Source organism: Streptomyces sp. T028 (genome assembly GCF_048159505.1).
Taxonomy (GTDB): domain Bacteria; phylum Actinomycetota; class Actinomycetes; order Streptomycetales; family Streptomycetaceae; genus Streptomyces.
Genome location: NZ_JBLRVZ010000058.1, coordinates 1 through 42,243, shown reverse-complemented (window position 1 = coordinate 42,243; position 42,243 = coordinate 1). Strand labels below are relative to the sequence as shown.

The 42,243-nt window shown below is 71.9% G+C and carries 28 protein-coding genes; 20 read left to right on the top strand and 8 right to left on the bottom strand.

The features are described from left to right. Nucleotides 1-86 precede the first annotated feature (86 nt). Nucleotides 87-443: a hypothetical protein gene (locus ACLZN2_RS43930; RefSeq protein ID WP_416985411.1), complete on the bottom strand. Its 357-nt coding sequence runs from the start codon at nt 441-443 to the stop codon at nt 87-89. Between the two features lie 204 nt (nt 444-647). Here ACLZN2_RS43930 and ACLZN2_RS43925 point away from each other — a divergent pair, with 204 nt between their 5' ends. From ACLZN2_RS43925 to ACLZN2_RS43915, 3 genes are all read left to right on the top strand, one after another. Beyond that, nucleotides 648-2,411: a substrate-binding domain-containing protein gene (locus tag ACLZN2_RS43925; protein ID WP_416985410.1), complete on the top strand. Its 1,764-nt coding sequence runs from the start codon at nt 648-650 to the stop codon at nt 2,409-2,411. A gap of 106 nt (nt 2,412-2,517) precedes the next feature. Continuing rightward, the gene (locus ACLZN2_RS43920) at nt 2,518-3,363 is read left to right on the top strand and encodes a hypothetical protein (RefSeq protein WP_416985409.1); all 846 of its coding nucleotides are present in this window, start codon (nt 2,518-2,520) and stop codon (nt 3,361-3,363) included. Further along, nucleotides 3,360-4,079, top strand: coding sequence for a hypothetical protein (locus tag ACLZN2_RS43915; protein ID WP_416985408.1), 720 nt, complete (start codon nt 3,360-3,362; stop codon nt 4,077-4,079). Before ACLZN2_RS43920 ends, ACLZN2_RS43915 begins: the two co-directional genes overlap by 4 nt. On the opposite strand, the gene ACLZN2_RS43910 is transcribed toward ACLZN2_RS43915, so the two are convergent. Continuing rightward, entirely contained in the window at nt 4,042-4,989 is a 948-nt protein-coding gene (locus ACLZN2_RS43910) for a methionyl-tRNA formyltransferase (protein ID WP_416985407.1), read from the bottom strand. The genes ACLZN2_RS43915 and ACLZN2_RS43910 overlap by 38 nt on opposite strands. Nucleotides 4,990-5,253: 264 nt before the next feature. On the opposite strand from ACLZN2_RS43910, the gene ACLZN2_RS43905 reads away from it, so the two are divergent. From ACLZN2_RS43905 to ACLZN2_RS43870, 8 genes are all read left to right on the top strand, one after another. Continuing rightward, nucleotides 5,254-6,609: a lysine N(6)-hydroxylase/L-ornithine N(5)-oxygenase family protein gene (locus tag ACLZN2_RS43905; protein ID WP_416985406.1), complete on the top strand. Its 1,356-nt coding sequence runs from the start codon at nt 5,254-5,256 to the stop codon at nt 6,607-6,609. Between the two features lie 28 nt (nt 6,610-6,637). Then, nucleotides 6,638-7,696 (top strand): FecCD family ABC transporter permease, encoded by a 1,059-nt coding sequence (locus ACLZN2_RS43900; protein WP_416985404.1) that lies wholly within the window; start codon nt 6,638-6,640, stop codon nt 7,694-7,696. Beyond that, nucleotides 7,693-8,754 (top strand): FecCD family ABC transporter permease, encoded by a 1,062-nt coding sequence (locus ACLZN2_RS43895; RefSeq protein ID WP_416985402.1) that lies wholly within the window; start codon nt 7,693-7,695, stop codon nt 8,752-8,754. Before ACLZN2_RS43900 ends, ACLZN2_RS43895 begins: the two co-directional genes overlap by 4 nt. A gap of 38 nt (nt 8,755-8,792) precedes the next feature. Further along, nucleotides 8,793-9,638, top strand: a complete 846-nt coding sequence (locus ACLZN2_RS43890) for an ABC transporter ATP-binding protein (RefSeq protein ID WP_416985401.1) — start codon at nt 8,793-8,795, stop codon at nt 9,636-9,638. Nucleotides 9,639-9,751: 113 nt separating this feature from the next. After that, a complete protein-coding gene (locus tag ACLZN2_RS43885; RefSeq protein ID WP_416985400.1) occupies nt 9,752-10,810 on the top strand; it encodes an iron-siderophore ABC transporter substrate-binding protein in 1,059 nt (352 codons plus the stop codon). A gap of 3 nt (nt 10,811-10,813) precedes the next feature. Continuing rightward, nucleotides 10,814-12,607: an ABC transporter ATP-binding protein gene (locus tag ACLZN2_RS43880; protein ID WP_416985399.1), complete on the top strand. Its 1,794-nt coding sequence runs from the start codon at nt 10,814-10,816 to the stop codon at nt 12,605-12,607. Between the two features lie 71 nt (nt 12,608-12,678). Further along, nucleotides 12,679-23,631, top strand: coding sequence for an amino acid adenylation domain-containing protein (locus tag ACLZN2_RS43875; protein ID WP_416985398.1), 10,953 nt, complete (start codon nt 12,679-12,681; stop codon nt 23,629-23,631). Beyond that, a complete protein-coding gene (locus ACLZN2_RS43870; RefSeq protein WP_416985397.1) occupies nt 23,618-25,318 on the top strand; it encodes an ABC transporter ATP-binding protein in 1,701 nt (566 codons plus the stop codon). The genes ACLZN2_RS43875 and ACLZN2_RS43870 overlap by 14 nt, the downstream gene beginning before the upstream one ends. Nucleotides 25,319-25,447: 129 nt before the next feature. On the opposite strand, the gene ACLZN2_RS43865 is transcribed toward ACLZN2_RS43870, so the two are convergent. Beyond that, entirely contained in the window at nt 25,448-26,563 is a 1,116-nt protein-coding gene (locus ACLZN2_RS43865; protein WP_416985396.1) for an alpha/beta hydrolase-fold protein, read from the bottom strand. 94 nt (nt 26,564-26,657) lie between these two features. On the opposite strand from ACLZN2_RS43865, the gene ACLZN2_RS43860 reads away from it, so the two are divergent. Together ACLZN2_RS43860 and ACLZN2_RS43855 are read left to right on the top strand one after the other, a co-directional pair. Next, nucleotides 26,658-26,870, top strand: coding sequence for an MbtH family protein (locus ACLZN2_RS43860; protein ID WP_416985395.1), 213 nt, complete (start codon nt 26,658-26,660; stop codon nt 26,868-26,870). A gap of 12 nt (nt 26,871-26,882) precedes the next feature. Then, on the top strand, nt 26,883-27,401 hold the full coding sequence (locus ACLZN2_RS43855) for a GNAT family N-acetyltransferase (RefSeq protein ID WP_416985394.1): 519 nt from the start codon (nt 26,883-26,885) through the stop codon (nt 27,399-27,401). A 42-nt stretch (nt 27,402-27,443) separates the two neighbouring features. On the opposite strand, the gene argB is transcribed toward ACLZN2_RS43855, so the two are convergent. After that, on the bottom strand, nt 27,444-28,286 hold the full coding sequence (argB, locus tag ACLZN2_RS43850) for an acetylglutamate kinase (protein ID WP_416985393.1): 843 nt from the start codon (nt 28,284-28,286) through the stop codon (nt 27,444-27,446). A gap of 118 nt (nt 28,287-28,404) precedes the next feature. Further along, nucleotides 28,405-29,745 (bottom strand): jacalin-like lectin, encoded by a 1,341-nt coding sequence (locus ACLZN2_RS43845; RefSeq protein WP_416985392.1) that lies wholly within the window; start codon nt 29,743-29,745, stop codon nt 28,405-28,407. 237 nt (nt 29,746-29,982) lie between these two features. Between ACLZN2_RS43845 and ACLZN2_RS43840 the strand changes: the two genes are divergently transcribed. The 5 genes from ACLZN2_RS43840 (at nt 29,983) to ACLZN2_RS43820 (ending at nt 37,557) form a co-directional block, all read left to right on the top strand. After that, complete coding sequence (locus tag ACLZN2_RS43840) at nt 29,983-31,683, top strand: S1 family peptidase (protein ID WP_416985391.1); 1,701 nt, start codon at nt 29,983-29,985, stop codon at nt 31,681-31,683. Between the two features lie 4 nt (nt 31,684-31,687). Next, a complete protein-coding gene (locus tag ACLZN2_RS43835; protein WP_416985390.1) occupies nt 31,688-33,838 on the top strand; it encodes a tetratricopeptide repeat protein in 2,151 nt (716 codons plus the stop codon). A 109-nt stretch (nt 33,839-33,947) separates the two neighbouring features. Next, nucleotides 33,948-35,363 carry a vWA domain-containing protein gene (locus ACLZN2_RS43830; protein WP_416985389.1) on the top strand — a complete coding sequence of 472 codons (1,416 nt, stop codon included), beginning with the start codon at nt 33,948-33,950 and terminating at the stop codon, nt 35,361-35,363. Further along, nucleotides 35,360-36,322, top strand: coding sequence for a hypothetical protein (locus ACLZN2_RS43825; protein WP_416985388.1), 963 nt, complete (start codon nt 35,360-35,362; stop codon nt 36,320-36,322). The genes ACLZN2_RS43830 and ACLZN2_RS43825 overlap by 4 nt, the downstream gene beginning before the upstream one ends. Beyond that, nucleotides 36,319-37,557 (top strand): extracellular solute-binding protein, encoded by a 1,239-nt coding sequence (locus tag ACLZN2_RS43820; protein WP_416985387.1) that lies wholly within the window; start codon nt 36,319-36,321, stop codon nt 37,555-37,557. Before ACLZN2_RS43825 ends, ACLZN2_RS43820 begins: the two co-directional genes overlap by 4 nt. A gap of 28 nt (nt 37,558-37,585) precedes the next feature. Here the strand turns inward: ACLZN2_RS43820 and ACLZN2_RS43815 are convergent, their stop codons facing one another. Continuing rightward, nucleotides 37,586-37,879, bottom strand: coding sequence for a hypothetical protein (locus tag ACLZN2_RS43815; RefSeq protein ID WP_416985386.1), 294 nt, complete (start codon nt 37,877-37,879; stop codon nt 37,586-37,588). 144 nt (nt 37,880-38,023) lie between these two features. Continuing rightward, nucleotides 38,024-39,115, bottom strand: a complete 1,092-nt coding sequence (locus ACLZN2_RS43810) for a GNAT family N-acetyltransferase (protein WP_416985385.1) — start codon at nt 39,113-39,115, stop codon at nt 38,024-38,026. A 221-nt stretch (nt 39,116-39,336) separates the two neighbouring features. Between ACLZN2_RS43810 and ACLZN2_RS43805 the strand changes: the two genes are divergently transcribed. Beyond that, complete coding sequence (locus tag ACLZN2_RS43805; RefSeq protein WP_416985384.1) at nt 39,337-39,834, top strand: EVE domain-containing protein; 498 nt, start codon at nt 39,337-39,339, stop codon at nt 39,832-39,834. An 82-nt stretch (nt 39,835-39,916) separates the two neighbouring features. Beyond that, a complete protein-coding gene (locus tag ACLZN2_RS43800) occupies nt 39,917-41,236 on the top strand; it encodes a hypothetical protein (RefSeq protein ID WP_416985383.1) in 1,320 nt (439 codons plus the stop codon). 35 nt (nt 41,237-41,271) lie between these two features. Here the strand turns inward: ACLZN2_RS43800 and ACLZN2_RS43795 are convergent. Next, nucleotides 41,272-42,243: RNA-guided endonuclease InsQ/TnpB family protein (locus ACLZN2_RS43795; RefSeq protein WP_416985382.1), on the bottom strand; the 972-nt coding region annotated here is incomplete at its 5' end.

The window sequence follows — 42,243 nt, the reverse complement described above, 5'->3', positions numbered from 1 at the left end:
GGGGCGACCCTCCGCCTTGCGATCGCACGCACCAGACGCCGCCGGGCCCGCCCTACGGGCGGACGACGCTACTTTCGAAACACGCCCTAGGCGGGGGAGCAAGCCAAGTCGTACTCCAACTGCGCCGGCCCTGTCGGGACGGCGGACCGATCGGGGAAGTACAGGTCCAGCTGCCGGTCGTCGAAGTCCGCGGCGGGCGGCAGCGTCACATGAAGGGCACCGGCGGCCCCCACCTGCTCGGCGAACCGGCTCCCGGTCAGCACGACGACTTCGTGCCCGCGCCGCACCAGGTCCGACACGACGGTCAGGACGGGCTGGACATGGCCGTGGAACGGCGTTGCGGCGGCGACGATCAGTGCCATGGACGACTCCCCGCGCTCGGTGGACGGTGCGACGGCAGCGTAGGAACCCGTTGTGCGGAACAAGTGGGCTGTGGACGTCATGATCGGACTCCACTCCTCCATGTCTTGCAACCGAAGGCCCGTCCCTGTACGTCAGTCATGCACAGGATGAGCAAGTGCGGGTGCCTGCAAGGGACTTGGGGACGGCTGGTCATGTCCGCGCCGTTCCGTCCCCGCGTCGGCTGACGGTGTGTGATTCCGGGGGTGGCGATGAACAGACGTACGGGTGGGCAGGGGGCGCGCAGGATGCCGCTTCTTGTGGCGACGGGAGTGGGACTGGCGGCCGTACTGGCCACGGTTCTGACGACCCTTCAGTTCTCTGGGGGGTCCGGGCCGGACTGCGACGTCCGGCTGGAGGTGAACTCCTCCACGGAGAAGGGCGATCTGCTCGCCGAACTGGCCAAGAAGTACAACGCCTCGGGGCGTGAGTTGACGGACGGCGGATGCGCCCGGGTGTCGGTGTCCGAGACGAGTTCGGGCGTCGCCATGGACGCGCTGGCGCAGGGCTGGAACGAGAAGCGCGACGGCGCGCCCGAGCCGCAGGCGTGGACGCCGACCTCGTCGCTGTGGCTGACATTGCTCACCGAGGAGGGGACCGCCTCGGACCGTACCGTCCTCACCGGGGACGAGCCCGTCTCCCTGGCCACCAGCCCACTGGCCATCGCCATGCCCCGCCCCATGGCCGAGGCGCTGGGATGGCCGCAGAAGAAGATCGGCTGGCGGGACGTGCTGTCGCTGACCGAGAAGGGCTGGGGCTCCCTCGGCCATCCCGAGTGGGGCCGCTTCTCCCTGGGCAAGGACAACCCGCACACCTCCACCTCGGGCCTCGCGGCCACCGTGGCCGCCTTCTACGCCGCCACCGGCCGCTCCAGCGACCTCACCCTCGACCAGGTCAAGGACGCCAAGGCCCGGGAGTTCGTGGCGGGAGTCGAGGCCGGCGTGCTGCACTACGGCTCCGACGCGACCGCCTACATGGCCAACCTCGCCGAGGCCGACGCCGAGGGACAGTCCCTGTCCTACGCCAGCGCCGTCACGGTCCAGGAGCAGCTGATCCACCTGTACAACCAGGGCAGCCCCACCGGTGAGGTGGACAAGCTCGGCAAGGGGCGCAAGCCGAAGGTGCCGCTGGTGGCCGTGCACCCGGCGGACGGCACCCTCATGCTCGACCATCCCTTCGTGGTGCTGCCCTCGGCGAGCAAGGAACAGCGGGCCGCGGCCGCCGACTTCCGCGCCTTCCTGCTCGAACCCGCACAGCAGCGCCGCTTCCAGCACTTCGGCTTCCGTGACCACGAGGGCAACGCCGGGCGCGAACTCGCCGACTCGGTGAGCCTGCCCGACGGGGGCGGACAGAAGCTGTCCCTCATCGACCCGCCCGCTCCCGAGGTGCTCGGCGCGGTCCTCGACAGCTGGGACGAGTTGCGCAAGAAGGCCCGGGTGCTGCTGGTGATGGATGTCTCCGGTTCCATGAACCAGTCCGCCGGCAGCGGCCAGAGCCGGCTGGAGGCCGCGAAGAAGGCGGCCGTGAACAGCCTCGGACAGTTCCACCCGGACGACGAGGTCGGGCTCTGGGCCTTCTCCACCGAGACCGACGACCATCCCGAGCCGTACCGGCAGATCCTGGCGCCGAAACCCGTCGGGGACGGCAAGGACCGGCTCGCCGACGCCATCAACGGGCTGAGCGCCGAGGGCGGTACGGCCCTTTACACCACGGTGCGCGCCGCCCAGCAAGCAGCCCTCTCCGATCTCGACACCAGCCGCATCAACGCGGTGGTGGTGCTGACCGACGGCAGGAACGAATACCCGGCCGACAACGACCTCGACGCCCTGCTGAGCGATATCGACGCCACCCAACTGGAGCGCTCGGTACGGGTCTTCACCGTGGCCTTCAGCGGTCAGGCCGACTTCGACACCCTCAGCGAGATCTCCGCGGCCACCAAGGCCACCTCGTACGACGCCCGCGATCCCGCCGTCATCGACAAGGTGATGGTCTCCGTCATCAGCAACTTCTAGCCCCTGCCAGGCCCTTGCCGGCCCAGCCGGTCCTTGCCGGGCCCTCGCGACGACACGGCCGTGACAACCCGCCCGTCGGGGAAGGCCGGGAAGCGGTGAGCACACGATGAACGGCAGACACCTCCCGGTCGCAGCCGCGACCACGCTGCTGGGCGCGGCCGGCGCCGTGGCCGCCCTCCTGGCAGGGGCCGCGCCCGCCGCGGCCCTGCCCGCCGGCGCCGGCATCGGCCTGCTGGTCTGGACGGTCCACACGGTCACCGACCGCATGACCCGCCGGCCCGATGCCGATCCGGGGCGACCGCCCGGGGCCGTACGGTCCGACACCGCCCGGTCCGACGCCGCCCGGTCGGAGTCCGCCCGGACGGACCCCGCCGGGCCCGGGGTACCCGCCGACGCCCAGCGCTGGCTGGAGCGCGCATCGGCCGCCGCCGGCAAGCTCGACCGCCACCGGCGCGACAGCACCGCCCCCACCCTGACCGAGGCGCTCACCACGGCCGTCACCTTCGTCCGTGCCGCGGCCGACGAACTCCGTGCCCGGGCCGAGGCCGTCCGGGTCATCGACGCCGCCACCGACGGCACCGACCACAGGGCGCTACGGCGCAACCAGCGCCGGCTGGAGAAGGAGGCCGCGGCGCTGCGGGGAGCGGTGAAGGAGGCCAAGGAGGCCTCCGCCCGCGCGATCGGGGAACGGGCCGCCTCCCTCGAACGCCTGGCGGGACTGCGCGAGGTCCTCATCGCCACACTGGAGTCGACCGTGCTGCGGCTGGAGGCCGCCGCCGACCGCGGTTCCCTGCTGGTCTCCCTCCATGCCGCCGGCGACGCCGCCATGGGCGCGGGCGATCTCACCCCGCTCGAACACGAACTGGAGGCCGTTCAGGCGGGACTCGACAAGCTCGACGAGATCAGCCGCTCACTGCACGACACCGGCACGGACCCCGGGGAGACGGAGTGACCCGTGCGCGGCCGAACGCGCACGCCGTCCCCAGGAGGGACAAAGGGCTGCTGGCCGGCGTGATGGGCTGGTCGCTGATCGTCGCTCCGGCGGCCCTGCTCCTCGGGGGACGCGGCGGGCCGTGGGGAGCGGCCTCGGTCGGCTGTGGGTTCGTCTCCTTGTTCGCGGCACCCTTGGTGCCCTCCGGCCGGCCCTACGGGTCGGGCGGCGAGCGCTTCAGGGAACATCTCAGGGTGGCGCCCGTGTTCACCGCGGCCGTTCTGCTCGTCGCGGGACCCTGGCTGGTGCCGTGGGCCGTGCACGACACGTGGGGGAAGCCGACACGGGCCCTGGTCGTCGAGGCGAGTTCTCCTTCGGGCGGCGGAGCAGCAGCGGAAACGGACGCCTGGCGGATCGGATACCGGCTCGCCGACGCCGCGACCGAACAGGATCTGGGCCGGCTGTTGTACGGGCTACCGGAACGGACGCCCGTCGGCGCGGTCGTCGAGGTCTCCGTGACACCGGGGGGCTGGGTGCCGCCGATCAGCGCCGGACTGCTGGATGACGGCGGTGCGCGGCCGTACGTGACCACCCTCACCGCCATGGCATCCGCACACCTGCTGACCTGCGCCACCGTGTGGCTCGCCTGGCCGCGCAAGGACTCGCGGGAATGGGTGACCGCGCTCGCCGTGTGCAGGGTCAGGGGCGGTTGGTCAGATAGCCGCCCATGGAGGTGAAGTACTCGGCCGCGGGCAGCTCGCGGCCGTCCTCGGTGCGGACGCGCGTGAGGGCCAGGCCGTGGTTGCGGCCGGTGCGGGCGTCGGCTCCGGCGACGATCACCACGCCGTCGCCCTCGCGGTAGAAGACACGGCCGGGCGTGCCGCCGTAACGCCCCTCGGAGACGACGGCGGCCAGGACCTCGAGCCGCTTGCCCCGGTGGAAGGTGAACGCGCTGGGGTACGGCTCGGACTGGGCGCGGATCAGGCGCTCCAGGTCCTCGGCCGGCCAGCTCCAGTCGATACGGCTGTCCTCGATGGACCGCTTGTGGAAGAAGCTCGCCCGGGAGCGGTCCTGCTTGGTGAACTCCGTCTGCCCGGAGGCGATCAGGCCGAGTGCGCCGATGGTCACCGGGGCGATGAGGTCGACGGTCTTGTGGAAGAGGTCGGTGGCGGTGTCCGTCGGCCCGACCGGTACCGCTTCCTGCCGCACGATGTCGCCGGCGTCGAGTTCGTCGTTCATCATGTGTGCGGTGACGCCCACTTCGGGCTCGCCGTTGATGAGCGCCCAGATCAGCGGGGAGAAGCCGGCGTACTTCGGCAGCAGCGAGTCGTGCACGTTCAGCGTGCCGCGCCGCGGCAGGTCGAAGATGCGCGGGGGGATCCACGTACGCCAGTTGTTGGCCACGATGATGTCCGGGTCGGCCTCCTTGAGGCGCTCGAACAGCTCGTCGTCGTCAGGGCGGTTGCGGATGACGACCGGTACGCCGTTCTCCTCGGCGAGGTCGGCGACCGAGTCGCTCCAGATCTTCTCGTACGCGTGATCGCTCTTGGGGTGGGTGACGACGAGGACCACGTCGTGCTCGGAGTCCAGGAGGGCTTGCAGGGTGCGGTGCCCCCAGGTCTGGTAACCGAACATGACGACCCGCATGGAGTTCCTCCTCAGGGCAGGGGTTGGGCCTGGCCAGTAAAGCAAGGCTTACCTAAGTGGTCAACGGGGCCCGTTTGGGGGCGGATTGACGGGCACTCATGCTCCGACTGTCCGAATTGTTCTATGGACACGCTTCACAGGATGAGCTTAGCCTTACCTAAGTTCCGGGCCGCGGCTCTTCGGCGTGCCCGGCTTCCGTACTTCCCGATGCTCGACCGACGGCCGCCTGCCCCGCAGGGCGGCCGCCCGCACGATGGGAGTGACATGGCACAGGCTCGTCCTGGCGACGCCCCTTTGATCCACGACCTCATAGGTATCGGCTTCGGGCCGTCCAACGTGGCCATGGCGATCGCGCTCAGCGAGCACAACGCACGCGTCGACGGCGAGGAAGCGGTCACCGCCCACTTCTTCGAGCAGCAGCCGCGCTTCGGCTGGCACCGAGGCATGCTCATCGACGACGCGACCATGCAGGTGTCCTTCCTCAAGGACCTGGTGACGCTCCGCAACCCGGCCAGCGAGTACAGCTTCCTGTGCTACCTCCAGAGCCGGGGACGGCTGATCGACTTCATCAACCACAAGAACCTCTTCCCGCTGCGCGTGGAGTTCCACGACTACTTCGAGTGGGCCGCCGGCAAGGTCGACGACATGGTCTCCTACGGCCATGAGGTCGTCGGCGTCATGCCCGTCGTCCGCGACGGCGTCGTGGACCACCTGGACGTGACGGTCCGGTCGGGGGAGGGGCTCGCGGTCCACCGCGCGCGCAACCTCGTCATCGGCACCGGACTGCGTCCCCTCATGCCGGAGGGCGTGGAGCGCTCCGAGCGGGTCTGGCACAACTCCGAACTCCTGGCGAAAGTCGACGGGTTGGACGGCGACTCGCCCTCCCGCTTCGTCGTCGTGGGCGCCGGCCAGAGTGCCGCCGAGAACGTCGCCTACCTCCACCGGCGCTTCCCGCAGGCCGAGGTCTGCGCCGTCTTCTCCCGCTACGGCTACAGCCCCGCCGACGACAGCAGCTTCGCCAACCGGATCTTCGACCCCGAGGCCGTCGACGAGTTCTTCACCGCGCCGGAGGACGTCAAACGCCGGCTGATGGACTACCACGGCAACACCAACTACTCCGTGGTGGACATCGACCTGATCGACGACCTGTACCGGCAGATGTACCAGGAGAAGGTCCTCGGCAGCGAGCGGCTGCGCTTCCTCAACGTCTCCCGGCTCACGGAGGTCAAGGACGCGCAGGGCTTGGTGCGGGCGACCGTCACCTCCCTCGTCACCGGGGAGAAGACCCTCCTGGACGCGGACGTCGTGGTCTTCGCCACCGGCTACAGCCCCGCCGACCCCGTCGCGCTGCTCGGCGAGGTCGCGGACCGCTGCCTGCGCGACGACGAGGGCCGCGTCCGCGTCGAGCGCGACTACCGCATCGCGACGGACCCCGGCCTGCGCTGCGGCATCTATCTCCAGGGCGGTACGGAGCACACGCACGGCATAACCTCGGCGCTGCTGTCCAACACCGCCATCAGGGTCGGCGAGATCCTCGACTCGCTCCTCGGCCGGGGCCTGAAGCCCGCCTCCGACGAGGCCCGCGCGGTCACCGACGGAACCAGCAGCACCGCCCGCTAGTCCGATCAAAGGGATAACGTACGTCGACATGGGCACGACTGCAGTGGAGCGACCCACGCCCGAGGCCCCAACTCATGCCCGTCACAGGCGAGTTGTGGGTCTCGGTGTGTTGGTGGCCGTCCTCGTCGCGGCGGGGGTGGTGTCGTTGGCGGTGGGGGCGCGCGCGTTGAGTCCCGCCGAGGTGTGGCACGGGCTGTTCGCGGGGCCCGACGCCGACCGGCGGCTCACGGAGATCAGGCTCATCGTGCAGACCGTACGCGTGCCCCGGACGGTGCTCGCGATCGTCGCGGGCGTCGCCCTGGGCGTCGGCGGGGCGCTGATCCAGGGGTACACCCGCAACCCCATCGCCGACACCGGCCTGCTGGGGGTGAACTCCGGCGCGTCGTTCGCCGTGGTGACGGCGATCGCCGTGTTCGGGTTCTCCAACCCGTTCCAGTACGTCTGGTTCGCCTTCCTGGGGGCGGCGGTCGCCGGTGTCGTCGTGTTCGGGTTGGCGAGCATCGGCCGCGGCGCCGGCAATCCCCTGACCCTCGCGCTGGCCGGGCAGGGCGTCACCGTGTTCCTCGCCGCGATGACCACCGCGGTCGCGCTGTCGGACCAGAAGTCGCTGAACGCCCTCCGGTTCTGGAACGCGGGCTCGGTTGCCGGGGTCGGCTTCGACGTCATCTGGCCGGTGACCGCGTTCATCGTGGTCGGCCTCGTGCTGGCGCTGACCACCCTGCCCACCGTCAACCTGCTGAACCTCGGCGAGGACGTGGCGCGCGCACTGGGCGTGAACATCGCGCTCAGCCGGACGATCGGCATCGCCGCCATCACCCTGCTGGCGGGCGCGGCGACCGCGGCCTGCGGCCCCATCGCGTTCCTCGGGCTGATGGTGGCCCACGTGGCCCGGTACCTGACCGGACCGGACTACCGCTGGCTGGTGCCGTACGCGGGTCTGCTCGGTGCCGTCGTCCTGCTGGTCTGCGACATCGTGGGCCGCCTGGTGGTGCGTCCGGGGGAGCTGGACGCGGGTGTCCTCGTCGCCCTCCTCGGCGCGCCGTTCTTCGCGGGGCTGGTGTGGCTCGGAAAGTTCAAGAACGCATGAACGGGACGGACGTGAAGCCATCGGTGGCGCCGGGCCTCAGGCTCGGACAGGTGTCGTTCGTCTGGCGGCCCTGGCTCGTCCTCGTCACCCTGCTGCTGGCGGCGGTCACCTTCCTGGTGTTCTGCCTGTCCATCGGCGTCGGGGACTTCCCCATCAGCCTGCCCCGGGTGATCGCCACGATCCTCGGCCGGGGCGAGCAGGTCGACGAGTTCGTGATCATGGATCTGCGGATGCCGCGCGCCCTCGCCGGGGTCGTCGTGGGCATCGCGCTCGGTGTGTCCGGGGCGATCACGCAGTCCATCGCGCGCAATCCGCTGGCCAGCCCGGACATCCTGGGGATCACCGGGGGCGCCGGCGCCACCGCGGTGTTCTTGGTGACGGTGTCGGGCGGGACCGCGACGGCGATCGTCGACTCCGTGGGAGTGTCCGCGGCCGCGCTCGCCGGCGGTCTCGGCACCGGGCTGCTGGTGTACTTCCTGGCGTGGCGGCGCGGGATCGACGGCTTCCGGCTGATCCTCATCGGTATCTCGGTGAGCGCCGTGATGGAGGCGATCACGACCTGGCTGCTGGTCACCGCCGACATCAGGGACGTGGCCCAGGCCCAGGCCTGGCTGGTCGGCTCGCTGGACAACCGGTCGTGGGACGAGGTGTGGATCGCCCTCTGGGGCACACTCGCCCTGCTGGTCGTGGTGGCCTGCGTCTCGTTCCAGTTCAAGCCGATGCACCTCGGCGACGACGTCGCCGCGGGACTGGGCGTCCGCTTCTCGGCGGTGCGTGCGGCCCTCCTGCTGTGCGCGGTCCTGCTGGCCGGCGTGGCGGTGAGCGCGGCGGGCCCGGTCCCGTTCGTCGCGCTGGTGGCGCCGCAGGTGGCGATGCGTCTGACGCGGTCCCCGACGCCGCCGATGCCGGCCTCCGGGATGGTGGGCGCCCTCCTGCTGATCGGCTCGGACCTTCTCGCGCGTACGGCACTGCCCGCCAGTCTCCCGGTCGGCGTGGTCACCGCCGCGATCGGCGGCCCCTTCCTCGTATATCTGCTGGTGCGGGCGAACCGCAGATAGCTGACACTAAGTTAGGTAAGCCTGAACAAGGGGGCCTTGTGGTCGTGCAGTCCATCACCGGCGTCGAGTCCGGGACCGATACAGCCTCGCCGGAGCGGCTGGCAGCCAGGGGTGTCACGGTCGGGTACGGCGCCCGGACCGTCATCGAGGATCTCGACGTGGCGATACCGCCCGGTGTGATCACCACGATCATCGGCCCCAACGGCTGTGGGAAGTCGACCCTGTTGAGGACCCTGGCGCGGCTGCTCAAGCCGTCCGGCGGGACGGTCGTGCTGGACGGCGAGGACATCGCAGGACTGCGGACCAGGGACGTGGCGAAGAAGCTCGGCCTGCTGCCGCAGGCGCCGGTCGCGCCGGAGGGCCTGACCGTGTCCGACCTGGTCGCCAGGGGCCGCCATCCGCACCAGAGCTGGCTGCGGCAGTGGTCCTCGGACGACGCCGGCGTGGTGGAGCGCGCGCTCGCCATGACCGGGGTGTCCGACCTGGCCGACCGCGCGGTCGACACACTGTCCGGCGGACAGCGTCAGCGCGTCTGGATCTCGATGACCCTGGCCCAGGGCACCGACCTGCTGCTGCTCGACGAGCCCACCACGTACCTGGACCTGGCGCACGCGATCGACGTGCTCGACCTGGTGAGCGACCTTCAGGCGTCGGGGTGCACCGTGGTCATGGTGCTGCACGACCTCAACCTGGCCGCGCGCTACAGCGACCACCTCGTCGTGATGCGGTCCGGGTCGATCCTGGCGCGGGGACACCCGCGTGACGTCATCACGGCCGAGCTGCTGCACGAGGCGTTCGGACTGCGTGCCCAGGTGATCGACGATCCGGTGGGTGACCGGCCGCTCATCGTCCCGATCGGACGTACGCACGTCCAACTCGACTAGATGCCAACAAAGTTGGGTAAGTTAGGCTAGGCTAACCTTACTGCCGTGCGGTACGGTTTGCCTGCCCTTACCCGGGGCGCACCGGACAGCGCGAACAGCAAGGGGATTGACGGATGCTCCTCCACAGAACGACGCGCAGGAAGCCGTGGCGGCGGCTCTCGGCGACCCTGTCCGCCGCGGCTCTCGGCGTCGGCCTCCTCGCGGGGTGCGGTTCCGACTCGGACTCGGCCGACAAGGCGGGCGACGCCACCTCGACCACCGCGGCCGGCGCCTTCCCGGTCACCGTGGAGCACGCCTTCGGAAGCACGACGGTCAAGAAGGCCCCCGAGCGGGTCGTCACCGTCGGCTACACCGACGACCAGACCGTCCTGGCGTTCGGCATCAAGCCGGTCGGCATGGTCGACCAGTACCCGAACCCCGAGGGCCAGAGCCCCGACATCAACACCCAGTGGCCGTGGGTCAAGGACAAGTGGGGAGACACCAAGCCCGAGGTCATCATGAAGAACGGTGACTCCGGCCCCAACTACGAGAAGATCGCCGCCCTTCGCCCGGACCTGATCATCGCGGTCTACTCCGAGGTCGACCAGGCCGCCTACGACAAGCTCTCCAAGATCGCGCCGACGGTGGGCCGTACCAAGGCGGAGAAGGAGCCGTTCAGCGCGCCCTGGCAGGACAACGCGCTCCAGATCGCCAAGGCACTCGGCAAGGCCGAGGAGGGCGAGAAGATGGTCGACGACATCGAGGGCAAGCTCGACGCGGGCAAGCAGGCGCACCCCGAGTTCGCCGACCGGACCGCCGTGGTGCTGTCCTGGTACGAGAACTCCGTCGCGCCGTTCGCCTCCACCGACGTCCGCGGACGGCTCGTGACCGGCATCGGCTTCACATACCAGACCGAGATCGACAAGATCGCGGACGGCAGCTTCTACACCAAGCTCTCGCCCGAGCGCGTCGACCTGGTCGACGTCGACCACATCTTCGTCATCAACGACCAGGCCGACACGGACGCGCTGAAGAAGTTCAAGCTGTTCGCCAACCTGGACGCCGTGAAGAAGGGCAACGTCTCCTACCTGCTGGACAGCGAGGGCCCGGCGGTCGGCGCGGCCATCTCCCAGGGCACCCTGCTGTCGATGCCGTACGCCGTCGACGAGCTCGTCGAAGCGGCGGCCGGATAATCGATGTCGACCGACACACGTGTGGCCCCCGCGGCCCCCGCGACCCTGCGTACGGCGTCCGGACGCGAGGCCACCCGGTGGGTCGCGACGCACTGCCGCGAGGTGCCCTGGCTGACCGCGGCCACCGTGCTCACCACGGTGGCCGGGGCGGCGCTCCAGGTGCTCCCCGTGCTCCTGCTCGGCCGCGTCGTCGACGGAGTGGTCGAGGGCGAGTCACGCTCGATCCTCGTCACCGTCGGCGTGCTGATCGGGGCCGCCGCCCTGCTCGGCGCGGCGGCCACCGCGGTGTCGACCTATCTGATCGGGCGGCTCGGCGCGGATCTCCTCGCGCGGCTCCGCGAAGGCGCCGTCCGCGCGGTGCTGGGGATGCCGAGCGCCCGGATCGAGCAGGTCGGCCGGGGAGACGTGCTCTCCCGGGTCGGTGACGACGTGGCCGTCGTCTCCAAGGGCATCCGTACGGCCGTACCCACGGTGTTCTCGGCGGGAGTGCTGGTCACCATCGCCACGGCCGGCATGTTCGGACTGGACTGGCGGCTGGGCCTCGCGGGCGCCGCCGCCCTCCCCGCGTACGCGCTGGCCCTGCGCTGGTATCTGCCCCGCTCCGCCCCCCTCTACCAGAAGCAGCGGGTGGCCCAGGCCGACCGTGCACAGGCGCTGATCAGCGGCCTGAACGGGATCGACACGGTCCGGGCGTACCGCCTGGAGGAGTCCTTCCGCGAGAAGGTCACCAGCGAGTCGTGGCGGGTGCGCGAGCTGGGCATCGAGGTGTTCCGGTTCTTCGGCCGGTTCGTCGGCCGGGAGAACCGCGCCGAGTTCATCGGGCTGGTCCTGATCCTCCTGGTGGGATACGGCCTGCTGGAGGCGGACGCCGCCACCCTCGGCGAGGTGTCCGCGGCGCCGCTGCTGTTCCACCGGCTGTTCACCCCGCTGGGCCTGATCATGTTCACCTTCGACGAGGCGCAGAAGTCGGGTGCGAGCCTGACCCGGCTGGTCGGAGTGCTGGGGGAGGCCGCGGAGGGCCGGCTGGTGGGCGATCCCGCCGTCGCACCGGCGGATCCCGCGCCCCTGCCGGTGACGGTGAAGGGACTGACGTTCGTCTATCCCGGCGGCGACGAACCGGTCCTCAGGGACGTCGACCTGACGATCCCGGCCGGCGGTTCGCTCGCCCTGGTGGGGGCGACGGGCGCGGGCAAGACGACCCTGGCCGCGCTGGTCGCGGGCATCGGGACCCCGACCTCCGGGTCGGTGCGCATCGGGCCGACCGATCTCGCCGGTCTGGACGAGGCCGGAGCGCGGGCTTTGGTGAGCATCCTGACCCAGGAGACGCACGTGTTCTCCGGGCCGCTCGCCGACGACCTGCGGCTGGCCGCGCCGGAAGCCACCGACGCCGAACTGCTGGGCGCGTTGCGCACGGTCGGCGCGGGCGCGTGGGCAAAGGCGCTGCCCGACGGCCTGAACACCCCGGTCGGTGAGGGCGGCGAGCGCCTCGACGTCACCAAGGTCGCCCAACTCGCCCTCGCCCGGCTGGTGCTGGCCCGCTCGCCGGTCGTCGTGCTCGACGAGTCGACCGCGGAGGCGGGCAGCGAGGGCGCCGCCGAACTGGAGCGGGCCGTACGGGCCGCATGCTCCGGGCGGACCACCCTGTTCGTGGCGCACCGGCTCACCCAGGCGATGGCGGCGGACCGGATCGCCGTACTGGACGCGGGACGCGTGGTCGAACAGGGCACGCACGACGAGTTGGTGGCCCTGGGCGGCCGTTACGCACGACTGTGGCGGGCCTGGCGAGAGGGCAGTTGAGCAACCCCGAGCCAGACGGCCCGAAGTGATGTGAGTCAACTTCCATGCTCAGAAGGGGCGTTGAGTCGTCGATGGAACCGAGCGCTCGTCTCGTACTGCTGTCCCCCGAACGCCTGACCGGTGTACGCCGGCGCATCGGCGACTACTCCGACAAAACCATCGCCGAAGCATGTGCCATCGGGCTGTCGTACTGGGCGACGGGCCTGGGCCCCGACGGCATCGACCTCACCGACGGCACCCTGTTCGCCGACGTCCTCGGATGGGCCGACAACGGCGGTGCGGCGCCCGCCGGTTGGCACGTCGAAGCAGACGGGCGCGGCATCACCGTCCCGGACGGTATCGACCCGGCCGACGCACAGCTGACCCTCGACGACCTGGCCGACTTCCCGGACCGGCCCCTCGGCACCGTCGGCCCGTCCGGCGTGGCGGCCCGGCTCGCCACCCTCGCCGAGTGGAACGACAACCGGGCCGACCGGGCCCGCCCGACCATCGTGGAGCTGTTCCGCGAACAGGCCCGCACCAGGCCGGACGCCATCGCCGTCGTCGACGAGCACCGCTCCCTGACCTACCGTCAGACAGCCGAGCTGTCCAGCCAGTTGGCCCACCACCTGCTCGAACGAGGCCTCGCCGCCGAACAGGTCGTCGGCATCTCCCTCGGCCGCTCCGCCGACATGGTCGTCGCTCTGCTCGCCGTGCTTCAGGCGGGATGCGCGTTCGTACCGCTCGACCCGCAGTGGCCCGCCGCGCGCCGCGCCGTCGTCATCGAGGACGCCCGGGTCGTCCTGCAGCTGAACGACTCGGGCGAACACGCCCCGGGCGAACCGGACGCCGTGGCCGTCGACCTCGGCGACTGGCGGTTCGGTGCGCACCCCACCGAGGGGACCGGCGTCACCGTCCCCGGCGACGCCCTCGCCTACGTGATCTTCACGTCGGGTTCGACCGGCCGGCCCAAGGGCGCGATGATCCGGCACGAGGCGATCAGCGAGCGCCTGCTGTGGCAGGTGAACGAGATCCTGCGCTTCGGCCACGACGACGCGTCGTTGTTCAAGGCTCCGCTGTCCTTCGACATCTCCATCAACGAGATATTCCTGCCGCTGGTGTCCGGCGGCCGGCTGGTCGTCCTGCGACCCGGCGGCGAACGCGACCCGCACCGGCTGCTGAGCGTGATCGCCGAGCAGCGGGTCACCTTCACCTACCTGGTCTCGTCCATGCTCGACGTCCTGCTGGAGATCGCGGGCGACTCGGAACGACTGGACAGCCTGCGGCACGTGTGGTGCGGCGGCGAGGTCCTGACCCCGGAGCTGTACGAGCGCTTCCGCACCAGGCTCGACATCCCCATGTACCACGGCTACGGCCCGGCCGAGACGACCATCGGCGTCTCGCACGTCATCTACCGGGGCGCGGCCGAGCGCCTGTCGACGTCGATCGGCAAGGCCAACCCGAACACCCAGCTGTACGTGCTGGACGACGAACTGCGCCCGGTCCCGGTGGGCGCGGGTGGCGAACTGTACGTCGGCGGCTTCCTCCTGGGGCGCGGATATGTGGGCGCGCCCGGACTGACGGCCTCCCGGTTCGTCGCGAACCCCTTCGCGCAGGACGGCTCCCGGCTCTACCGGACCGGTGACCTCGCACGCTTCAACCCGGACGGATCGCTGGACTTCCTCGGCCGCGCCGACAACCAGATCAAGATCCGCGGTATGCGGCTGGAGATCGAGGACGTCGAGGTCGGTCTGGCGGAGCACCCCGGCGTCCGGCACACCTGTGTCGTCGCGAAGAAGAACGCGGCGGGCGGCACCTACCTCGTGGGGTACGTCATCCCGGCCGCCGGGAGCGAGGACCTGCGCGCGGACGACGTCACGGCGTGGGCCACAGAGCACATGGTCGAGTACATGGTCCCCGCCCACGTCGTCGTCATGACGGAGTTCCCGCTCACCGCGAACGGCAAGCTCGACCGGGGCGCCCTCCCCGAGCCCGTGATCGGGACGGGCTCGCTCGTCCGGCCCGCCACCGAGGCCGAACGGACGGTGTGCACGGCGGTCGCCGCCGTGCTGCGGCTCGACGAGGTCGGCGTCGACCAGGACTTCTTCAAGCTCGGCGGAGACAGCATCCTCGCCATCTCCCTGCTGAGCGCGTTGCGCGAGGCCGGTCTCCATGTCACGGCACGGCAGATCTTCACCCACAGCTCCGTGGGAGCGCTGGCGGCGGTGGCGAGCCACGAGGACGTCTCCACCGTCGACCACCGCGATGTCGCCACCGGTGCGATCGTGGGATCTCCCATCGTGCAGTGGCTCGGCGAGACCACCGACGCGATCGACGGCTTCGTCCAGTCGCTGGTGCTGACCACCCCCGTGGACCTGACCGCCGACGCCCTCGACGAGATCCTCACCGCCGTGGTCCGACGGCACGACATGCTGCGCGCCAGGCTGGTGCGCAGCGACCGCTGGAGCTTCGAGATCCCCGAGGCGGACCAGGCCGTGGCGGGATGGCAGGAGAGCGACCGGCCGCTCGACGCGTGCGTCGCCCTCGCCACCGAAGCGCTGGACCCGGCGGGCGGCGTGATGCTGCGTGCCGTCTGGCGCCGCGAGGCACGCCAACTGGTCCTGGTCGCCCATCACGTCGTCATCGACGGAGTCTCCTGGCGCATTCTGATGGACGACCTGGCCACGGCGTGGCGGCAGCGCGCCGCGGGCACCCCGGTCGAACTGCCGAGGGCGGGCACGTCCTTCCGGCGCTGGACCCAACTGCTGGAACGCGCCGCCTTCGACGCGGACAGCTCCTACTACCGGCGTCCCCTGCCCGACGAGGACCAGCCGCTCGGCAGGCGTGCGCTGACCGGGACCGACACCGTCGCGAACGAGCGGCTACGGACGGTCTCCGTCGGTCCCGAGGTCACGGCCGCGCTGCTGGGCGAGATCCCCGCGAAGTTCCACGCCGGTGTCAACGACGTGCTGCTGACCGGGCTCGCCGTCGCCCTCGCCCGCCGTCGCCGCGACCTCGGGCAGCGGCAGACGTTCGCCCACATCGAGCTCGAGGGCCACGGCCGCGAGGCGCAGTTCGTGGCGCCCTCGGCCGGCTTCGAGCCCGAACTGTCCAGGACCGTGGGCTGGTTCACCACCCTGTTCCCCGTGACCGTGGACCCCGGGGACACCGCCGACTTCACCGCGCCCTCCTACCTGGCCGCCGCGCTCAAGGCGGTCAAGGAGGACCTCGCCCGGGTGCCGGACAACGGCGTGTCCTACGGCGCCCTGCGCCATCTGACCCACACCGAGTTCGACGCGCCCGCGCCCCAGGTGCTCTTCAACTACCTGGGCCGCTTCGACGCGGGCGCCCCCGGTGACTGGCAACTCGTCGGCACCACAGGACAGTTGGGGGAGAAGCGCGATCCCGGTATGCGCCTGCCGCGCCCCCTGGAGTTCAACGCCATCGCCGAACCCGCCACGAGCGGCGCGTACGAACTCGTCACCACCATCTCCTGGCCCGAGGGGATGTTCACCGACGACGACATCGCGACCCTCGGCGACCACTTCCGGACCGCACTGACCGGACTCGCCGCGCTCGACCAGGGCGGCCACTCGCCCAGCGACTTCGACCTGGTGCGGCTCACCCAGGCCGACGTCGACGCCCTGGACGGCCCCGACCTCCGGGACATCCTGCCGCTGACCCCGCTGCAGGAGGGCCTGTACTTCCACTCCGTCTTCGACGACGACTCGGCGGGCGCGTACGTCGAGCAGCAACTGCTCACCCTCGAAGGCGAGGTGGACGCCGACCGGCTCGCCGCGGCGGCCACCCGGCTGCTCACGCTCCACCCGAACCTGGCCGCCCGGTTCACGGCCCTCGCCGACGGCCGGGTGGTCTCCGTCCTGGAGAGCGGGGTGCGGGCGCCGTTCAGCACGCTGGACCGCCCCGGCATCACCGACGCCGAGATCCGCGCGTACGCCGAGCGGGACCGCCGCGCCGGGTTCGACCTGGCCACCGGCCCGCTGATGCGGTACACGCTCGTCCGCGGCGGCTCCGGCCGGAACGTCCTGGTGCAGACGGTGCACCACATCATCGCCGACGGCTGGTCGGTACCGCCGATGCTGCGCGCGCTGCTGGCCGAGTACCACGCGCCGGGGACCGTGCACCCGCTCGGCGGCTTCCCCGACTACGTGCGCCGGCTGGCCGAGAGCGACCAGGACGAGAGCGACCGCGTCTGGCGCGAGCAGCTCGCCGAACTGTCCGGCCCCTCGCTGGTCGCCGAGGGGCACACCCCCTCCGACCGGTTCGCGGACACCGCCCTGGAGCCGGAGGACGACATCGACGCGGCCGCCCGTTCGGCCGGCGTGCCGCTCAGCGTGGCCGTGCACAGCGCCTGGGCGGTGACCCTGGGCTCCGTCCTGCACGGCAGGGACGTGGTGTTCGGCTCCACCGTCTCGGGGCGCGACCTCGACCTGCCCGGCATCGAGGACATGGTCGGCCTGTTCATCAACACGATCCCCGTACGCGCCCGCTGGGCCGCCGACACCACCGCGAGCGACCTGCTCGCCTCGGTACGGGAGCACCACAGCGCCGTACTGCCGCACCAGCACGTCTCACTGGCGCGGACCGCCCGCCTCGGCGGCTCCGGCTCGCTGTTCGACACCCTCGTGGTGTTCGACGTCGCCACCGACGTGGACACGCTGCGGCGGCCCGGCGACACCCTGGCCGTCTCCGACATCGTCAACGAGGGTGCCCCGCACTACCCGTTGACGCTGGTGGTGGAGCGCACCCCCGACGGCCGCGCGCGCTTCAACCTGATCTACGACGGTGAGCTGCTCCGGGAGACGAGCGCCCGGTCGATCCTGCACGCCTTCGCCCGGACCCTCACCGGCCTGCTCACCCACCCGGACACCCTGGTCGACGACCTCGCGCCGGACGACGAGCGGCGCCCCGCGAGCATCACGCCGACGACCCTGGGCGGACTGTTCGACGCCGCCGCCCGCCGCGACCCGGCCGCCACCGCCGTCACCCAGTGCGCTCTCGACGGCACCACCCGCTCCCTCACCTACGGCGAACTGGCCGACGCGAAGAACCAGTTGGCGTCGGTCCTGCGCGCCGCCGGGGTCGCGCCGGGCAAGCGGGTCGCGGTCGCCGTCCCGCGCTCCGTCGAGCAGGTCGTCGCCCTGGTCGCCATCGTCGGCGCGGGCGGCGCGTACGTACCGCTGGACCTGGCGTACCCCGACGAACGGCTGGAGCACATCCTCGCGGACGCCGCCCCGCAGGTCGTCCTCGTGGACCGCGGGCAGCGCGACCGCTTCACGGAACTGCTGGCCCGGGCGGGTGTTCCGGCCCGGGTGCTGGTGCAGGGGGACGAGCCGACCCCGACTGCCGCCGGGCCCGTGCCCGAACCCGGCTGGCACGATCCCGCGTACGTGATCTACACGTCCGGCTCCACCGGCCGGCCCAAGGGGGTCGTCGTCCCGCACTCCAGCGTGGTGACCCTGCTCGCCAACACCCAGCCGGACATGGACTTCGGCCCGCGGGACGTGTGGGTCCAGTTCCACTCCTTCTCCTTCGACTTCGCGGTCTGGGAGCTGTGGGGCGCGCTGGCGTACGGCGGTGAACTGCTCGTGCCGGAGTACGGGCTGACCCGTTCCCCGGTCGACTTCCACCGCTTGGTCCGCGAGCGCTCGGTGACCGTGCTCAACCAGACGCCGTCGGCGTTCTACCAGTTCATCGAGGCCGACCGGCACGCGGGCGAGCCGCTGCCCGCACTGCGCCGGGTCGTCTTCGGCGGCGAGGCGCTGGACCTCGGGCGGCTGCGCGGCTGGGTCGAACGGCACGGCACGGCCGCGCCCGAGCTGGTCAACATGTACGGCATCACCGAGACCACCGTCCATGTCACCCACCGGGTGCTGACCGACGAGGACTTCACGGGCGGCGACGACATCAGCCCGATCGGCGGCCCGATCCCCGGCCTGGTCACCTACCTGCTCGACGACCGTCTCCGGCCCGTCCCGCCGGGCAAGGTCGGCGCGATCTACGTCGCCGGCGACCAGGTGTCGCTCGGCTACCTGGGCCGGTCCGGGCTCACGGCGAGCCGGTTCGTGGCGAACCCGTTCACGGACGACGGCTCCCGCATGTACCACACGGGCGACCTCGCCCGCCGTACGCTCGACGGCGAACTCGAATTCACCGGACGCGCCGACGACCAGGTCCAACTCAAGGGATTCCGGATCGAGTCGGGCGAGGTCGAGTCCGCGATCAGAGAGCTCGACGGGGTGGTCGACGTGGCCGTCACCGTCGCCGACAGCGGCGACCACCTGGTGGCCCACGTGGTGGGCCGGGTGCCCGGCGACCTCACCGCCCTGCTGTCCGCGAAGCTGCCGGTGCACATGGTGCCGGGCCGGGTGCTGACGCTCGAAGCCCTGCCCCTGACGGTGAACGGCAAACTGGACCGCCAGGCATTGAACGACGGCGCGGCCACCGCGCCCCCCAGGGGCGCGGGGCCGTGTCCATCAGCGGCTCCGCCGCGGGGCGCGCCCAGCCACGACGCACCCGCAGACGAAGACACTGCGCTAGCCGCGCTGACCGGCATCTTCACCGAGGTGCTGCAGGAAACCGAGGTAACCCCCGACACCGACTTCTTCCGCGCCGGAGGCGACAGCATCGTCGCCATCACCCTGATCAACCGCGCCAGGGCGCTCGGCCTGCGGATCGCGCCCCGTGACGTGTTCCTGCACCGAACCCCGCGCGTGCTCGCCGAGCAACTCGCGGCACAGGCATCCCAGGTCACGGCGGCCCCCGCGCCCGACCGCCGCGAGGACGGCCCGCTGACGCCGACGCCGATCATCCTGCGCCGGCGCGAACTGGGCGGCTCCCTCGCCCGGTTCGCCCAGGCCCGGACGCTGGTGGCCCCCGAGGGCACCGGGTTCGCCGACGTCGAGCGCGCCGCGCGCACGGTCGTGGCCGCGCACGCGGCTCTCCGGCTGCGGCTGCGTGTCGAACACGGGGTCTGGGCACTCCGTACCGAACCCGCCCGCGAGGTCACCGTCGTACGGCCGGACACGACCGAAGCGACGACGGCGGCGAACGAGGCCGCCGGGCGGCTCGATCCCGAGGCGGGGGACGTCGTCGCGTTCTCGTGGCTGGAGCCGAGCCGGACCCTGGTGGTCACCGTGCACCACCTCGCCGTCGACTCGGTGTCCTGGCTGATCCTGCTGGACGACCTGGCGACCGCCCTGCGCGGGGAGTCACCGGCGCCCGCCACCACGTCGTACGCCGAATACGCCGAAGCACTCGCGCTCGACTCCGCCCACGCCATCGACGGCCTCGGACACTGGACCACCACGCTCCAGGCGCCCCCGCTGCTCCCCGCCGTCGAGGCGCTCCGGGAGACGACCGTCGTCCTCGCGCCCGACGTGACCGACCGCGTGACGCGCACCGCGCCCACCGCGCTCGGCGTCGGCCTCACCGAGTTGCTGTGCGGCGCGCTGCGCTCAGCACTGACCCGTGTCCAGCCGTCGCCCACCGATCTCGCGATCGAGCTGGAGCGGCACGGCCGGGTCCCGGTCCTGGAGCACCACGACTACACCCGTACGGTGGGCTGGTTCACCTCCATCGCCCCCGTACGGCTCACCGCGCACACCGACCCGGTCGCCGCCGCGCGCGAGGTCGTCGAACGCCAGCCCGACGAGCGGGCGCACGTCGCGTACGGCCAGCTCCGGTACCTCAACCCGCAGACGGCCCCGCTGCTGCAGGCCCGCCCGCAGGTGCTGTTCAACTACCTGGGCCGGGGCAGTGAGTCCCAGGCGGTGCACCTCACGGGCGGCGACGAGGGCGGCCGGTACGCCGTGGAGGTGAACGCGTGGCTCGACGAGGCCACCGGAAGCCTGCACGCGGCCTTCACGCTCGCCGAAGGCATCCCCGACGCGATCACCGACCACTGGCGCAGCGCCCTGGAGCACATCGCGGACACCGCGGCCACGGCCGAGCGCACGGCACCGGTCACCCCCCTCCAACGGGGCCTGTTCTTCCAGGCGCAGATGGCGGGTTCCGCCGGACACTACGTCGCGCAGAGCTGGTTCACCTTCGACCGGCGCCTGGACACGGACGCGCTCGCCGCGGCGATGGCCTACGTGATCGCACGGCACCCGGTCGTGGGCGCCGGCTTCACCACCGACGACGACGGAAACCCGGTGCAGGTCCTCAAGGCGGGCCGGCGGGTCGACGTCCGCTCGGTCGAACTGGCCACGGACGCGGAGGTCGAGGCCCTGCGCGCCCGGGACCGCGACACGGGATTCGACCCCGGTGAGCCGCCGCTGATCCGGCTGACCGTGGTGCGGCTGCCCGACGACCGCGACGGCCTGCTGTTCAGCTACCACCTGCTGCTGTGGGACGGCTGGTCCCGCGAGATCGTGCTGCGCGACCTGTTCGACGCCTACGAGGCCGTCGTGGCGGGCGAGTCGCCGGCCCCGGTCCCGGCGACGCCCAGCTTCGAGGAGTACGCCAGGGCGCTCGACGCCAGGGACAGCGCCGTGTCGGAACGCTTCTGGACGGAGCACCTGGCCGGTCTGCCCGGCCCGACGCTGCTCGCCGGACCGGCGCCGGCCCTCTCGGACGACCTGCCGGACGCGCTCGTGCACACCCTGACCGCCGAGGAGTCGGAACTGCTGCGGGAAGCGGCAAGGACGCACGGCGTCACGCTGAACTCCGTGCTGACCGGCGCGTTCGGCCTCCTGCTGGGCGCCCGCACGGGCCGCAGCGACGCGGTGTTCGGGGTGACCGTCTCCGGCCGTGAGGGCGAGGGACTCTCGGACATCGTCGGCGTGCTGCTCAACACCGTGCCGATGTGGACCCGGGCCCGGCCGGACGACACGGTCCGCGCGTACCTGTCGGCCGTACAGACGGCCAGGGTCGAGGCGATGGAGCACGAGCACCTGGGGCTCGGCGAGATCCAGCGGGCCGGCGGGCACGACACCCTGTTCGACAACCTGTTCGTGCTGCAGAACTTCCTGGACCTGGACGCGTTCGCCGAGATGAACGCACGGCACGGCATCACCTCGGTGAAGGCCGACGACTCCACCCACTATCCGTTCACCTGGGTCGTCACGCCCGGCGACCGGCTCACGGTCAAACTGGAGCACCGCGACGGCGACACCGAGGGCGCCCGCCGTCTCCTCGACGACTACCTGCGCGTCCTCGACGACCTGGCCCGGGCGACGGGACCGGTCGGAGCGCTGCGGGGACTCGGGCCGCAGCCCTCGCGGGGCGAGCGCACCGACATCGGCACGGACACCGTCGTCGACCGGTTCGACCGGGCGGCGGACCGTGACCCGGAGCGGGTCGCGCTCGTCGCCGACGGTTCGACGCTGACCTTCGCGGGGCTCAGGGACCGCAGCCGCGCGGTGGCCGGGGTGCTCGCGCGGCGCGGCATCGGCCCCGAGACGACCGTGGGCCTCGCGATTCCGCGCTCCCTGGACTCGATCGTGGCCCTGTTCGCCGTGCTGCGCGTGGGAGCCGCGTACGTGCCGCTGGAGCTGGACCACCCGGACGAGCGGATCGCGGCGATCGTCGCGGATGCCCGCCCGGACGTGATCCTCACCGTGAGCGCGGTCTCGCCCCGGCTGACCGGTATGACCGGTGACCTGATCGAACTCGACCGTCCGCTGCCCGAGGCCGAGCCGTTCGTGACGTTCGCGCCCGACGACCCGGACCGGCTGCGGCACCCCGCGTACACGATCTACACCTCCGGCTCGACCGGGAAGCCCAAGGGCGTGGTGACCGAGTACGCCGGTCTCACCAACATGCTGATCAACCATCAGCGCCGTATCTTCGAGCCGGTGCTGGCCCGGCACGGTCACCGGGTCTTCCGGATCGCGCACACCGTGTCCTTCGCGTTCGACATGTCGTGGGAGGAGCTGCTGTGGCTCGCCGACGGCCACGAGGTGCACATCTGCGACGAGGAACTGCGCCGTGACGCGCCCCGGCTGGTCGAGTACTGCCTGGAACACGGCATCGACGTCATCAACGTGACACCGACCTACGCGCAGCAGCTGGTCGCCGAGGGCCTGCTCGACAACCCGCGGCGGCGTCCGGCGCTGGTGCTGCTGGGCGGCGAGGCCGTCACCCCGACGCTGTGGCAGCGGCTCGCGGAGACCGGGGGGACGGTCGGCTACAACCTGTACGGGCCCACCGAGTACACCATCAACACCCTCGGCGTCGGCACGTTCGAGTGCGAGGACCCGGTGGTGGGCGTGGCGATCGACAACACCGACGTGTACGTCCTCGACCCCTGGCTGCGGCCGCTGCCGGACGGGGTCCCCGGTGAGCTGTACGTGGCGGGCATCGGCATCGCACGCGGCTATCTCGGGCAGCCCGCCCAGACCGCGCACCGGTTCGTCGCCTGCCCGTTCGGCGCGCCCGGTGAGCGCATGTACCGCACCGGCGACCTCGTGATCCGCCGGCCCGACGGCAACCTCATGTACCTGGGCCGCACCGACCAGCAGGTCAAGATCCGGGGCCACCGGGTCGAACTCGGCGAGGTGGAGGCCGTGTTCGCGGCGCACCCGGCGGTGCGGTTCGCCGCCGCGGTCGCCCAGCCCGACCCGCAGGTCGACGGGGCGTACCGGCTGGCCGCCTATCTCGTGCTGGACGGCGCCGACCTGGCGTCGGTCGCCGCCGAGGTGGGCGCCGGGCTGCCGGACTTCCTGCGGCCGACGCACTACGCCCAGGTCGACGGCATCCCGCTGACGGTGAACGGGAAGGCTGACACGAAGGCACTGCCGGAGGCCAAGCCGCTGGGCGCGCTGACCACGGTGGGGGAGCGGGGACCCGAGACCGAAACCGAGACCGTGGTGTGCGAGTTCTTCGCCGAGGCACTGGACCTGGACGACGACGAGGTGAGCGCGGTGAGCGACTTCGTGTCCCTCGGAGGGCACTCCATGCTGGCGGTACGGCTGATCGGGCTGCTCCGCCGCGAGTACGGCCCCGTGATCACGATCCGAGACCTGTTCACCCTGCGCACCCCGGAAGCGATTGCCCGCCACCTCGATGACAACTCCTGACACGCAGCGGCCCCGCCCGGGGTCCGACATCCTCCGCACCGCCCTGCGGCGCAACCTCGGCGCGATGGCCGGCGGCACCCTCCTGATGGGCCTCTACCAGGCGGGCGAGACGGCGTTCCCGATCGCGCTCGGCCTGATCGTCGAGCACACCATGCGGGACCGGAGCCTCGGCGGGCTCGGCCTGTCGATCGCCGCGCTCGCCGTGATCATCACGACGGTGTCCCTGTCGTGGCGGTTCGGCATGCGCGTCCTGCAGAAGGCCAACACCACCGAGGCACACCGCTGGCGGGTGAAGATCGCGGCCTGCGGCCTCCAGCCCGTGGCCCGGGACGTCGACCTCAAGTCGGGCGAGGTGCTGACCATCGCCACCGAGGACGCCGACCAGACCGCCGACATCATCGAGGTGGTGCCGCTGCTGATCAGCTCGCTGGTCGCGGTGGTCGTCGCGGCGGTCGCGCTCGGCCTCGCCGACGTCCGGCTCGGCCTGCTGGTGATCGTGGGAACCGTCGCGATCATGTCGGTCCTGAGCGTGCTGTCCAAACGGATCGGCTCCAGCACCCGGGAACAGCAGGCCCGGGTGGCGCGCGCGGGTGCGAAGGTCGCCGACCTGATCACCGGTCTGCGCCCGCTGCACGGCTTCGGCGGCAACCACGCGGCCTTCCGGTCCTACCGGAACGTCAGCACGGAGGCGAAGCACCAGGCGATCACCGTCGCCAAGGTCAACGGCGCCTACGCGGGCACCGCACAGGCCCTCAACGCGGTCCTCGCCGGCGCGGTCACCCTGACGGCGGGCTGGCTGGCCTTCGAGGGCCGGATCACCATCGGGGAACTCGTCATGGCCGTGGGGCTGGCGCAGTTCATCATGGAACCGCTCAAACTCTTCTCGGAGATGCCGAAGTACGTCATGATCGCCCGCGCCTCCGCCGAGCGGATGGCGCTGGTGCTGAACGCGCCTGCGGTGACGGTCCCGGGGCCGGAACGCCCGGCCGCGGGCGGGGACCTGGAGATCGACGGGGTGCGCCACGGGTCGTTGCGCAGGCTGAAGTTCCAGGTGTCCGCGGGTGAGTTCGTGGCGATCGCCGCCTATCAGCCGCGCGCGGCCGCCGACCTCGCCGCGATCCTGGCGGCCGACGTCCCGCCGGACGCGTACGAGGGCGTGGTGCGGATCGGCGGGCAGGAGGTCGCGGACCTGTCGATCGAGGCGCTCCGTGAGCACCTGCTGGTGAACCCCTACGACGGGGAGATCTTCGCGGGCACCCTCCGCACGAACATCGACCCGTCGGGCACCAGCCGGCTGGTCCCCGAAGCCGTCGAGGCGTCCATGCTCACCGACGTCGTCGCCCTCCACCGCGACGGCCTGGACTACGGCGTACGCGACCGCGGCGCGAACCTCTCCGGGGGCCAGCGCCAACGGCTGTCCCTGGCCCGCGCCCTCGCCGCCGACAGCGACGTCCTGGTCCTGCACGATCCGACGACGGCCGTGGACGCGGTCACCGAACAGCTCATCGCGCGCGGTGTCGCACAGCTGCGCCGTGGCCGCACCACCGTCGTGATCACGAGCAGCCCGGCCCTCCTGGACGCCGCCGACCGGGTCCTCGTCCTGGACGACGGCGTCATCACGGCCGAGGACACACACCGGAACCTGCTGGCGACGGACGAGGAGTACTGCTCGGCGGTGGCGCGCTGAAACGCCCCTGAAAGGGGCGCGGGGCTGTGCCGATCCGCGGCTCCGCCGCGATGGGGTCCCCCCCGCCCGAGCGAAGCCGAGAGTGGGGAGCGACCGGCCCCCACCGGCCCGCAGATGACCACGCTCCTCCTAGCTGAGCCGGCCGAGCGCCAGCGTCCACGCGACATCCCTGAGCAGGGCGTGCCGCCACCCCGCGCGGTCGTGGTCGGAAGCCGACCTTGACACCCGCACGGTGGCGCCGGCCTGTTCGGTCAGCGTCTCGGTCAGCTCGCAGTGGGGCAGCATCCGCGTCTCGTGTTCCCCGACGTCGAACGCGATCCGCAGGCCGGACAGGTCGGGCCGCTCGCGCAGGCGTTCGGCGACGACGCCGCCGACCGGTCCTCCCAACGGGTCGGTGAGGTCCATGGCGTCGGGCGTCCACCAGAACGACCCCGACTGGCAGGCGACGCGGGACACCAGCTCCGGGAACTCCAGTGCCGCGTACAGGGCGCTCAGCCCGCCGAGGCTCTGCCCGGCGACCACCAGCCGCTCCAGGTCGGCGGGTACGCCGGACTCCGCGACCAGCGGCAGCAGTTCGTCGCGGACCGCCTCCCACAGCTCGGGCCGGCACACGAACTCGGCCGCCCTGTCCCGGGCCGGGAGGAAGACGAGGGTGACGGGGGGCATCTCGCCACTGGCGACGGCCGAGTCGAACGCGGTCATGGCCGGGTGCAGATACAGCCAGTCGTCCCCGTCGAGGAGCAGGACGACCGGTCCGCCGCCGCCCGCCGGGTGGACCCGGACGGTACGCCGTCCGCCGAGCCGTGCACTGGCCCAGCGGATCCTGGTGAGCGGCACGGGCAGGACGGCGTCGGCACCGACGGCGGGCCAGTGCGGCTGGGGCGGGGCGTCCGGCGTGGCGGCGATGGACCGGTCACCGCCCGCGCCGACCGGGTTCAACGGGTCGGCGTACGCCGCGTCCCCCGCGAGGAACTGGTAGGTCACCCGCAGCCGCGCGGGCATGGGCACCTGTGCGTACCAGCAGTCCGAGTCGCCCCACCGGCACAGCGGCACCGGCTCCGACCAGCTCTCGAAGCCGACGCTCGCCTCGGATCCGCGCCACAGGAACAGCGTCAGCCAGCCGCCGTCGCCCGAGGGGATCGACGCGGGGGTCTTCGCCGCCGCCCAGAACCCGTCGGTGCCGGGTGTGCCGGACAGCCCGAACTCGGCGAACCCGTCTGTCATTTCGGCCGCGAGACCCCGCATGGACGTCTCCTTGTGAGAGGGGAGGGGAGAGGCTAGGCTCAATTCTGATTAGGCGAGGCTAACCTAATCTTGACCTTTGTGGGAGGCACTCAGCATGAGCACCAACCCCTTCGACGACGCCGAAGGCCGTTTCCTGGTCCTGGTGAACGACGAGGGCCAGCACTCGCTCTGGCCGTCCTTCGCCGAGGTGCCCGGAGGGTGGACGACCGTCTTCGACGAGAACACCCGGGACGCGTGCCTGGAGTACATCGAGGCGCACTGGACCGACCTGCGGCCCCGGTCCCTCGCCACGTCCATGGACGCGTGAGGGCGCCAGGCCTTGACCACGGCTCCGCCGCACTCCGTCCTGACGCACGCGCTCCCGTCGGCGGCACCTGCGACACCGCTCGTACGCACCGCGTGCCGCGAGGACGCCCCCGCCCTCGCCGTCCTGTCGCGTCCGTTCGTGCGCTCGGGGGCGCTGCGCGAGCGGCCCCTTTCGCTGTACGTGGCCCACGCGGCCGACTTCCTGGTGGTGGAGGCCCTCGACGGCACCCTTGTGGGATGTCTGGGCCTGCGGGTCCACCCGGACGACGACCGCGGCCCGGCGGGCGTGCTGTACAACTTCTGCGTGGCCCGGCACCTGCAGGGAGGCGGAACCGGAGCGCGCCTTCTGCGGGCGGCCCTGGCCACCGCCCGCGCGCTGTCGCTGGGCGCCCTGTTCACGGCGACGACCGGTGGTGGCGGCCTCTTCCTGCGCCACGGGTTCACGCCGACGAGCCCGCGTCCGGCGCCTGCCGAATGGGTGAGGTCGCTGGACCCGCGGCGCAACGCGCGCGTCCTCGCCCGGGAGCTGTAGACGTATCCGGGCGGGCTCCCGCCGTCCTGCGTCCTCGCGGGCTCACCCGCCCGCCGGCTGCGGACCGTCGTTCGGAACCACGGTCGTTCCGGTCCTCTCCTCGCCGAGGACGCCCCGCAGCAGCGCGTGCGGCACCCGGCCGTCGAGCACCTGAGCCCTGTGCACGCCGGCCCGGACGGCCCGCAGGCAGCCCTCCATCTTCGGCAGCATCCCGGTCGCCAACTCAGGTAACAAAGCTTCCAGTTGATCGGCCGTCAGGCACTCGATCACCTCGGTGCCGTGCGGCCAGTCGGCGTACAGCCCCGCCACATCGGTGAGCACCACCAGACGGGCGGCGCCGAGGGCCGCGGCCAGCGCCGACGCGGCGAGGTCCGCGTTGATGTTGTAGACCTGTCCGTCCTCGCCGCGTGCCACGGGGGAGACCACGGGGATGTGTCCCTGCTCCAGGAGCGCCCGCACCGCGCCCGGGTTCACGTCGACGATGTCGCCGACCAGACCGATGTCCACCGGACGGCCGTCCACCCGGGCCGCCCGGCGCACGGCGGTCATCGTGTGCGCGTCCTCGCCCGTGAGGCCCACGGCGAAGGGTCCGTGGGCGTTGATGTGCCCGACCAGGTCCCGCTGGACCCTGCCCGTCAGCACCATGCGCACCACGTCCATGGTCTCGGGGGTGGTGACCCTGAGGCCCGCCTCGAAGCGGCTCTCCAGGCCGAGACGGTCGAGCATCGCGCTGATCTGCGGGCCCCCGCCGTGGACGACGACCGGGCGCAGGCCCGCGTGCCAGAGCTCCACGACATCCCGGGCGAAGGCCAGTTGGAGGTCGCCGTCCACCATGGCGTTGCCGCCGTACTTGACGACGACCAAGTCGGTGCTCGGCGAACCCATGGGCGAATCCCTCCCCTGGCGGCGTGCCGCACGGATCTGAACCCAAGATTTCGTTAGCTTAGCCTACCCTAATTTTCCGGGGGGCCGTGGGGGATTCCCCACGGCCCCGTGTGGTGGGTCAGCGCTGGGTGTAGATGAAGCCGACCTTGTCGACCTCGTCGCCGGAGCGGCCGTGGAATCCGGCGATCTGCCAGCCGCTCGGGGCGGTGCGCGTCACGCAGTCGGAGGTCGTGGTGCCGCCGGCCAGGGTGCGGCCGAGGTTCGTCGTGAACTTGGCGTAGAAGATCCGCGTGTGGCCGTCCTTCTGGGCCTGGCACAGGTAGGCCGTCGTCACGTACTCGCCGCTGCCGAGCGTCAGCGAGGACGCGGTGCCGCCGGTCCCGCCGTGGGCGAGGGTGGTGCCGTTGGACAGGGTCACGCTCAGCCGGTCGACGCGCGAGCCCGCCCGCAGCGCGATGGTGGAGGCACGGGCGCCGGCCGGAACGCTGTCGATGTCGTTGTAGTAGTCGCCGTGCGGGCCGCCGAACTGGTCGCTGAGCTGGAAGGCGGAGTTGCGCGACCAGGTGAACCCGGCGGTGATCGGGTCGTGGTCGGAGAGCATCAGCCCGTCGCTGGTGAGGAACTTGGCGTGCTCGTTGTTGTACGACGTGGCGTTCAGCGAGACGAGTTTGCTGCCCCGGTAGAGGATCTTGTCGACGACCTCGCAGGTGTTGGGGACCGTGGCCCCCGACTGGTCGCAGACCAGCGCGTCACTGCCCTTGGCGGGCGCGGAGCCGCCGCGGATCAGCTGGACCCAGGGGTCCGTGAGGCCGTTGGCGGCGGCGAACTCGGCGATGGTGTCGCCGGCGCGGGTGTAGCGCGTGTTGGTGTCGCCCATGACCACGACCGCGTTCCCGGCCGAGTGGGTCGAGATGAACTCGGTGAGCTGGCTGAGGTTGTCGGCGCGGGCCGCCAGGTCGTCGTCGTTGGTGCCCGCGTTGGTGTGCAGGTTGTAGAAGTCGACGTACACCCCCTCGGCGAGGCGCTCCCGCATGAAGGTGAAGCCCTTGGGGGTCAGGCAGTCCCCCGAGCCGTACGTGCAGGTGTCCCAGCCCACCCGCTCGAAGTCGTCCTCGTCGTAGGGGACCTTCGACAGCGTGTTGAGCCCGCTGCCGATGCCGGCGCCGCCGCTGGTGGGGGTGCGGTAGGCGTGCGCGGTGTCCGCCGCGTACAGGTAGGCGTGGTAGTTGAAGTCCTCCTGCGCGTGGACGATGTCGTACGGCGCGATCCGCTCGCCGATGGTGGTCGTGCTGGACTCGCGCGGCGTCGGCGCGCTGGAGATGGCCTCGGGCAGTCCCGCCACGTTGTAGCTGAGGACGCTGAAGGTGCCCGAGTCGGCGGCCGCGGCCGGCGGAGCGGCCACGGCGAGCCCACCGAGAACGGCGGCCGTCGCCGCCAGGCAGGCGAGGAGTCTGCGCATGGGGAGTGTCTCCTGGGGGGGAAAGCGGTTGCGAACTTGAATATGACGGAAGTTACCGCTGGTTACCACAGGCGTGTCCAGAGTTCGCGCGCTCTTTCGGAGGAGTCGCCGACCGTACACGGACGATTCGGATTCCCGTCACGGAACATGAGCGGTGTGCGTGCCGCCCGAGGGAGAACCGCACGTCCTCGGCTACAAGTCGGGCGCATGGGACGGAAGTTGCCATACTGTGGAGGCATGGCGCTGCATCACCACAGCGAGAATCCGTGGCGGGTGAGGGTGGACGACGAGCGGGGACATCCCTGCGGTGCCGGGGTGCTGCTCGACGACCGGCATGTGCTGACCTGTGCGCATGTCGTCCGGCAGGCCGGGGCGCAGCCGCAGGGCGTCGCCGACGGGGTGCGGATCAAGAGCGTGGCGTGCGGTCCGGAATGGACGCGCGGCGCGCGTGTGGTCCCCGGAACGTGGGTGTACGCGAACGGCACCCGGCGCGGCGACGTGGCGCTGCTCGCCCTCGACACCCCCGTCGACTGCGGCACCAGGACCACGCTGTGGAAGGCGCCCATATCCGGCGGCAGGGTGCGGATGTACGGCTTCCCGCAGGCCGAGCCGTACGGCATCTGGACGGAGGCGGAGCTGGCGGGATCCGGCGGGCGCCAGGGCGAATGGGGGCTGCTCCGGCGGATACGCGCCGGCGACCCGTGGATCGAGCCCGGCTATTCGGGCGCCGGAGTGGTGGCGCTCGACGGCGAACACCGGGGGAGCGTCATCGGCATCGTGGTCGCCGACCACGTCAACGGCGACGCCAGGGCGGCCTGGATCCTGCCGACCGAGACTCTGCTGACCTACCTGCCGGACATCGACGGGTTCACCGGCGGGCACCGCGCCGACGAACTGGGACCGTCCGGCGCCGAGTTGCCCAGGGACGTGCTGGGCGATCCGCTGCGGCTCGCCCTCACCCAGGAACTCGCCCGGCTCCTCGACGGCGACTGGTGCGGCACCGTCGTCGTCGGCACGGACGCCTCGGTCGGCGCGGGCTCCTCATGGCTGGTGCGTCTCGTGCGCACCGCCGATCCCGCCGCCCGGGCGACCGTGACCGACGCCGAGCTGACCGGCGCCCCCCGGGACACCGTCCTGGGGATCGGGTCCATCGACGCGGCCTACGACGCCTGCGGCCGATCGGTCGCCGAGGTCCGCGACTATCTGCTGGGCCGGTTCGGGCTCCGCGCCGCGAACGACCGTGAGGCGGTGCGCCGGCTGGTGCGCCGCCGCCCGCCCGCCTGCCTGGTGGTGGGCCGTGTCGACCGTGCCGCCGACCCCGGCGCACTCCTGCGGGACCTGCTGGAGCCGCTGGCCCGCCACGCCCGCTCACGGGGCCTGCGCCTCGTCCTCGGTTTCGAGGACCGGCCACCCGCCGACCTCGCCCATGACGTGACCCTCGACCCCGCACCGGTCGGCGGGTCCGCCTTCAGACGCGTGAGCTCCGCGGAGGTCCAGACGGTCGTCGGGCAACTCGCCGCCGAGGAGGAGGCCGCGGCCCGGCTGCGCACCCAGTGGGGCGAGAAGTTCTTCGCCGCACCACGGTTGCCGCACAGCGTCGCGCCCCGGCTGCGGGTCCGCCTCGCCGTGGCCCGGACCACGGAACCGAACCCCGAACTCAGCGCGGTTCACGACCGCGCCGCGGCGGCCCGGACCGAGGTCGCCCGGTTCGACCGCGCCCTGCGGCGGCTCGTCGAGAACCACGACGACCTCACCACCAGCCTGGAACTCCACCGCGTACGCGCCGCACGGTTCTTCGGCGACGAGGACCGGCGGCTCGCCGAGCTCCACGCCCCCGCCGCCCGGGCGCTGCAGACCGTCCCGATCGACCTCACGGCCGCCCGCACGCTCGTCAGGCAGTACACCGACGAGGTCAACCGCAGGATCGAAGGAGGGTGACGCCGTGCCGAGGTGCAACCGCCCCGACTGCGGTCCGGTCGAGATCGACGAGCAGGGGTTCTGCCCGGAATGCGACCGGCAACCGCTGCCGCTGCCGTTGCCACCGCCGCAGGAACGTTCCGTGCCCCGGACCGCCGCGGCCGGCCCCGCACCGGGGGCCGGCGTCGGCGTGGCGCAGGTACGCCCCGACCCCTGGTACGGCCTCGGCCTCGTCGACTCCGACCACGCGCCCGACCCCCCGGACGAACGGCCTCCCACGGCCGGCCCCCTCGCCGAGGAGCACCGCTTCTGCCTGAACCCCGTGTGCGCCCGACCGGTCGGCAGGGGCCAGAACGGCGAGCCGGGCCGGACCACCGGGTTCTGCGCCCGCTGCGGCACCCGCTTCGACTTCGCCGAGCCCCAGGGCCTCACCATCGCCGGCCGCTACGACGTCGAGCGCCTCCTCGACTCGGGGGCGTACGGGACGGCGTACCTCGTCCACGACCGGAACCTCGAGACACGGGTCGTCCTCAAGGCCCTGCGCAGGTCCGTGGCCAGGACGGCCGAGCACGAGCGGGACGTCCTGGTGGGCCTGAGGCACGACAGCATCGTCCGCATCCTCGGCTACGAACCGGAAGGCCCGCACCTGGTGCTCGAGTACGTCCCGGGAGCCCCCCTGTGCGCACGGGAGAGCGACCGGCTGGAGATCCTGCTCGCGCACGGCCTGCGCATCCTCCAGGCGCTCGACTACCTGCACGCCAGAGGCCTGTTGCACTGCGACGTCAAACCCCTGAACATCATCCGGTTCAGGGAGGAGGGATCCGCGGGCTCCGCCCGGCCGCTCGACCGGGTGCGCCTCATCGACTTCGGGGCGGTGCGCTCCCAGGAGGAGGCCGGACCGGTCGTGGCGTACACCGAGGCGTACGCGCCCCCGGAGGACGATCCCGAACACCTCGCGCCCGGCGCCGGCTTCGACCTGTACGGACTCGGCAGAACCCTGGAAGAGGTGTGTGCCACCTACGGCACCGACCGTGCGGCACCCGGTGTCGACTCGCTCATGCTGCTCCTCGAACGCGCCACGGACACCGTGGTGCCCCGGCGGCGGTTCGTCTCGGCCCGGCAGTTCGGGGAACAGCTCAGCGGGGTGATCCGGCAGATCGTGGCGGCGCCGCCGACCCGCCGTCAGGTGACCCGTCCGTCGGCGCTGTTCGGCCCGATGACCGAACCGCTGCACGGCGGACTGGGCGCGGCCCGCCCGCTCGACCACTGGGTCCGGGCGGCGGTGGCCGGGGACGCGCTGCTGACGATGCCCGCACCGTTCGCCTGTCCCGGTCCACGGGAGGTCGCTGCGGCGCTCCCGACCCCGCTCTCCGATCCGGACGATCCCCGTATCGGCGACACGGCCGGCAACGCGCTGGCCGAGAGCAGGCTCGCCCTGCGCCGCGACGACGTGCCCCTGGCCACCCGGGCGCTCGCCCGGGCGGGCCTGCCCGACTGGCACTGGCTGCACTCCTGGTACTCCGGTCTCCTCGCGCTGGCCCGCGACGACGTGCCCAGAGCCGTCGGCCACCTCACCGAGGTCCGCCGGAGCCTGCCGGGCGAACTGATCCCGCAGCTCGCGCTCGGCCTGTGCGCCGAGATCCAGGGCGACCAGGAGGTCGCCCGCTCCCACTACGGCACGGTCTTCGACACCACCCCCGCGCTCGGCGCGGCCGGCTTCGGGCTGGCCCGCGTGCACCTGACGGCCGGCCGGCGCGCGGAAGCGGTGGCCACCGCCGAGCGGCTGACCCAGGAGTTCCGCTACGAGCGCGAGGCGGGCGTCGCGGTCGTACGCCTGCTCATCACCCCCCTCGCGCCGTCGCCCGACACCGCGCCGACGGAGGAGCACCTGGCCGGGTCCCGTGCGGCGCTCGACGGCCTCCACACGGACGACGCCGTGACCACCGCCCTGCGCGCCGAGATCCAGTACGCCGAATTCCTGCGCACCCACGACCGGCTGAGGCTGTCCGAAGCGGTCCGGGAGCTCGGCGCGCACGCCTCCACCGAGCACCAGTACGTGGCACTGGTGGACCTGGCGAACCGGCTGCGCCCGGTGCTGGAGTGGAGGTGGCCACGGCGTCGCAGCCGAACCGGTCATTCCCGTTTCGCGGCAACGCCCGACACGCTACGCTCCTAGTCCGCTACGCAGAGGACACGCAGAGGACACGCAGCGACACACGGGACGCAGTCGGGTGATGCCGGTGGGGGACAGGCCGCCCTTAACGGGGCTCAGTTTCGAAGTCGACGTGGACGCACCGTCCGACCTGGCCTACGACGAGACACGCGCGGACGCCCTCGTCACCGTCAGGGCACACCCCACCGCCCAGCCACCGCCCAGCACGCCGACGGCCGAGATCCTCATCATGGACAAGTCACTGTCCATGGCCGGGCGCGGCAAGCTGGACGAGGCGAAACGCGCGATGTGCGCGGCCGTCGACACCCTGCGCGACGGAACCCTCCTGGGGGTCGTCGCGGGCAACCACAAGGCGAACGTCGTCTACCCGGCCACGGGCGGCCTCGCCACCGTCGACGCCGCGGCCAGACAGGAGGCCAAGCGCCGGATCGCCGCCCAGCTCGCCGAGGGCGGAACGGCGATCGGGCAGTGGCTGGCCTGCGCCGACCGGCTGTTCGCGGCGGCGGCCTCCCCGGGCACGGTGCGCCACGCGGTGCTCTACACGGACGGCAAGGACGAGCACGAGACGCCCGAGCAGCTGGACGCCGTGCTCGCGGCCTGCACCGACCGGTTCGTGTGCGACGCGCGGGGACTCGGCGAGGACTGGAACTACGCCGAACTGCTGCGGATCACCCAGGCACTGCACGGCAGCGCCGAGGCTGTCGTCACCGTCTCCGACCTCACCGAGGACTTCACCCGCATCATGCGGCAGGCCCAGCACATCGTCGTGGCCCGCGTCTACCTGGGCCTGCGCCTCAACCACCGGTTCCGGCTGGGCTTCGTACGCCAGACCCGCCCCGTGGAGGCCGAACTGACGGCCCGCCCGCACGCCGACGGCGAGTTGCACGTCCCGCTCGGCGCGTGGCCGCCGGAGACCCGCCAGTACCAGGTGTCACTGCGCTTCGACCCCGGCACACTGACCGTCGACGAGGACCTGCGCGCCGCCCGCATCACCCTGCACACCGAACAGGGCGACGGCACCCGCGTGCCGTGCGCCGAGCCCCGGGCCATGGTCGTACGACGGCGGTCGACACCCGGGTTCGGGATCCCGCCGTCGGCCGATCTCACCCGGGTCGAGAACGAGCACGAGCTGGGCATGGCGATGCGGGCCTGCGCCGACGCCCAGCAGCGGGGCGACTTCGCACGCGCGGACCGGGAGCTGCGCACCGCGATGGGACTCGCCGAGGACCTCCGGGACACCGCGCGCATGCGGTTGCTGCGCTCGGTGTCGGTCACCGGCCCGGACGGCAGGCCACAGGTGCGCCGCGACGCCGCACGCGGGGAGATGCAGCGACTCGGACTCCGGTCGACCAGGACGACGGCCCCGCCGGCCGACGCGGCCGAACTCCCGCCCGCCGAGGGCACGTCCACGCGCAGCTGCCCGCGGTGCGGTGCGACGACTTCGGCCCCCTCCGCGAGGTTCTGCGAGGAGTGCGGCGGCCGCTTCGGCGACGCGGCGCCGGGCGACGCGCCGGAGGACGCCTCGTGAGCGCCACGGCCGTCGGGCCCGGCCCGTCCCCTCGGGGGACGGCGAACCGCTGGAGAGCCCGCGCCCGCGCGATCCACCCGGTGAGGCTGCTGCGGTGGCTCAGAGCGGGCGTGATCGCCATGGTGCCGGCCACGGCACTGATGTTCCTGCTGGTGTCGACGCAGGCCGGCGACCAGCTGGCGGCCGCGAGACGCACCGAGGACGCCATCGCGGAGATCGCCCGGGCCCGCGGCACGGTCGCCGCGGCGGACGAGGCGCTCGCGAAGGCCGCCGGCACCGGCCAGGTCACCCTGATCAGCACGGGCACGGAGTTCGCCAACGACACCGCGCGCGTGAACTCCCTCGTCACCTCGGCGGCCGAGGGCAACGCGGCCGGCAGCCGGGGACGGGCCCAGTTCCAGTTCGTCCAGGGGCAGCTGACGACCTGTGTGCAGCTGGCCAACACAGCGGTGCGCGACTACGCCCGCAGCGGCCGGGCCGGCCTGACCTCCGCCCGCCAGGCGCTGACCGCCCCCCGCGCGAAGGAGCCGGACACGGGCGCCCCCATCCCCGGCACGGGCGGTCTCACCGCGTCGCTCACCGACCTCGAGGACATGCAGCGCCGGGCCCTCGACCTCCAGCGCCGGTCCTCCTGGCTCGACCCCGCCCGCGTCTGGTCCCTGCTCGTCGGACCGGCGGCCGCCATGTTCCTCGGCGTCCTCCTGACCGGCTGGGTGATCGCCCGTCATTTCCGCCGCCATACCGGCCCCTGGCTGGTGATCGCGCCGGCGGCCACCGCGGGGGTCGGGATCACCACGAGTGTGCTGTGCCGGTACGACGCGCAGGCGTTGGGCCGGGATCCGCTGGTCGGGCACTGGATGACGACGACCCTCGCGCTGGGGCTGCTCGCGGCCGCCGGGGTGCTCGCCTACCTGGGCTATCGTCCCCGCCTCGCCGAGTACAGGTTCCCCCGGTCATGACACGGGCTCCGAGAAGGCTGACGGCCCTGATCACGCGCTGCGTCCTCGCCCTGGGGCTGCTCCTCGCCGCGGCCGGCTGCGGCGGTGGGCCCGGGCACGGCAGGGTGACGATCATGATTCCCTGGTCCGGCAACGAGTTCCGGGCGTTCCACACGCTCGTCAGGTCCTTCGAGGACGACACCGGCATCCAGGTGGACGTCCAGGTCACCCGGGCCCTCACCCAGCAGCTGGACGCCGCGGTCGCGGCCGGGGCGCCGCCGGACCTCGCCATGCTGCCGAGCGTCGGAGCCATCTACAAGTACGCCGACAGGGACGAGGAGAAGGCCAGGAAGCTGCAACCGCTCAACGTCCCCACGAGCACCTATCTGGAGCCGTTCCGGGGGCTGGCGGAGGTGCGGGGCCAGGTCTACGCGGTGCCCGCCAAAGTGGACGTCAAGAGCCTCGTCTGGTTCGACCCCACGGTGACCGAGCGGCCGTCACCGGCCTCCCTGCGCACGTCCGGGCAGTGGTGCCTGGGCCTGGAGTCCGGCCCCACCTCCGGCTGGCCGGGCGCCGACTGGATCGCCGACATCCTGCTCGCCCAGGGCGGCGACGCCTACGAGCGGTGGCTCTCCGGCAGCCTGAGCTGGAACTCGGGCCCGCTCAAAGAGGCATGGACCACCTGGCGGAACCTCGTCGGGACCGCCGCCGAGGCCGCGGCCGTCCGGAACTTCGGCGAGGCGGCCGCGGGAATGACCACGGAGCCCCGCACCTGCTCCCTCGCGCACGGCGCGCTGTCCGCCATGGGCTTCGAGGAGGGGCAGAGCTACGACTTCACGACGTACTCCCCGACCCGCCGGCTGGAGGTCTCGGCCGACTTCGTCGGCATGTTCACCGACGACAACCCGGACGCCGAGACGTTCATCGCCTACCTCGCGGGAACCCGGGCCCAGCAGACCTGGGTGAACCAGGGGGCAGGGGCCGCGTTCTCCGCCGACGGCCAGGTCACCTACGGCACCACCGTGCAGCGGCGGATAGCCGGCATGCTCCGGCCCGGCTCCGGCCACACGCTCTGCTTCGGCGCCGCCGACGCGATGACCCCGGACGTCTCGGCCGCCTTCTACCGGGCCGTCCTCGACTACGCGACCGACGGTACGAAGGACCCCACCCGTCTCCTGGACGCCCTCGACGACGTCCAGAAGAAGCTCGGCGACTCGCCCGTTCCCACCGGCAAGCTCTGCACCGACCCGACCTGACGCCCGCCCGGGGACATGACACAGGCTCTCAGCCCGCGCCTCTCCCGTACCGCGCGATGATCCGTGCCGCGCCCCGCTCGGCCAGGGCGCGGCGCCGGCCCCAGCGCGAGCGCCGTACGACGGTCCGCGGCCGCGGGTCCGGCGGCGGGGCCGCCAGCTCGGCGAGACGGCCGGCGGCGCGGGACAGTTCCGTCCGCAGCCGTCGGCGCCGCGCGGGCGAACCGGCCCTCAGCATCGCGGCGTAGAGCCCCTCGACCTCGGCCAGCGCCGCACCGAGCCGCAGGTTCGCCTCACGTACTCGCCGAATGTCCTCGCGCGGCATGGACGCCCCTCCTCCCCGACAGCGTGGCCCGATCCCGTGCACCGAGACGTGCGCAACACCGCAGGCTTCCTACCCCGTCCGAGGCGACGGCACGTCACACCGGGCGGGAAGCGCGGAGATCGCCCCGCCACGACCCGACGCCGGTCATCCGTGACGCAGCGTTCCCACGGTCCTGAGGGCGCTCACCGCCGCGTGCTTCAGGGCGGGGTGGGTGCGTACCAGATGGTGTGCGGCGCGCACGGGCTCGTGGCGGAGCCAGTGCAGGGCGGCGGCGGGGCCGGCCGTACGCAGGGCTCCCTCGTGGACCAGGAGGTCTCCGGTCTTGAACGAGTTCTTGTACGGGGCGTCGCCCCGGCCGAAGTCCACCAGCCGGATCCCGGACTCGGCGGCGGCCTCGATCATGCGCAGATAGAGGATGCGGCCCGGCGAGTAGGTGGCGAGGGCCCGGTCGTACGAGGGGAACCAGCAGGAGAGGACCGTGCGGGAGCGGAGGCCGAAGTGGGCGGCGACGGGGCGGCCGGCCGCGTAGAGCACGGAGAGCGTGCCCGAGCAGTCCGCGGCCGTGGTTGCGGACAGCCTGTCCACGAGCCGGGCGATCCAGGGCCGGGCGAAGGGATCGCTGCGGCCGGTGCGGCGGTACTGGGCGGACTTCCAGGCGATGAGGGCACGCAGGGCCGCCGGGCTCCGGTCGTCGTGGACGAAGCGCACCGGGCCGATGTTCCGGGCGAGTCGGCGTTCCTGGGACCGTGCCGTCTTCAGGAAGCCGCGGGCGTGGGCGCGCAGATGGTGCTCGTAGTGCTCGAACCCGTGGGTGAGATCGACGACCGGGGACGCGAACTGGCCCGTCGCGTAGGGGAGGAAGAGGTCCTGGCCGCTTTCGAGGTGGTTGAACTCCCAGGTGTTCAGGGCGCAGGCGCGCATCAGCTGGTGCGGGTCCAGACGCAGGTCGGGGTCGAGGACGGCGCCCTGGCAGTCGGAGACGCCCAGGCCGACGGCTCTGCCGCAGCCCCAACGGCCCCTCTGGTACGGGAAGTAGCCGACGGTACGGCCGCCCCGCCGCAGGACCGCCACCCGGGTGTCGTGCCGCACCCGGCCGACGGCCTGGCTGAACTGGGCGCTCATGAACGGGTTGGCGGCGGTCGTGGTCGCGGTCCGCAGGTCGTTCCAGCGGGCGAGGTCTGCGGCGGTGAGATCGCCGGGGTGCACGATGGCGATACGCGGAGTGGTGGTGGTCATGGCCTGTCCATCGTCGATGAGACGCGCAGGTCAGGAACCCGGAACGGGCGAACTGCCCCATGTGAACGTTCAGCCGAGGACTCACGGGGACGGGTGAACCGCCGCGGGGAGACTCGGCCGGCCCCATGAACACCGCCGGCGAATACATGACGTCGGATGTCAGGTATGATCCTCAGGATACGGACTCGTCAGGACGACGTGCGACGACTTGAGGAGTCCCCGTGAACAGCCACCGGACCGACGTTCCCCTGGTGAGCGAAGAACCCGTCGGCAAGGAGGCCGCTCCGCCCGAGCGGGCCTGGCTCGGGGTGGTGTCGGCCGAGCATGCCCGCCTTGCGAGCCGGTACGGCTGGATCCAGCTCAACCACGGCGACCGCCGCAACCTCGCCCGGCTGCGCCGGGGTGACGGATTCGTCTTCTACTCGCCCACCGAGCGCATGGGCGACAAGGCCAAGCTGCGCGCTTTCACGGCGCTGGGGATCGTCGACGACGACGAGCCCTTTCTCGCCGACGAGGTCGTGAACATGGGCGCGAGAGGGACGCTGCGGCCCTGGCGCCGGGCCGTCGACTTCGCCGAGGTGCGCGCCGTCGACCTGCACACCCTCACCCACGACCTGGTCCTGACCCGGGAGCGGAACTGGGGGTACAGCCTGCGCTTCGGACTGCTGCCACTGCCCGTCGAGGACTTCCGGCTGCTCCGCGCCGCGATGGAGCGATGAGGACGCGCCGTTGTCGGAAGCCCGTTGTCGGAAGCCCGTTGTCGGAAGCCCGTTGTCAGTGGCCCGCAGGATGATTGGGATCATGACGTCGACTCTGACTGTGCCGATGACCCGGCCCGCCTCCCTGATGGACTCCCGTCGCGTCGATCCGGCCTCCGACGGGTGCGGGTTCGTCGCCCATCACGCCGTGGCCACGGCGGCCGGTGACACGTACGTGGTGTCAGGTGCGGGGCGCTACCGGTGGGAGGCCGAGGAGGCGACGGATCCCGGGGAACAGAACTTCGCCTGTCAGATGATCACCCGGTACGGCACCGACGGAAGGCCCGTCGCCGTGGCCCTGTACGGGCAGTCGAGGCCGGACGGTACGCCCTCGGCGGTCGAGGAGGGGAGCGAGCCGACGCTGGCGGTCCTCCCGGACGGGACCGTGGCCGTGAGTGCGAAGCCGGGAAGCACCTACCTGATCTCCTCGGACCTGAGCCGGGTCCTGGCCTCCTGGCGGATGCCCTGGGGCTGGGAGGAGGAGAAGGAGCGGAACGGCGACCCCTACGCGGCGTCGATATCCGTCACCCCCTCCGGCAGGCTGCTCTGCGTGACGTCCGAGTACGGGCTGAGCAACCTCGCCGGAGCCCACCCGAACATCGTCGCCCTCTCCGAGCCCGGCGATCCTCTCGCCCCCGGCTCCAAGGCCACGCTCCGGGCCCTCGCCACCCATGACGCGCGCACCGCCCGCCAGACCGACGCCGATCTGTACCCCCATGTCCGTTTCAAGGGCGCTCCGGTGGGCCGCGACAACCGCCCCTCGCCCTCGCTGACCGAGATCGTCTCCCAGGACGCCCACAGGGCCTACGACTATCTCGACTGCACGATGGGCCGGCCCGCGGCCCTGGGCGACGACCTGTTCGTCGTCCCCGTCTTCGGACGCATCCACCGCTCCGGCAACCGGGGCCAGGTCTTCACCTTCGCCCTCCTCGACGACCAGGGAGCGGTCCGGGGCCGTCTGGAGGGGCTCCACCGGTACGAGGACAGCCCGTTCACCGGCTTCTGCTTCACCGTGGTGGGCGATCCGTACCGCGCACGGGCCTTCCATCTCAACCGCCACGGTCTGTATGCGTGGAGCGCCGACGGCCGGCTGCGCTCCCGGATGTCCACCGACGACAAGCCGTACAAGGCGCTCACCCACTTCACCCTCCTGGAGGCCACGCCCGCCGGTGAACTCCTCCTCGCCCACCGCAGGCAGCACCTGCTGCTGCGCGTGCCGGTCCCCGAGAACCTCGACGACCTCGCCGCCGCGGTGGAGGCGGCCCTGAAGAGCTACGCCCGGGGGCGTACGGCGTGGAAGAAGGAGTACGACCCGGTCAACTGGCACTGGGTGGACGGCTCCGCCCGGGTGCACCAGCTTTGAATCCTCCCCTCCCTGAAGGGACGGGGATTCCTGGCTCAGGCTGCCTCCGGCAGCAGCGCTCCCGGAGGTCTTACACCCTCGACACCAGCCGGGTTGAGACCAGCCCGGAGGAGCATCACGCGGGCGGAGTTCTTGTCCCGAGGGGACACGGTTCCGCATGCGGTGCAGGTGTAGGTGCGTTCGGACAGTGGCTGGGGGTCCCCCCACGCCTTTAAGGCCAGTGGGGGAGCGTGCTTGGTTCTCGCTCCGCATGTTGCGCAGTCCATGGTGGTGTGCGCCGGATGGACCAGGTGCACGATGCGGCCATGCTTGCGGGCCATCTCCAGCAGGGCCTTCTTGGTGGCGCCGATGGCGGCGTCCGCCGCTTTGCGGGCCATGGTGGTACGGCTGAGGAACTTCGGGCGGAAGTCCTCGACGGCGATGGCGTCGTGGTCGGTCACTACGCGCTTGGCCCATTTCCGGGCGGTGTCCTGCCGCTGCCGGGCGATCTTCGCGTAGGTCTTCGCCCGCCACTTCCTCGCCTCGCGGTAGCCCTTCGAGGCGGGCTGACCCTTCTTCGGCCTGCGGCGGGCCATCATCCGGTCGTACCGTGAGAGCTTGTGCCGTGCCTTCTTCCCGTGCTGGGCGTGCGGGAGGTCATGCAGGCCGGACGTGGTGGTGGCGGTCTCCTTCACACCCCAGTCCACGCCGAGCACGTGGCCGGTCTCCGGCAGCGGCTGGACTTCGGCAGGGGCGACGAGGGAGCAGTACCAGTGCCCCAGCACGTCCCGGTACACGCGCACCGACGACGGGTCGGCCGGCAGGTCGCGCGACCGCACCACCGTCAGCACGATCCCGCCCGCGAGGTACAGGCGGCCGTCCGCCAGCCGGAATCCACGCTTGGTGTAGTTCAGCGTGGGCAGGGCCTCGCGCTTCTTCTTGTGCCCGGGCATCCCGGCGCGGCGGTGCATCGGCAGCCGGTCCCTGATGTCCTTCTGTGCCTTCGTACGAGACTTGCCGAAGTCGCG

Coding starts and splice junctions, on each gene's coding strand:
- ACLZN2_RS43930 (WP_416985411.1), bottom strand. CDS start 443: ATGACGTCCACAGCCCACTTGTTCCGCACAACGGGTTCCTACGCTGCC.
- ACLZN2_RS43925 (WP_416985410.1), top strand. CDS start 648: ATGCCGCTTCTTGTGGCGACGGGAGTGGGACTGGCGGCCGTACTGGCC.
- ACLZN2_RS43920 (WP_416985409.1), top strand. CDS start 2,518: ATGAACGGCAGACACCTCCCGGTCGCAGCCGCGACCACGCTGCTGGGC.
- ACLZN2_RS43910 (WP_416985407.1), bottom strand. CDS start 4,989: ATGCGGGTCGTCATGTTCGGTTACCAGACCTGGGGGCACCGCACCCTG.
- ACLZN2_RS43905 (WP_416985406.1), top strand. CDS start 5,254: ATGGCACAGGCTCGTCCTGGCGACGCCCCTTTGATCCACGACCTCATA.
- ACLZN2_RS43900 (WP_416985404.1), top strand. CDS start 6,638: ATGGGCACGACTGCAGTGGAGCGACCCACGCCCGAGGCCCCAACTCAT.
- ACLZN2_RS43895 (WP_416985402.1), top strand. CDS start 7,693: ATGAACGGGACGGACGTGAAGCCATCGGTGGCGCCGGGCCTCAGGCTC.
- ACLZN2_RS43885 (WP_416985400.1), top strand. CDS start 9,752: ATGCTCCTCCACAGAACGACGCGCAGGAAGCCGTGGCGGCGGCTCTCG.
- ACLZN2_RS43880 (WP_416985399.1), top strand. CDS start 10,814: ATGTCGACCGACACACGTGTGGCCCCCGCGGCCCCCGCGACCCTGCGT.
- ACLZN2_RS43875 (WP_416985398.1), top strand. CDS start 12,679: ATGGAACCGAGCGCTCGTCTCGTACTGCTGTCCCCCGAACGCCTGACC.
- ACLZN2_RS43870 (WP_416985397.1), top strand. CDS start 23,618: ATGACAACTCCTGACACGCAGCGGCCCCGCCCGGGGTCCGACATCCTC.
- ACLZN2_RS43865 (WP_416985396.1), bottom strand. CDS start 26,563: ATGCGGGGTCTCGCGGCCGAAATGACAGACGGGTTCGCCGAGTTCGGG.
- ACLZN2_RS43860 (WP_416985395.1), top strand. CDS start 26,658: ATGAGCACCAACCCCTTCGACGACGCCGAAGGCCGTTTCCTGGTCCTG.
- argB (WP_416985393.1), bottom strand. CDS start 28,286: ATGGGTTCGCCGAGCACCGACTTGGTCGTCGTCAAGTACGGCGGCAAC.
- ACLZN2_RS43845 (WP_416985392.1), bottom strand. CDS start 29,745: ATGCGCAGACTCCTCGCCTGCCTGGCGGCGACGGCCGCCGTTCTCGGT.
- ACLZN2_RS43840 (WP_416985391.1), top strand. CDS start 29,983: ATGGCGCTGCATCACCACAGCGAGAATCCGTGGCGGGTGAGGGTGGAC.
- ACLZN2_RS43820 (WP_416985387.1), top strand. CDS start 36,319: ATGACACGGGCTCCGAGAAGGCTGACGGCCCTGATCACGCGCTGCGTC.
- ACLZN2_RS43815 (WP_416985386.1), bottom strand. CDS start 37,879: ATGCCGCGCGAGGACATTCGGCGAGTACGTGAGGCGAACCTGCGGCTC.
- ACLZN2_RS43810 (WP_416985385.1), bottom strand. CDS start 39,115: ATGACCACCACCACTCCGCGTATCGCCATCGTGCACCCCGGCGATCTC.
- ACLZN2_RS43800 (WP_416985383.1), top strand. CDS start 39,917: ATGACGTCGACTCTGACTGTGCCGATGACCCGGCCCGCCTCCCTGATG.